The organism is Kribbella sp. NPDC050820 (genome assembly GCF_040653975.1).
Lineage (GTDB): Bacteria > Actinomycetota > Actinomycetes > Propionibacteriales > Kribbellaceae > Kribbella.
In genome coordinates this window covers 55615-96524 of record NZ_JBFAHB010000031.1, presented here as the reverse complement: position 1 = coordinate 96524, position 40910 = coordinate 55615, and the positions used below count along the sequence as shown (strand labels likewise).

Sequence of the window (40910 nt, the reverse complement as noted above, 5' to 3'; positions counted from 1 at the left end):
CCGGTCATCCCGCTCCACACCCTGCACCAAGAGATAGTCCCAGCCCAGCGATCACACCCGCGGCAGAACGCGCCGATAATTCAGCGCCCTCCTAGCGGCTACCGCCGAGCCCGCTCCGGGTTGCTGGCCTTCGGGAGCCGAAGGGCCGGGTTGCCTCTGACCGGGAGGGACGCGGTCCAGCCGAACCCGTGATGGCACTGGCATGCCATGGCCTGGGTGTGCCAGGAGGTTGGATCGCGCCTCGGTCGGCGGGCCTGGTTAGGTGGGCGCACGAGGAGGGGTCAAACGATGGAGAACGGCGCGTTGCTGGACGCCCGCGAGGAGCAGGCGTACCGGTTGCTGGTCGGGCTGTCCGCGGCCAGGCCGTCGGAGCTCGCCGAGGTGGCCGAACTGCCGCAGCACGAGGCGGACGAGGTCCTTCAACGGCTCCAGGCGAAGGGGCTCGTCACGGTCCAGCACGTCGACGGCCCGGTGTTCCGTGCGCTCCCGCCCGACGTCGCGCTCGGTACGACGCTGCTCCGCCGGCAGGAGTCGCTGGAGGCGGCCCGCAAGACCGTGGCCGCGCTGAGCGAGGAGTTCCGGGCGAGTGCGAGCCGCCGGGACGCGCACCACCTGGTCGAGGTCATCGTCGGCGCCAACGCGCTCCGCGAGCGCCTGCGCGACCTGCAGGAGTCGGCCCGCGAGGAGATCCTCTGGTTCTGCCGGGCCAACCCGCTCGCGATGCCGGGCGCCGACAACACCGAGGAGTACGGCGCCCTGAGCCGCGGAGTCCGGTATCGCGCGATCTACGAGCGCGCCCTGCTGGAAACGCCCGGTGAGCTCGACACGATCGCGGAGGGCATCAGCTGGGGCGAGGAGGCCCGCACGCTGCCGAGCCTTCCGGTCCGGCTGGCGATCGTGGACCGGGCGACCGCAGTCTGCCCGCTGGTCCGGGACGACGAGGTGGGCATCGGCGAGCCGACGGCCGCGGTCATCGGCCGCGGTCAGTTGCTGGATGCCTTGCTGGCCCTCTTCGAGAGCCACTGGGAGCGGGCGACCCCGGTGAAGATGCACTCGGACGCCACCGCGGAAGTCGAGGGTCTCGACGACTCCGAACGCTTCCTGCTGTCGTTGCTGGTGGCCGGCGTACCGGACAAGTCGATCGCGTCCCAGCTGGGGATCAGCCGCCGTACCGTCCAGCGCCGGCTGGACCGGATGATGGCCCTGGCGGGGGTGGACACCCGGACCGGGCTGGCCTTCCAAGCGGCCAAACGCGGCTGGATCTGAGCCGGGGCAGCCCCCGCTGCCCCGGCTCGGTCCTGCTACTTCACGCCGTACGCGCGGATGACGGTCTGCGTCACCGCAGCACCGGTGCCGTCAGTCGCGCGGACCTTCAGCGAGACGGTGCCGTGCGCGGACGGGACCACAGCCAGGTAGTGGCCGAGGGCACCTACTACGGTGAGCTTCTGCCAGCTCTTGCCCTCGTCGTACGACGCCCAGGCCTGCAGCGCCGTTGAGCGGGCTCCGCCGGTCACGGTGAAGCCGACGGCGTGGGTGCGGGCCGCGACCCGGCCGGTCAGGTCGACCGGAACGGTGTAGCCGACCTGCAGCAGCGACAGCGGCGTCGCCTTGTCCTCGGCCGTCTTCTTCGACCGGAACTCCCACGAGGTCTGCGTCCGCGTACCCCAGGTCCACTCGCCCTCGGTGTCGTTCCGCTCGGTCGACAGATCGAGCTTGTACGACGCGTCGCCGCTGGTGGTGATCACGTCCGCCCAGGCGTTGGGCAGCTCGGCGATGGTCTCGCCGTTGCGGGAGAGCACCGCGGACGCCGCCGTGGTCTCGCCGATCGTGTAGTGCCCGGAGGCGTCCACGAACGACGGGATCCGCAGCGACAGCCGGTCACCGGTCCGCGTCGACGGCGTGCCGGCGATGGCAGCCGGCCGGACGACCGGGCCGAACCAGGTCTCCGACGACTGACCACTCTTGTAGCTGCGCGGGTCCTCGACGAGTCCGCCGCGGAGCGGGTTCATCTCGTCCCACGTGTAGAGGTGGTGCACCCGGTGCTGCCAGAGCGAGTCACCGGACGTCACCCACTCCTCGCGCACCTTCGGGGTCTCGACGAACCGCTGCGAGTCGTTCCAGGAGTACTCCTGCCACGGCCGCCACCCGAAGCGCTGCTCCTTGGCCCAGTTGAAGCCGCCGTTGTCGGCGTACTTGGTGGTGATCCGCGCACTGTTCGCCGTGGTCACCTTGTAGTTGATCTTCGCCGGGATGAACCCGTTCGAGACCTGGTTGACGTCGTACAGGTACGGGCTGGAGGTGGTCAGCGTGAGGTCGATCGTGGCGCCGCCGCGCTTGGCCCGCTCGATCAGCTTCTGACCGTCGTTGAACCCGGTGACCATCGCCGGGATCGGCTCCCGGTCCCCGATCGGGCGCCACACCGTCCAGGCCGACCAATCCGCCGGCCGGACCAGGATCACGGCCGCGGCACCCGCCTCGGCCGCGGCAGCGATCTGCTCCTGCTCGCTGCCGTTGCCCCAGCCGTCCTCACTGGAGTCGATCACGGCCAGCGCGCCCTTCACGCCCTGGAGCGTGGAGTCTGCGTAGACCATCGGCAACCGCTTCGTCTTACCGTCGTACCTCGGCGACCGGTGCAGCAAGTTGATGTCGAGCGGACCGGTGACGCCCTGGACCGTGGCCTGGACCAGCGGCGCGACCAGCTGCCAGCGGGACGAGAACTCGAAAGTGCCCTCCTGGACCGGCTTGGTCGCGGTCACGTTGACCTGCTTGACGGTGCTGAAGTGCATCACACCGTGGCTGATCGACCGGCCGTTGCCGTAGACCCGGTTGACGTAGTAGCTCAGGATCGCCTGCTGCTCCGACGGCTTCGGCGTCTCGATCGTGATCGGGGCCGCGGTGCGGGCGTCGATCACGACCTCGGTGTCCTTGCTGACCACGATGTTCGGGTTGGTGAACAGGCTGACCTGCTCGTTCTGCGGGTCGTAGTTCTCGACCAGGCCGTGCAGCAGGTAGGTGCCCTCCTCGACCTCGGCGGTGATGCTCTCGTTGTCCGGGATCCAGGCGAGCACGTCCGACCGGGAGTTGTCACCGAACAGCGCGACCACCGGGACCGGGGACGGCTGACCGTCCAGGCCGACACCGCGCAGGGTGATCTTGTACTTCTTGCCCTGCCGGAGCGCGCCGACCGCGGTCTGGGCGACGACACCATCGGCGCCGGTGGCAACGATCCGGCCGCTGTGCAGGCCGCGGTCGAGCTTGGCCGCGTCCAGGTTGACCGGGACGTCGACGCTGCCGTTGGCCGGGACGGTGACAGTGGCCGGTACACCGAAAGCGTCGGTCTCCGGCTTGCGTGCGTCCAGGTTGGTCACCGCAGCGGACAGGCTGAGGGTGACCGGGGCGCTGCCCGAGTTCCGGTAGGTGATGGTCCGGGTGCTGGTGTCCGTCAGCGTCTGCAGGCCGAAGTCGGCGACCGCGCTGGCGGTGACCTGCTGCGAGGTCGCGCGGGCGAGGTCGACCCGGCCGGCGCCGTTCGCGTAGACGGACTGGTCCGGCTGCGACTTCGAGGTGCTGACCAGCGCGTCCTTCAACTGGCCGGCCGTCCAGTCCGGGTGCTGCTGCGCGAGCAGGGCAGCGGCTCCGGCCACGTGCGGCGCGGCCATCGACGTACCCGAGGCTGCCGTGTAGAGGTTGTCCACCGGCTCGCCCATGGCGGTCCCGGCGGCGCGGGCGGCGACGATGCCGACACCCGGCGCGGAGATCTCCGGCTTGAGGCCGGCGTCGCCGAGCCGCGGTCCACGGCTGGAGAAGTCCGCCAGCGCGTCGTTCCGGTCTACGGCGGCCACGGTCAACGCGGAGGCCGCGGCGCCCGGCGTGCCGACCGACTCGTCGGAGCCGTCGTTGCCGGCGGACACGACGAACAGCGTGCCGGTCTGGGCGGTGATGTCGTTGACGGCCTGGCTCAGCGGGTCGAGACCGTCGGTCGGTCCACCGCCGAGGCTCATGTTGACCACCTTGGCGCCCTCGGCGGCCGCCCACTCCATCCCGGCGATGATCCAGGAGTCGTAGCCCCAGCCGTCGTCACCGAGCACCTTGCCGACGAGCAGGTCGGACTTCGGCGCGACGCCCTTCCGGGTGCCGCCGGCGCCCGCTCCGGTGCCGGCGATCGTGGCGGCGACGTGCGTGCCGTGACCGAAGTGGTCGGCCGGACCGGTCGGGCTGCCGGAGAAGTCCTGCGCCTCCTGCACCTTGCCGGCCAGGTCCGGGTGCTGGCTGTCCACGCCGGTGTCGAGTACGGCGACCTTGACGCCGGAACCCTCGTACCCGGCCTGCCACGCGGCCGGCGCGCCGATCTGCGGGACGCTCTTATCGAGCACCGCGCGCACCTTGCCGTCGAGCCAGATCTTGCTCACGCCGCTGTTCAGCGAACGCGCGCCCGCGGCCGGCTTCAGCGACTTCCACAGCTCCGGAAGCCGGCTCTTGGCCGCGTCGACAGCCCGGCCGCCGATCGAGCTGAGGTCGCGCTTGGCCGTCGTACCGGCCAGCTCCTGCGAGCTGCGCAGGCCCTGGTCGTACTTGACGATCAGCGGAAGCTGCTGGGCGGTGGAGTCGCCGTACCCGTCCGCGATCAGTTCCTCGACGTCGAACAGGTCGGCGTCCAGGACGCCGGTGGAGAGGTACGGGACAGCGTCGGCGGGCAGCACCCGGAGGCCGCCGTCGACCTCGATGGTGTGGAACGTGACTCGCTCGCGGCCGGCCGCGGGGGTGACGGTCGCCGCCCTTTTGCCGGCGCCCGCGTCGCTCACCTCGACGACGTCGCCGGTGATCAACGTGACCTTGCTGGTCGGGCCGGCGTTCCCGGCCGGTGTCGGTGGTGGCGATCCGGCGGCGGCCGGGGTCGCCGTGACCGCGCCGAGGGTCAGCAGTGCCGCAAGGGTGGCGGCAGTGATCCGATGGGGGGACATCATTCTCCTTAGAGGCTGGGGGCAGGCGCACCTCTCTTTCCGGAGAGTTTGCAATCTGGTCACGAAGATCCGCCCTGTCCATCACTGCCGTCCCTGCGACATGGCACACACACGCCAAAACCCGGCACCATCTCCCTCATGACAGTGCTCACGGCCGGGCCTCCGGCGCCGGCGGAGTCATGGGGCTGGAGCTCCCGGCCTTCCCTCGTCCCTCCGGTCGCTTCGCTCCCTCCACTCCTCAGTCCAGGCCGGGAGGCCCCATGACCGAGCAGCAGGTGGCACGCCGGAGGGGCCTGAAGTGGGCCTGGGTCGGCACGTTCTTCGTCGGCGCAGTGCTGTACCTCCTCGTCCTGGCCGTCCTGACCGACACCGGGAACCCGAACCTGGTCCCGACCATGATCCTGCTCGGGGCGCTCGTCGTACCCCTCACTTTCGTGACGTTCGCAGCCGGCCGCTCCGGCCGCTGGCTGATCGACGGGCCCACGCTCGGCGGCTGCCTGCTGTTCGGCGGCGTCGTCGGCGTGGTGGTCGCCGGCCTCCTCGAGTACGACGCGATGCGCCGGCTCGGCACGCTCCCGATGGTCGGCGTCGCCCTGATCGAGGAGGCCGCGAAGCTCCTCGTGCCGGCCGCGCTGGTGATCTTCTTCGGCCACCGCTACCGGACATCCCTGGGCACCGGCATCATCATCGGCGTCGCAGTCGGCACCGGCTTCGCCGTACTCGAGACGATGGGCTACGCGTTCGTCGCACTCCTGCAGTCCAACGGCAACGTCGGCGCCGCCGAAGAGACCCTCTTCATCCGCGGCCTGCTGTCCCCCGCCGGCCACGCCGCCTGGACCGGCCTGACCTGCTGGGGCCTCTGGCGCTTCGTGACCGAGCCGACCGGCAAACACTTCGCCGGCTTCCTCGGCATGTACGCGCTCGCCGTCGCCCTGCACACCACGTGGGACGGGATCGGCGGCTGGGTCACGTACGTCATCGTCGGAGCGATCTCGATCGGCCTACTCCTGTACGGCCTCAAGCGCGCCCAACGAGTAGACAACCGGGTCCTGGCCGCGTAGCCCGCTCGGCTGATCAGCTGGCTGGTTGCCCCCGCGAGTGGGGGGTTGCCCCCTCAAAATCCCAGCGGGCAACCCCCGAACTGAGTGGGCAACCTTTCCGACTGAGACGCCCCGCACAGCTTCCATGATCCGCGGCCGACCGACCAGCACGCGCGCGAGCTCTCGACGATCCACGAGCCGACTCACAGACCACGAGCCGACCACACCACCGGGCGCTCGACTAGGCGCGACAGCTCGCACCCCGCCGGGTGGACGAACAACGGGCCAGCTCACGAACGACGAGCCGACGACCCCACGAGGCAGTCAACGAAGCGCGACAAGCGCATACAACCGGGCGGGCGGGAGCGGCAGCGAGCACGCGACGTAGGAGCGTGCGTAGCGCCGCGTGGGACTTCCACGGGCGTGGGGTAGACAACTCGTCCACGGTGGACCTACTGTCCACGCATGACTCCTGAGCAGCTTGCGCCGATCGGGGGCGCGTTGGCGCGGTTGTTGTCGCCGCATGCGGAGGTCGTACTGCACGATCCGGCGGCCGACGAGATCGTCGCGATCTGGAATCCGTTGTCCGGCCGCGAACCAGGCGATCCCTCGCTGCTCGGCGAGCTCAACGAGCTGTCCCCGACCGACCCAGACGTCTACGGCCCGTACCCCAAGGTGCTCCCAGACGGCCGCCGCCTCTCCAGCATCAGCGCGATCATGCGAGACGCCGACGGCAAACCGGCGTACGTGTTCTGCGTCAACGTCGACCGCACCGCCTTCGAGGAGGCGAGCCGTCTACTGGCCGCCTTCGCCGCACCAGCTCACGGTCAGCCACGCGTCCTCTTCCAGAACGACTGGTCCGAGACCCTCAACGAGATCGTCGCCGCGTACGTCCGCGACCGCGGCGTCACGGTGGACCGGCTCACCCGCGACGACCGCCTCGAACTGCTCGGCAAACTTGACGCCGCCGGCGTACTTAGCCAGCGACGATCGGTGCCGGCTGTCGCCCGCGCACTACGGATGTCCCGCTCCGCGCTGTACCAACTGCTCGCCCAGACCCGGAAGGAGCCCCATGCCGACCCTGCCTGACTTCCGGCTGGAGACGTATTTCGCGAAGTGGGAGTTCAACGCCCGCTACCACCTGACCGCCTCCGACGCGCAAACCCACAGCCTGAGCGAGCTCCTCGCCCTCGCCGACGACGACGGCCGAGAGCGCTGGGAGTCCCTCACCCTCGGCTACACCGAAACCCGCGGCCTGCCCTCCCTCCGCGAGGAGATCGCCGCGACGTACTCGGAGGCTGAGCCCGACGACATCCTGTGCTTCGCCGGCGCCGAGGAAGCCATCTACCTCGCGATGCGCGCGCTCCTCGAGCCCACAGACCACCTCGTCGTACTGACGCCGAACTACCAAGCAGCCGAGACAGTCCCGCTCGCCGTCTGCGAGGTGACCGGAGTCGCGCTGCGCCCGGAAGACAACTGGGCACTGGACGTCGACGCAGTCGCACAAGCCGTACGACCGAACACCCGAATGGTCTCGGTCAACTTCCCGAACAACCCCACCGGCGCAGTGCCGACCCAAGAATCCTGGCTGGACCTGGTCCGACTGTGCGAGGACCGCGGGATCACCCTGTTCAGCGACGAGGTCTACCGCGGCCTCGAGCTCACCCGACCACCGTTGCCCCAAGCAACAGACCTCTCGAGTACGGCGCTCTCCCTCAACGTCATGTCGAAGGCGTACGGCCTGCCCGGCCTGCGAATCGGATGGATCGCCTGCCGGGACAGCGCCGTACTCGACAAGCTCGAGCGCGCCAAGCACTACACGACCATCTGCAACTCCGCGCCGAGCGAGGTGCTCGCGCTGATCGCCCTGCGCGCCCGCGACCACCTGCTCGACCGCAACCGCCGGATCGTCGCGGAGAACCTGCCGGTCTTCACCGAGTTCTTCGCGGGCTACCCGGACCTGTTCGAGTTCACCCCGCCCGACGGCGGCTGCGTCTGCTTCCCGCGCTACCGAGGTCCCGACGGCGTCGAAGCCATGTGCACCGACCTGGTCGAGCAGGCCGGCGTACTGCTCCTGCCCGCCAGCATCTACAGCTCCGCCCTCACCGAAACCCCGGGCGACCGCTTCCGCGTCGGCCTCGGCCGCAGCAACCCGACCGAGGCCCTCGCCGCCTGGTCCGACTGGCTGGAGAAGCGCGGATGACCCTGCCTGTCATCGACCTACCCCAGATCAGCAAGGCCGCCACACCGGACCTGGTCTTCAAGGCGGTCCGCGATGCGTTGATCGCCCACGCCGAGGATCGTACGGCGGTCCCGCCGCCGATGGTTCTCGACTTCCCAGCAAGCTCCGGCGACTGCCACGTGAAGGCCGGGTACGTCGAGGGCTCGCCGTACTACACCGTGAAGATCGCCAGCACGTTCGCCGCGGTCAACAACGGCCTGATGCTCGTGGTGGACGCGACCAACGGCACCCCCGCGGCCCTCCTCGCCGACGAAGGCAAGCTGACGGCCTGGCGTACGGCGGCCGCGGGAGCGCTCATCACCGACGCCATGACCCCGCCCGACGTGGACGAGGTCGCCGTACTCGGGACCGCCGAGCAAGCCCTCCTGCAGGTGCTGTGGTTGCGTCACCTCCGGCCGTTGCGACGCGTGAAGGTGTGGGGCCGACGCCCAGAGGCTGTGGACAAGCTCTGCGCGGCCTTCGCCCAAGAGGGTCTGGACGCCCGGCCCGACGCGCTGGACGGCGCAGCCTGCGTGATCACAACGACCTCTGCCCGCTCGCCCCTACCAGTCGAGGCGTTCCGCGATGCCGTCCACATCACCGGCATCGGCACCGACATGCCCGGCAAGGGCGAGCTGCCACCCGAGGTGTTCGCAGGCGCCGTGATCGCCACCGACGACCACGACCAATGCCTCGACCACGGCGACTACGGCAACGCCGTCCGTGCCGGAGTCGTACCAGCCAACGCCGACCTCGCGGTCGGCGCCGTACTCCGCGACGGCATCGACCGCACCCGGCGCTCGGTAGCCGACCTCACCGGCATCGGTGCAACCGACGCGGCCGTCGCCGCGGCAGTCGTGGCTGTCCTTCGCTGACCGCCGGCCTCACGGCCAGATGGACGAGATCCATTCGGGGTGGTCGATGAAGGGGTTCCGGTTGTGCTGGTAGGTGCTGTAGATGACCTCGTTGCGGCGCTTCTCGAACGCGTCCGGCGGGTCGGCGGCGGCCCAGGCCTTGAGGACCGAGAGCTTGCCCATGTACGGCGCGCTGCCGTTGCTGACCGAGTTGTTCAGCTCGAGGTTGGCGAAGCCGTCGTCGCCTTCGTAGCGCACCGCCATGTAGAAGATCATCCGGGCGACGTCACCGCGGACCGCGGCGCGCGGCGCAAAGGAGTCGCCGTCCACGGTGCAACCGGAGCACTCCGACACCGCCGATCCGCCGTTGTCGAAGTCGAGGTTGCCGCGGGCCGCGTTCACCGACACGTCTTCGGGGCGGAGGTGGTGGATGTCGGTGCCCGGGCCGGTCGCCGTGCCGAAGTCGCCGTGCGACTTGGCCCAGACGTGCTCGCGGTTCCAGTCGTTCGGGTCGCCGCCGTTGGTGCTCTTGCTCTGCGAGCGGCCGGAGTAGATCAGGATGACGTTGCTGCTGTTCGCCGGGTCCTGGTCGGTGTCCTTGAGTGCGTTCCAGACCTGGTCGTAGGACAGCTTGGTCTGCTCCGAGATGATCGTGTGCAGCGCCGACTTCAGCGCAGCCCCGGTCTTGCCCTCCGCGCCGGCATAGTAGTCACCCGGATCCGGTCCCGGATCGGAGGATCCACCCCCGCTGAACGCCGTCGTGTCCTTCAGGCCGGCGTGCGAGAAGTACGCGCTCAGCGTGCCGGTCACGGTGATTTTCTGCCCGAGCAGGCCCGGGTTGCTCTGCAGCCCGTACGACGACCGGAACGCCGACGTGATCTGGACGTACAGCATCGACGACGTGCTCGTCTGCGACGCCGAGTCCGCCAGCGCGAGCGCGTAGTCGTTCGGGAAGTTGCTCCGCACAACGGTGCTGGTCGCGATCGGCTGGCCGACGACGTACCCGGTGACGGTCGCGGTCGACCCGTCCTGTCGGCCGATCGCCGTACTCACGCTGATCGGGGTCGCGGCCGACGACGGCGCGATACCGAAGCCGAGCAGCGCAAGTACGACGCTGACGATCACGGTGGGACGTAGGACGCGAGAACGAAGCACGGCATCTCCCAGGGGCGGTTGGGGACCACTGCGTCGCGTGTCAGTCTGCCCATTCCGCCCTTGATCCGAAACCAAAGTTGTCCGACGATCCGGCGAACCCCGGGTTACCGCAGCTCGATCCGGCCGAGCGGAACCAGCGAAGCCGGGCCGGCAGCGGGCTTGCTGGAGGGCGCGAGGTCTTCGTAGAGCAGGTAGGAGCCGGCCGGCAGCCGGGCACCGCCGCAGCCCCGGATGACGATGCCGGCGGGCGAGGTGTGCGTCTGCTTCGGCGGGATCCGCACGACCCCGATCGCGACTGTCAGCTCCGCGTGACCGACTACTTTGTTCTCCTGGATGACGGCCAGGTGCCGGGGCGGCTTGCCGATCACCATCGTTCTGTCGACCGCGTTGGTCTGCACAAGCTGAACCGTTCCGGTCCAGCCGCTGCGGCTCTCCGTGATGGTCGTCTGCGTCACCTGCCGGATCGATGCCCCGGTGCCCGGCGCCGGGAAAGCGGCACCACACTCGAACGGCCGCGGCGCAAACGTCGAGACCACAGTCGGGCCCGGATTCGCCACCTCGGCGCGGTCGGCGCCCGGCAGCACCGCGTAGGCGCTGACGGCGAGCGCTCCCGCCGTACCGAGGCCGACCGCGCCCGCGAGCACCGTCCGCCGCCGGCGCCGGCGACGGATCTGGGGCACCAGCCGGTGCTCGTCGAGCTCGACGCGGGTGCTGTCGCCGGCCACGGTCTGCAGGAGGTCCTTGAGATCCTTGGCGGTCATTTCATGGTCTCCTCGGGTACGGCGAGCTGGGTGGCGAGCTTGGACCGGGCGTCGGCCAGATGTCGCTTGACCGTGCCCTCGGCGCAGTCGAGCTGGCCCGCGATCTCGGTGACGGAGAGGTCCTCGTAGTACCGGAGCACCACGCAGGCGCGCTGCCTGGGCGACAGCGTGGACAAGGCCCGCCGGACGTCGTCCGCGAGGGCGTGGTCGCCGTCGTCGTGTACGGCGGGATCCACCAGCAGATGGCGGTTGGCGTTCCACCACCTGGCTCGCCGGCGACCGTCGACGTACTGGTTGAGCATCGCGCGCCGCACGTACCCCTCGAGCTGCTCGACGTCCCCGCGCACCCGCAGCCGGCTGAAGACGCGCAGCAGCGCGTCCTGCACCAGGTCGGCCGCGGCGGCCGACTCCCCGGTCAAGAGGTAGGCGTACGCCCGTAGCGAGGCGCCTCGAACTGCCAGCAGTTCTCTGAACGCGCGTTCCCAGTCAGCCATCGGCACCGTCCTGTCGGTTCGTCCGTCAGCCAACAAGACGAACGACGGCGGTGCGGCGTTGGGGGAGAGTTGAGTCGGTGGGGCGGTGAGCGAGTGAGTGTCGCTCGCCGCCCCACCTAGGTGTATGGGCCCCCATCAGGCCGCGACGAACTGCCGCGGGCTGCTCTGCCCATCCACCAGTGAGGCGCTACTGGCGGGCAGCACCTCACCGACACGGTGGCGTGGTGCGGACGCCGTTAACGGACCGTACTCAGTCCGGCACACAATGTCCACAGGTCAGAGCAGCCGTCTCACCCTACTGACGGGTCACTGAACAAGCAGCGGATCCGCCTTCCGCTTCGCGTTGAGGTAGGTGAGACCTCCGAACGCATACATGGAGAGGCCGAGGGCTGCCATGAGGGCGATGACCGGCCAGTGCCACTGCGGGTCGAGGTGGAGAGCCAGGAACCAGGACTTGGTGTCGGTGTTGCCGGTGAGTAGGAAGATCGCGGGTACGACGGCCTGCGGGAAGAGTGGGATGGCGCCGAAGCCGAGGCAGTAGTTGGCCAGCGTTCGCCGCCAGCGCGGGATGTGGTCGTACTGCGCGGCCTTCTTGGCTTGCTCGGTGGTGGAGCGGCCGTGGCGGAGCAGTGTGAGGAGCTCCGGGCCGCGCTGCTCGAGGCGGGTGGCTGCGAGTCGACCGAGGTACCACCAGGCCAGTACGCCGGACGCGACGCCGACCGGAACGCCCCACCACGACCAGGCCAGGGCTGCGGCGAGTGCTGGGCCGGCGGTGATCGACCCCAGGATGAGCATCACCCAGACGATGCCCATCGTCTCGCCCTCGTTCTCACCGGAGTTGAGCGGATTGCCGGACCGCTTGTGCGCGTCGGTCGTCGGTACGGCGGCGAACACCGAGCAGGCGACGACCAGACCGGCCGCGCTGCCCAGGAGCGCCGGCAGCACGCTCAGCACGAGCGGCCATGCGCTGGCGGAGCCGGACCACCAGGTGAGGAGCAGCGTGATCAGCAACGTCGGCGGACCGAACACCAGCAGGAACGCACGCTGCCGAGCCCTGACATCGGGCCCGGCCGACCCGGGTGTCATCAGTGTTGTCCACAGCGCCGTACCGTCCGAGCCGTACAGGTTGGACGACATCGAGCCCGCCATCACGAGGGCGGCCGGACCGGCCCAGGGGAGCATTCCCTTCCAGCCGATGGCGAGCGGCATAAGGCAGAAGAAGAGTCCGTAGCAGATCGCGAACACGGCCCGATGGCCGTAGAGCAGGTCGCGCGTCCAGGACCGGAGCTCCTTGGCCGCCGCTGCGTCTCGTGGACCCGTGGCCGTGAGCAACCGCCGCGGTTTGCGACCGGAGTGGGTGGCCGTCGTACGCCGTACCAAGAGAGCGGACCAGCCGACGAACATGACCACGGCGAGCAGTGCAAGACCGGCGAGGGACTGCAGCACCCGCAGCCAGTCCCCGCGCCCGGCGGCCTCTACTGCGCCCAGACCCCAGCCGGACGGGGCAACGCGCGACGCGCTGGCCATGGTCCCCTGCACGTCGGTCGACACGAAGGCGACGATCAGCGCCCACCCCTGTGCGGTGAAGGCCAGGATGAAGGCGTTGACGACGGCAGCGAGTACGGCGCCGGACCGCACTTGCAGGAGTACGCCGTACACCGCAACGGCAAGCCTGGACGCCAGGACGAAGCACAGGAGCTGCAGAGCGACAGCAGGCAGCGCGATCAGAGTCGCGGCGACAGACAGCTGTGCACCGACGACCACCAGACTGAGCAGGGCAAGCAGGCTGATGACTGGGGCGACACCGGCCAGTGCGGCGGTGAGGAGTCCGGCGGACAGCGTGCGCGGGCTGAGCGGGAGCATGCTGAAGTACTCCGGCTTGAGCGTCTCGTCGCCGCCACCGGCGAACAGCGGGCCGACGATCCAGCCCAGCATCCACACCGCCAGCGCGACGACCAGCAGGTCCAGCTCGCCCCGGGCCGCCACCCAGATGGTCCCGCCGGCGAGCACCGCGCCGACGAACGCACCGGTGCCGATCCAGCTGACCCGGTTCTGGTCCTTCAGCGCGTGCCGGAACGCGGCCAGCCGCATCCGGACCAGCGTCTGCGAGGTCGCGTGCGTCAGGCCGAGAGCCACGACAGCCCCTCCGCGCCTCGGGTCGAGGCGCCGACCAGCGACACGAACGCGTCCTCCAGGGTGCCGCCTGCCTGCACCTCGGAAACCGTGCCCGCGGCAACGACCTTGCCGTCGGCGACCACCGCGACCCGGTCGCACAGCTGCTCGACCAGAGCCATCACGTGGCTCGACATCACCACCGAGCCGCCGCCGGCGATGAAGCGGTTGAGGATGGTCCGGATGGTCGCTGCCGACACCGGGTCGACCGCCTCGAACGGCTCGTCCAGCACCAGCAGCCGCGGCGCGTGCAGCAACGCGACGGCCAGGCCGAGCTTCTTCCGCATCCCGGTCGAGTAGCCGATCACCTGCTTGTCGTCCTCGTGGTCGAGCTCGAGCACCTCGAGGAGCTCCGTCGTACGGCGGTCCACCTCGTCGGCCGGGAGTCCGCGGAGAAGGCCGAGGTAGGTGAGCACCTCGCGGCCGGTCAGCCGCTCCGGCATCCCGAGCCCGTCCGGGAGGACGCCGACCAGCGCCTTCGCCTCGGTCGGTTGCGCCCAGACGTCGACGCCGAAGATCTTCGCCGTACCGGAGTCCGGGCGCAGCAGCCCGACCGCCATCGACAGTGAGGTCGTCTTGCCGGCGCCGTTCGGGCCCAGCATCCCGAAGAACGACCCCTTCGGCACGACGAGGCTCAGGTCGTCGACCGCCCGCTGCTCCCCGAACACCTTGGTCAACCCGACCAGCTCGAACGCGTGCTCCATGCCGGTAACTGTGACACCCGCCCCGCCACCCCGGCGTCCGCCCGCGGACCGATCCGCGGAGTCCGCCTCAGGTAGTGGTGCGGTCGGCGGAGCGCGGGTCGGTGACGGCTCGGCTGCGGTAGATGGCGCCCTTGCGGGCGGTGGCGCGCCAGGGGCGGGCGTGGGCGAGCGGGACCTTCAGGGCCGGGTCGTCGCGGTCGATAGTGGCGACGGTGAGCTCGGACTTGCCGGCGACCTGGGCGGCGTAGGTGCCGTCCGGGGCGATCAGGCCGGACGGCATCAGGTCGACCGTCTGGGCGGGCAGCGACATCGCGACCCAGTAGCAGTTGATCGCGGCGTACGCGCGGGCCTTCACCTCGAAGACCTCGTCGACCGGGTACGCCGACAGCAGCAGGCACTCCACGCCGAGCTGCTCGTACTGACTGAACAGGTGCGGGAAGTTGACCTCGACGCAGATCATGCAGCCGAACCGGTAGCCGTCGACGTCGAACACGACCGGGTCGAAACCGGGTGTGTAGAAGTGGTTGATCTCGGTGTTCGAGCAGAACCGCTTGTCGTAGCGGTCGACGAGCTCGCCGGTGTCGGAGATCACGTACAGACTGTTGTGCGGCCGGTTCGGCGGGGTCAGCGGGTGCGCGGAGCCGAGCACGACCCAGATCTTCAGCTCGGCGGCCAGCGCCATCATCTTCTCGAGCTCGTCGCGGACGACGTCCCAGTCGACCTGCGACCAGTCCGCGATCTGCTCCTTCGCGTACCCGCTCAGCATCCCTTCCGGGAACTGCACCAGCCGCGCCCGCGCACCCGCCGCCTTCCGCATCAGCGCCCGCACGGTCTTCCCGTTACCCCTGGCGTCCGCACCGATCACCGGCTGCGCAATCCCAACCCGAATCCCCGTCACCGCCCTACAGTCTCAGCCCCCACCCCCAGAACCCCGCACCGCCACGACCGGCTCGGCAGGGTGATGGTGAACACACCCTGGAAATACAAAAAGTCCCGGTCTGTTGACCGGGACTTGCTGTGCGCGAGGGGGGAGTTGAACCCCCACGCCCTTTCGGGCACACGGACCTGAACCGTGCGCGTCTGCCTATTCCGCCACCCGCGCGCTTGGATGCGTCTGAGAGTCTCGTCTGCAACCGAGAAGGAACAGTAGCACGGGTTGTGCGGAACGTTCACATTGCGGGTTGGGTCGAACCTCCCGATACGATCGATCGTCGTACCCGGTGTGTCCACAGGACCGGTGGACACGGCGTACGGCGTGCCTGCTGAGGGCGCCGGACGGCAAGCACGATCGTTGGCTACAACCGGCGACCGACCGTGGAGGAGGAGGCGTGCGACCGCTGCAGCGCTTCGAGCGACGTCTGGAGGGCATTGTGAGCGGTGTCTTCGCGCGTGCGTTCAAGGGCGACGTCGAGCCGATCGAGCTGGCGGCGGCGCTCAAGCGTGAGATCGACAACACCGCGCGGATCCTGTCCAGGGACCGCCGGCTGGTGCCGAACCACTTCACCATCGAGCTCGGGCCGAGCGACTTCGAACGGCTGAACGCCTACGGCCAGACCCTGAACCACGAGCTCGCGAACGAGCTCCGGGACCACGCGGACATCCAGCGGTACACGTTCTCCGGCCCGATCGAGATCGTGCTGACCCAGCAGGACGACCTGCCGACAGGTAAGTTCCGTGTGGTCAGTGCGACAGTCGGGACCCAACGACCCCGTCCGCAGCCCCAGCCCTACCAGCAGGAGCCCTACGTGCCGCCGAACGACGGCCAGACTGCGCTGCAGAGCGCCCCACCGCCCCCGCAACAGCCCCCGGCCCGCCGCGGCCACCCACAGGTGATGCTCGAGGTGAACGGCCGCCGCCGGCCGGTCAACCCGCCGGGCGTCGTGCTGGGCCGTGGCACCGACGCTGACATCCAGATCAACGACCCCGGGGTTTCCCGCCGGCACGCCGAGATCCGGCTGATGCCGGAGGGCCCGGGCGGCATCCGGGTGGTGCTGGTCGACCTGGGGTCCACCAACGGCACGCTGGTCAACGGCCGGCGGTCCACGGAGGCCGAGCTGGTCGACGGCTCGACCGTGCGAATCGGCAACACGACGATGACGCTGCGTCTGGCGGACGAGCCCTTCGCCCAGCCGCCGAGCAGCGGGTGGTGACTGACCTTCCATGTCGGAACTGACCCTGACCCTGATCAAACTGGGGTTCCTGGCCCTGTTGTGGATGTTCGTCCTCGCGGTGCTGTCCGTGATCAGGTCCGACCTGTTCGGCGCAAAGGTGGACAGCCGTACGGCGAGTGCCGTCGTACCGCAGAACACCCGGACGCCGAAACCCGCCAAACCGGTGAAGAAGCGCAAGGGCCTGCCCGGGTCGGTGTCGATCGCGGACGGCCCGCAGGCCGGGGTCGGCGCGACCCTGGTCGACGAGCCGGTGATCATCGGCCGCGGCTCGGACTGCCAGATCCGGCTGGACGACGACTACTCGTCCACCCGGCACGCCCGGCTGTTCCACTCCGAGGGCCAGTGGTGGGTCGAGGACCTCGGCTCCACCAACGGCACGTACCTGGACGGCCAGCGGGTGACCCGCCCGGTGCCGGCCGAGATCGGCGGCTCGATCCGGATCGGCCGGACGACGCTGAACATCGCGAAGTAGGCCTGCCTCGATGACCCTGTCGCTCGACTACGCCGCACTGTCCGACGTCGGACGCGTGCGCCGCAACAACGAGGACTCGGCGTACGCCGGTCCGAACCTCCTGCTGCTCGCGGACGGAATGGGCGGCGCCGCAGCCGGTGAGGTGGCCAGCGCGGCGGCGGTCCAGGTGATCCGGAAGCTGGACAAGCCGGGGATCAGCGGCGAGGACATGATCGAGGCGCTGGCCGGCGCGGTGCACCGGGCGAACGAGCGGCTGTCCGAGCTGGTCGAGGAGGACCCCGAGCGCGAGGGCATGGGTTCGACCGTCACCGCGCTGATGTTCGACGGCAGTCAGCTCGGGATGGCGCACCTGGGCGACTCCCGCGCGTACCGGATGCGCGACGGGCTGCTCTACCAGCTCAGCCACGACCACACGTTCGTGCAGTCGCTGGTGGACGAGGGCCGGATCTCCAAGGAGGAGGCCTTCACCCACCCGCACCGGAACCTGATCCTGCGCGTCCTCGACGGCCGGCCGGACTCCGACCCGGACCTGGAGATCCTCGACGTCCGCGCCGGTGACCGGCTGATGCTGTGCAGTGACGGCCTGCCCGACTACGTGAGCGACGAGGTGATCGCGGCCTCGATGGCCGACGGTACGCCGGACTCCGTGGTCGTGGAGCTGATCACGCACGCCCTGGAAGCCGGGTCGAACGACAACGTGACGTGTGTCGTCGCGGACGTGATCGAGACGCAGCCGTCGAGCGGCGCGTCGCCGCAGCTGGTCGGCGCGGCCGCGGAGCTGGCTCAGGGCGGGACCGGTCGTGGTGAACCGACGATCGTCGTACCTGGTGGTCATGGGCACGGTGGTGGTCACGGACACGGTGGGGCCCTCGACCCGGAGGAGCTGCGGTACGCGCCGCGGGCGCCGAAGCGGTTCCCGTGGCTGCGGCGGATCGCCGTACTGGCGGTGCTGCTCGGTCTGATCCTCGGTGGCGGGTGGTTCGCGTACAGCTGGACGCAGAGCCAGTACTACGTCGGCACCGACGGTGACTACGTGGCGATCTTCAAGGGTGTGGACGAGGACATCCCGGGGCTGACGCTGTCGAAGATGTACGAGAAGCAGGCCCTGCAGGTGGACAAGCTGCCGACGTACAACCGCGAGCAGGTGGAGAGCAACATCCAGGCCGACGACCTGCCCGGGGCCCGGACGATCGTGAGCGAGCTGCAGCGCGCCGCCGACGAGTGCGCCAAGCCGACGCCGTCGCCGACACCGAAGCCCAGTACGCCGGTGCCCAGCAAGCCGGTGACGAGCAAGCCGGCGACGAGTGCGCCGCCCGCGACGGCCAAGCCGACCACCTCGCCGTCGCCAGGCACGGTCAACCCCGACGACTGTGACGGCGTCCGATGAGCATCGCGTCGACGTCCGTCATCCAGATCATCCCGCGCAGCCGGCGCGGGGTGGAGTTGTTCCTGCTCATCATCGCCGTCGTCGTCTCGGTCGGCGCGTACGTGAACATCGGCCTGACCGTCCAGGACAAGATCCCGGCCAGCACCGGCCTGTACGCCGCCGGCATCGGCCTGCTCGCGCTGATCGCCCACCTCGCGCTGCGGTTCCGGGCGCCGTACGCCGACCCTGTGCTGCTGCCCTGCGCGGTCGCGCTGAACGGGCTCGGCCTGGCGATGATCCACCGGATCGACCTCGGCCTGGCCGCGATCGCGGAGGCGAACGGCCGGACCCCGAAGCCGCCGGCGGCGCCGCAGCAGATCACCTGGACCGCGGTCGGCGTCGTGCTGTTCCTGGTGGTGATCCTGGTCATCCGGGACCACCGCCGCCTGCAGGCGCTGACCTATACCGCCGGCCTGGCCGGCCTGGTGCTGCTCGTGCTCCCGCTGATCCCCGGGCTCGGCGTGAACCTGAACGGCGCCCGGATCTGGATCCGGCTGGCCGGTATGTCGTTCCAGCCCGGTGAGTTCGCGAAAGTCTGTCTGGTCGTCTTCTTCGCCGGATACCTGGTGGTGAAGCGCGACGTGCTCACCCTGGCCGGGCACCGGTTCCTCGGTCTCGACCTGCCGCGCGCCCGCGACCTCGGGCCGATCCTGATCGCCTGGGCGGTCAGCCTGGGCGTGCTGGTCTTCGAGAGCGACCTCGGGTCGTCGCTGCTGTTCTTCGGCCTGTTCCTGTTCCTGCTGTACGTGTCGACCGAGCGGGCCGGATGGCTGATCATCGGCGGCCTGCTGTTCGCCGGCGGCGCGTTCTTCGCGTACCAGGCCTTCGGCCACGTGCACAAACGGATCACGGACTGGCTGGACCCGTTCTCGATCGACGGCGGCCAGGTCGCGTCCGGGCTGATGGGCCAGGCCTGGGGCGGCATCCTGGGTCGCGGTCTCGGCCAGGGCCGCCCGGAGATCACGCTGTACGCGCAGAGCGACATGATCATCTCCTCGTTCGCCGAGGAGCTCGGCCTGACCGGGGTGATCGCGATCATCCTGGTCTTCACGCTGATCGTGGAGCGCGGCCTGCGGACCGCGCTCGGCTGCCGGGACATCTTCGGCAAGCTGGTCGCGACCGGTCTGGCGATGTCGTTCGCGCTGCAGGTGTTCGTGATCGTGGGCGGCGTCACCGGCCTGATCCCGCTGACCGGTCTGGCCACGCCGTTCATGGCCCTCGGCGGTACGTCGCTGGTCGCGAACTGGGCGATCATCGCGCTGCTGCTGCGGATCAGCGACCAGGCCCGCCGGCCGCAGACGCCGGCCGCTCCAGTGTCCGACGAAACGATCGCGATGGCGGTGCAGAAGCAGTGAACTCAGCGATCCGGCGACTGGCTGTGGCGGCGATCATCCTGATGCTCGCGCTGATGGCGAACTCGACGTACCTGCAGGCCTTCCGGGCCAACGAACTCAACGGCCGCAACGACAACCGCCGGGTGCGGGACTCGCAGTTCTCGATCGACCGCGGCCCGATCCTGATCGGCAGCACACCGATCGCCCAGAGCAAGCCGTCGAACGACCGGTTCGAGTTCCAGCGCTCCTACGCCTCCGGCCCGGTCTACGCACCGGTGACGGGGTACTACTCCTACCTGTACGGCAGATCCGCAATCGAGCTGACCCAGAACTCCGAGCTGAACGGCAGCGACCCGTCGATGGCGTTCCGCCGGGTGATCGACGTGATCACCAACCGTCGCCAGCAGGGCGCCAGCGTGACGCTGACCCTGAACGCGGCGGCCCAGCAGGCGGCGTACGACGGACTGGCCGGCAAGACCGGCGCGGTCGTGGCGATCGAGCCGAAGACCGGCCGGGTGCTCGCGCTGGCCACGCGGCCGTCGTACAACCCGAACGAGCTCGCCTCGCACGACCTGGACAGGGTCAGCGCGGCGTGGAAGAGGCTGAACGAGGCCGAGAGCAAGCCGATGTCGAACCGGGCGGTCAAGGAGCTCTACCCGCCGGGCTCGACGTTCAAGCTGGTCACCGCGGCCGCGGCGCTGTCCAGCGGCAAGTTCACGCCGGAGACCAAGGTGCACTCGCCGGCCGAGCTGCCGCTGCCGCAGACCACGGTCCCGCTGGTGAACGAGAACGGCCAGAACTGCGGCGGCAGCGACAACGCGACGCTGACCATCGCGCTGCGCTACTCCTGCAACACCGCGTTCGGCACCATCGGCCTGGAACTGAAGGCTGACGCGCTGGCCGAGCAGGCGGCGAAGTTCGGCTTCGGCGAGCGGCAGCTGCCCGAGCTGGGCGCGGTCGCCAGCCAGTTCCCGGGCGATCCGAACGAGCCGCAGACCGCGCAGTCCGCGATCGGCCAGTTCGACGTCCGCGCCACCCCGCTGCAGATGGCGATGGTGGCGGCCGGGATCGCGAACAAGGGCGCGGTGATGAAGCCGTACCTGGTGCAGAACGTGAAGACGGCCGACCTGAAGACGGTCTCCGAGACCAAGCCGGAGGAGCTGCACCAGGCGGTCACCCCGGAGGTCGCGTCGCAGCTGACCCAGATGATGGTCGACGTGGTCGCGAACGGCACCGGCCGGCCCGGCCAGATCAGCGGCGTCGAGGTGGCCGGCAAGACCGGTACGGCGCAGACGTCGAAGGAACGCCCGCCGTTCGCCTGGTTCACCGCGTTCGCCCCGGCCAACGACCCGAAGATCGCGGTGGCGGTGATGATCGAGGACGCGAACATCCCGCGCAACGACATCGCCGGCGGCACCCTGGCGGCGCCGATCGCCAAGCGGGTGATGGAGGCGGTGCTGGGCCAATGACGACGATACGGAATGATGCCGTGACAGCGTGTCTTTCCGACGGGGATCCACGTGTGGCGGCCGCTACCGTGGGCAAGTTGAGTGTGTTTCGGACAGGTTGGAAGGCTGAGTCATGACATCGCAGGCACGTCTCGTCGGCGGCCGGTACGAAGAAGGCGAACCGCTCGGCCGCGGCGGCATGGCCGATGTCCGCAGGGGCGTCGACAACCGGCTGGGCCGGGCCGTTGCGATCAAGCGGCTGCGCGTCGACCTCGCCAGTGACGCCACCTTCCAGGCCCGGTTCCGGCGCGAGGCCCAGTCGGCCGCCTCGCTGAACCACCCGACCATCGTGTCGGTCTACGACACCGGCGAGGAGCCGGACCCGAACGGCTCCGGCGTCACCATTCCGTACATCGTGATGGAGCTGGTGACCGGCAAGACGCTGCGGGACCTGATCCGCGAGGGCCGCAAGATCATGCCCGAGCGGGCGCTGGAGATCACCTCCGGCGTGCTCGAGGCCCTCGACTACAGCCACCGGGCCGGCATCGTGCACCGCGACATCAAGCCCGGGAACGTGATGCTGACCCCGCAGGGCCAGGTCAAGGTGATGGACTTCGGCATCGCCCGGGCGGTCGCGGACACCTCGTCCACGATGACCCAGACGGCGGCCGTGATCGGCACCGCGCAGTACCTGTCTCCGGAGCAGGCCCGTGGTGAGACCGTCGACGCCCGCTCCGACCTGTACTCGACCGGCTGCCTGCTGTACGAGCTGCTGACCGGCCGGCCGCCGTTCGTCGGTGAGTCGCCGGTGTCGGTGGCCTACCAGCACGTCCGGGAGCAGGCGCTGCCGCCGTCGTCGTTCGACCCGGACATCCCGCCGGAGGTCGACGCGGTCGTCCTGAAGGCGCTGGCGAAGAGCCGCGAGGATCGGTACCAGAGCGCGTCCGAGATGCGGCAGGACATCCACCGGGTGCTCGCCGGCCAGCAGGTGACCGCGCCGATGGCGGCGGTCGCCGAGACCCGCGCGATGACGAGCGCCTACTCGCCCGCCGCGGCGACCCAGGCGTACCAGCAGCCCGGCGGCGACGACCTGCTGCCGCCGGACGACGGCCTCGACGAGGCGCAGGCGGCGCGGGCCCGGCGCAACCGCGGCCTCGCCTACTTCCTGCTCGGCCTGGCCATCGTCGCCGTCGCGGTCGGCGCCTACGCGCTGTTCACCAACATGGGCAATGACAACGGCGGCGGGGCGACCCCGCCGGCGAAGGTCCAGGTTCCGGACGTGAGCGGCAAGTCGTCGGCGGACGCGACCGCGATCCTGACCGACGCGGGCCTGAAGTTCGCGCAGGGCCCGGCCCAGGCGAGCGACACGGTCGGCCGCGGGCTCGCGATCTCGCAGACCCCGCAGGCGAGCACCGAGGCCGAGACCGGCTCGACCGTCACGGTGGTGTTCTCGTCCGGTCCGAGCGCGTTCCCGGTACCCGACGTACTCGGCAAGTCCGAGTCCGCGGCGCGGAAGGCGATCGAGGGCACGAAGGCGAACTTCAAGGTCAAGGACGAGGTGAAGACCGAGAACAGTGCCGAGAAGGAAGGCACCGTGCTCGCGGTCTCGCCGGACCCGAGCGGTCAGTACCCGTCCGGCACCGAGTTCACCCTGACCGTGTCGAGCGGCAAGGAGATGGTCGAGGTCCCGAACGTCGTCACGATGACCTTCGACGACGCGACCAGGGCGTTGAAGGAGCTCGGCTTCAAGGTCGGCTACGACCAGAGCCAGGACCCGAGCAAGCCCGACCAGACCGTGCTCCAGCAGAGCGTGAAGGGCGGCACCCAGGCCGCGAAGGGCAGCCTGGTCACCTTGACGATCAACATGCTGCCGGAGAACACGCCGACGCCCACGCCGACGCCGACGCCGACGGAGACCGAGACTCCGGAGGATCCGACCACGCCACCGATCACGATCGGCGGCTGAACCGAAGAAAACCCCCGCGGTCTTCCGCGGGGGTTTTCGTTTGCCTCAGCTGACGACGGGTGCCAGGCCGGCCGAGCGGGCGACCGCGTCCGGGTCGCCGCACATCACCAGCCAGTTGGCGAGCATCCGGTGACCGCCCTCGGTCAGCACGGACTCCGGGTGGAACTGGACGCCCTCGACCGGGAGGTCGCGGTGCCTGGCCGCCATGATCACGCCGGCCTCGGTCCGGGCCGTCACCTGCAGCTCGTCCGGCACGCTGTCCTGGGCGATCGCCAGCGAGTGGTACCGCGTCGCGGTGAACGGCGACGGCAGCCCGGCGAGCACACCGGCGCCCTCGTGGAACACCTGGCTGGTCTTGCCGTGCAGCAACTCGTCGGCCCGCCCGACAACTCCGCCGTACGCGACGCCGATCGCCTGGAGACCCAGGCAGACGCCGAAGATCGGGACCTGGCCGCCCTGCTCCCGGACGATGTCCACGCACGCGCCGGCCTCTTCCGGCGTACCGGGACCGGGGGACAGCAGGACACCGTCGTACGACGTGACGTCGTCGGGGGTGACCTCGTCGTTGCGCAGCACAGTGGTCTCGGCCTGCAACTGCTGCAGGTACTGCACCAGGTTGTAGACGAAGGAGTCGTAGTTGTCGACGACAAGGATCCGCGGCATGCGAACCATTGTGGCAGCTGTGGCAGCTAGCGGCCGGTCGCGGTCGGGCTGACCGAGGGGGTGCGGTCGAAGCCGGGGACGGTGGCGCTCTGCAGGTCGAGGGTGCCCTCGTAGGCAGGCATCGCGATCGACGACTCGTTCTTCACCTCGTAGCCGAGCTGGAACTTCACCACGTAGTCCTGCAGGTTCTCGATGTACTGCGAGTCGTCCAGCGCCTTCTGCAACTTCTGCCGGTCGCCGATCGCGGTGATCTTGTACGGCGGCAGGTACGGGACGCCGTGCAGGACGACCGAGTTGCCGACGCACTTGATCCCGGTGGTGGAGATGACCCGGTGGTTCTGGATCGAGAGCGCGTCCGCGCCGCCGGCCCAGAGCGCGTTCACCACGGCCTGGATGTCCTGCTGGTGGATCACCAGCCAGTCGGCGTCGACGTCCGGGTTCTCCTTCACCACCTCGGGTGGCGCGTCCTTCAGCGTGACGGTCAGTCCGGGGCCGGTGACCGGCGTCGTACCGACCTGTTCGGACAGTTCCTTGAGCTGGGTGGACAGCTTCGGGTCCATCGAGCCCTGCTGTGCCTGCAGCTTCTCGATGTCCTGGGTGAGCGCGGCGTGCTGGCGGACCAGGCTCGCGCTGCGGCGGCTCTGTTCCTCCACCAGCCCGGCGAGCGTAGTGTTGCGGCTAGGGCGCAGGTCGGTGCCTCGGGCGTTGGTGGCGCTGGTCGCGAAGAGCAGACCGGCGCACAGCAGCGCCAGCGGCGCCCCCACGCGCCACAACGAAATCCGCTTGAACCTACGCACCCGTGATCTCCATGTTGCTCTCTGCACTACGCTAACCCGGGACCGGACCCGACTACGGTCCGGGCCTGGGCCTCCAGCGCTCAGCTTATGCGTCCTTACAAGGAGTTCAGTCGTGCCCGAGTCGAGCAGTCGCAACAAGAAGAAGACCGAGAAGGTCAAGGCGGAGAAGACGCCGAAGAAGCCGCGTACCACCAGCCGCGTCTGGGTGGCGCCGCTGATGCTGGCCTGCTGGCTGCTCGGCCTCGCCTGGCTGGTCGTCTTCTACGTGGCCGGCCAGGACATCCCGGTGATGAACGACCTGGGCAACTGGAACCTGCTGATCGGCATGGGTCTGATCGCCGTCGGCTTCGTCGTCTCCACCCAGTGGATCTGACCGCACTGAAACGTTGATCCCCGCTCCGGGCGGTGAGCGGGGTGACCGAATCACAGGACTGAAGTTATCCACACCCGTATCCCCAACTGTGCACAGCTTTTCGGCGACTTGTCCCCAGGTCACCCCGGGTTTCTCCACGGTCACCGGCCGAAATCTCTCGAAATCTGTGGATATCCGAGGTTTGATTCGGTCAGTTTCCACACCGTTCATGTGGGCGTCGGACGGTTGTCCACGACCTTCGTCATCACGATCGTCGACGTCATTCGCAGCACCCCCGGCAACCGGGCCAGCTTCTCGTCCCGCACCTTCTGGAACGCCGCGATGTCCGCCGTCGCGACCCGGATGAAGTAGTCGGGCTCCCCGAACAGCCGCTCCGCGTGCACCACGTCCTCGATCTCCGCGAGCCCGGCCTCGAACCCGGCGACCGACTCCTCCCGGTCCATCGTCACCGCGACCAGCACCTCGAACCCGCGACCGACCGTCGCCGGATCGACGACAGCCCGGTATCCACTGATCACGCCGGCACGCTCCAGCTCCCGCAGCCGCCGGTGACACGGCGCCGCACTCAACCCCACCCGCTGAGCCAACTCGGTGACGGTCAGCCGACCCTCGCCCTGCAGCACCGCAAGGATCTTGCGGTCGATCGCATCCATGGCAAGAATCCTATCGCTCAGCGCCTCGATCGGGCATGAATTCGCACGATATCGTCGCCGGATCGGACGTAATCTTGCGCCATGCTCGACCTACTGCCCATCGCCGCCGCGATCTTCGGCATTCCGCAGTACCTTCCGCAGATCCTCAAGCTGCGGGCGACCGGTGACACGGCCGGGGTGTCGTGGTCCTGGGCGACGCTGACCAGCCTCAACAACTCGGCCTGGTTCGTGTACTTCATGCTGTCCGGCTACTGGAGCGCGAGCGTGCCGTCGACGGCGGCCGCCGTACTGGCCGGGACCGTCTCGGTGATGCTGGTACGACGAGGCGCGGTGAGCCGGCGTGCGATCGGCTGGATCTGCGGCTGGGCCGGCCTACTCGTGATCGCCACCCTCGTCGGTGGGCGGGTCGGGCTGGGCACGTTGCTCGCCGCGGCCGCCTTCGTCCAGGTGACGCCTTCGCTGTGGACGGCGTACCGGAGTGAGCGGCCGACGGGGATCTCGGCGGGGACCTGGGGGCTGGTGGTCGGTGAGCTGTCGTGCTGGTTCGTGTTCGGGCTGTGGAAAACCGACGTACGGCTGATCACGCTCGGGGCCACCGGAGTGATTGCGGGGCTTTTGATGCTCGCTCGGGTGTGGCAGGCGGGCGTACGGTCGAGGTGCCGACCAGCGGCCTGAGAGACGGGGAGGGTCTCACGATGTTCGTTCAGGTCATTCAGGGACAGGTGCAGGACGCCGAACAGGCACATGCCGCGTTCGACAGGTGGATGGAGGAGCTGGCTCCCGAGGCGACCGGCTGGCTGGGGACGACGGCCGGAGTCACCGAGGACGGGCGGTTCATCGCGCTGGCGCGGTTCGAGTCCGCCGAGGCAGCCCGGCAGAACAGCGATTCGCCGGCGCAGGACAAGTGGTGGCACGAGTTCGCGTCGGTGCTGACCGACGACGCGATCTTCCACGACAGCGACGACGTCACCCTCGATGTTCAAGGCGATCCTGACTCGGCCGGTTTCGTCCAGGTCATGCAGGGCAAGGGCAGCAACCCCGAGCGCGCCCGCGAGCTGATGGCGCAGGATCCCGAGGTGTGGGCCGCGTTCCGGCCCGACGTGATCGCCACCGCCACCACGATGTACGACAGCGGCGACTACACGATGGCGATCTACTTCACCAGCGAGGCCGAGGCCCGCGAGGGCGAGCAGAAGGAGCCGCCGGCCGAGATCAAGGCGGCGATGGACGAGCTGAACTCGCTCGCCGAGGGCCCGCCGGAGTTCTTCGACCTCAAGCAGCCCTGGCTGTACTCGCCCGCGTCTACGTAGAGATATATGTAGACATCTACGCACCTCCTACGTATAGTTCTACGTAGGAGGAGAGAGAGTATGCCCAACAAGACGATCTACGTGTCGGACGACGACCTGCCGCTGTACAAGCGGGCGCAGGAGCTCGCCGGGAACCTGTCCTCGGCGATCTCGCTGGCGCTGCGCAAGTACGTCGAGATGGAGGAAGGCCGGCTCGAGGGGTACGACGAGATCACCGTGCGGGTGGGCCGGGGCGCCGGCCGCAAGCAGCGGTTCTCCGGCGTCCTGCTCGCCGAAGGCGGCCGCTCCAGCAAGTCCGGGTACGAGGCCTTCAAGGTCTACCGCAGCCGGACCGGCAAGTTCGTCCTGCACGCCGACCGCCGCAACCAGATCACCCAGGGCGCCAGTGACGAGGAGTACCTGACCGGCTGGCGCGCCTGGGTCGGCAACTGGAGCACCGACCAGTCCTGGAGCATGGCGCAGGGCGAGGCCACGCTGCACGTGGTCGACACCGTCGAGGAACTGCGCGAACTGATCCCCGAGGATCTCTACCAACTCGTCGAGGAAGCCGCCGACCAGCCCGCGGTGGAGGACCTCGACATCTGACCATCTGACCCAGCACCCCTGATTCACCGACCGCCGCCGGCGGCTCGGCTGGATCAGCACGCCCAAATCCTCTCCTCCGCACACCTTCAGGCCACCTGGGCCAGGTTCACCCTGCCCGAAATCACCCAAGGAACCCTCATGTCATCAGCAATCGACGTGCGCGGTCTGCACAAGTCGTACGGCGACAAGGTCGTGCTCGGCGGCATCGACCTGAACGTTGCCGAAGGCACCATCTTTTCCCTGCTCGGCCCGAACGGCGCCGGCAAGACCACCGCGGTGCAGATCCTGTCGACCCTGATCGCCGCCGACGCCGGCGAGATCCGGGTGGCCGGCCACGACCTGCACCAGGACCCGGAGGCGGTCCGCGCCGCGATCGGCGTCACCGGCCAGTTCTCCGCGGTCGACGGCCTGCTCACCGGCCGCGAGAACCTCATCATGATGGCCGACCTGCACCACCTTGGCCGCCGGGAGGCCCGGCGCCGGGCCGACGACCTGCTCAAGCAGTTCGACCTGGTCGAGGCCGGCCAGAAGCTCGCCATGACGTACTCGGGCGGGATGAAACGGCGGATCGACCTGGCCATGACGCTGGTCGGCAACCCGCGGATCATCTTCCTGGACGAGCCCACCACCGGTCTCGACCCGCGCAGCCGGCACAACATGTGGCAGCTGATCCGCCAACTCGTCACCGACGGCGGCGTGACCGTCTTCCTCACCACGCAGTACCTGGAGGAGGCGGACCAGCTCGCCGACCGGATCGCCGTACTGGATCACGGCCGGCTGGTTGCCGAAGGTACGGCGGAGGAGCTGAAGCGGCTCGTCCCCGGCGGACACATCCGGCTGCGGTTCACGTCGCCGGACGAGTTCGCGCTCGCCGGTCAGGTGCTGCCGACCGCGGTGCCGAACAACGAGTCCCTGGTCCTGCAGGTGCCGAACGACGGCAGCGTGCACTCGCTGCGGGCGCTGCTGGCCCGGATCGACGACGCCTCGCTCGAGGTCGACGAACTGACTGTCCACACCCCCGACCTCGATGACGTGTTCTTCGCCGTCACCGGTCAGCCCACCGCCCACCAGGAAGTGATCACGAAATGAGCTACGCACTTCAAGACACCGCCACCATGCTGCGCCGCAACCTGCGGCACGCACAGCGCTACCCCGGTCTGTCGCTCGGCGCCCTCGGGATGCCGGTCGTGATGATGCTGCTGTTCGGCCTGGTCTTCGGCGACACCTTCTCGGCCGGTCTCGGCGGCGCGAACGGCTTCGACTACATCGACTTCCTGACGCCCGGCATCCTGCTGATGTCGATCGCGTCCGGGACGATGTCGCCCGCGGTCGCCGCCTGCACGGACATGACCGAAGGCATCGTGGCCAGGTTCCGGACGATGGCGATCTTCCGGCCGGCCTTCCTGACCGGGCACGTGCTGGGCAACGTGATCCTGACGATCGTCAGCCTGGTCCTGGTGGTCGGCTTCGCCGTCCTGATCGGGTTCCGCCCGACCGCGTCGTTCGGGGAGTGGCTGCTGGCGGGCGGGTTGCTGGTCGCGCTGACCATCTCGCTGACCTGGTTCGCGATCGCCCTCGGGCTGACCAGCAAGACGCCGGAGGGGGCGAGCAACATCGTGCTGCCGATCAGTCTGCTGCTGCCGTTCCTCAGCAACACCTTCATCCCGCTGGAGGCGATGCCGAGCGGTATCCGCTGGTTCGCCGAGTACCAGCCGTTCACACCGATCATCGAGACGCTGCGACACCTGCTGATCGGCACGCCGGTCGACACCGGCACCGGCTGGCTCGCCCTCGCCTGGTGCGCCGCGATCGGGATCGTCGGCTACTTCTGGGCGCAGAAGAGCTACAACAAGGGCACGGTGGCGTAGGGCGTCTCGCCTGAAGCCAAGGCGCCGAGCAGGTTCGCGCGGGTGCGGATGTGCGCGGGGACCAGTAGGTCGCAGTCAGGGTTGGTGACCGGTTCGCCGGCCACGACCTGGAGGGGGATCACGCCAGTCCAGTAGGGCAGGTCGAGGTCCTCCTCCTCGTCGTTGGCCGGCCCGGAGCGGGTCTTCACCGAGGCCTCGGTGAGGGAGAGGGCAAGGACGGATGTCTTGGCGAGCTCCTTGCGGTTGGGTGGGCGGACGGCTCGCGAGCGGCCGGGGACCAGGTGGTCGACGATGCAGTTGAGGCCGTCCAGCTTCTCGTCGGGGTCGGTCACCAGGCGGGGGACGCCGAAGACCACCGCGGAGCGGTAGTTGACCGAGTGGTGGAACGCCGAGCGGGCCAGCACCAGTCCGTCGGCATGCGTGATCGTCACGCAGACCGTCTGCTGCGGCGCTGCGACCACACTGCGGGCGGCGACGGAACCGTGCAGGTACAGCGTCCCGTCCGGTCCGCGGTCGAGATCCACGCCGTACGCCGTCGGCAGCACGAGCGGAGCGCCGTCCACCACCACGCCCAGGTGGCAGAACATGCCGTCGAGAAGCACGTCGAACAACGCCTCGCGCTCAGTGGCCGCCCGTTCCTTGGAGCGACGCAGGGTGGTCCGGTCGGTCGGCTGCAGCGGGGTTGTGGTCATGTAACCAGGCTGGGGGAATCAGTGGCATGCTGGCACGGTCCATTCCCGACCGAATTGGGTAGTCCATTCGTGCAGAGCTCGCTGCCGCTGATCCTCGATCGCGCCGACCGGCTGCCACTCCACCTGCAGCTGGCCGAGCAGCTCCGCGCCGCGATCCGGGACGGTCGGCTCGCGGCCGGTCACCGGCTGCCGTCCACGCGGGACCTGGCCAAGGACCTGTCCGTGTCCCGGTCCGTGGCCCAGGCGGCGTACGACCAGTTGCACGCCGAAGGCTGGATCGAGGGCCGCACCGGCGCCGGCACCTTCGTGACGGACGTCGCGCCGTTGCAGCCCGCCGTACGAAGACGCGCCGCGGCCCGGCCTGATCCCGCCGAGCCTTTGCTGACGCTCCGGCCCGGCATCCCGTACATCGGCCCGACTCCGGATCCCGGCTGGCGCCGCGCCTGGCGTGAGGTGTCGACGCAGTCCCCACCACCCGGGTACGACGACGCCGCCGGGCAGCCCGCGCTCCGGGAGGCGCTGGCAGAGCACGTACGCCGGGTCCGCGGGATCGCCTGCGGCCCGGAGAACCTGCTGATCACCAACGGCACCGTCCACGGCCTCCGGCTGCTCCTCACGGTCACCCGGCAGCCCGGCGACCGGATCGCGATCGAGGACCCCGGCTACCTGAACGCCGTGATCGCCGCCCGGGACCATCGGCTCGAGGTCGTCGACGTACCGGTGGACGAGGACGGTCTGCAGGTGTCCGCGCTGACCGACGACGTGCCGGCCGCGTACGTGACGCCGTCGCACCAGTACCCGCTCGGCGGCCGGCTCCCCGTTGCCCGGCGCAACGAACTGATCCGGTGGGCGCGCCGGACCGGGGCGATGCTGATCGAGGACGACTACGACAGCGAGTTCCGGTACGACGTTGCGCCGCTGCCCGCGCTCGCCCAGCTCGACCTGGACCGCGTGGTCCACCTCGGCACGCTCTCGAAGACGCTGAGCCCGTCCCTGCGCCTCGGCTGGCTGGTCGCGTCCGACACGATGGTCGACCGGCTCGCGACCTTCCGCGCCGAGTCCGGCGACTGGCCCGGCTGGCCGATGCAGGCCGCGCTGCTCACCATGCTTCGCGACGGCTACCTGGACCAGGCGGTCCGCCGATCACGCCGGCTGTACTCGGACCGCCGTACCCACACGTGCACGGTCCTTGCCCCGTACGGCCAGGTGATCGGCCAGGACGCCGGTCTGCACATCACGCTGTTGCTACCGGAGCACGTCGACGACCGCGAGGTGGCCATCGCCGCACGCGAGGCCGGTGTGGTGATCGCGCCGCTGAGCGAGTACCGCCGTACGACTCCCGGCCCGCCCGGCCTCGTCATCGGCTACGCCACGCCGACCACCGAGAACCTGCACAAGGCGCTGGACATCCTCACCGGCGTCCTCAGTCGCCGTTGAGCGGATCGAGCGCGGGTACGACGCCCCAGCGGAAGTGGACCGCCTCCGGGAAGGCCTCGTAGCCGACCTTGCCGATCGAGTTGATCACCGTTGCGGTCCCGTTGGCGTGACCGACGGCGTACAGGTAGCCCTGCTTGGTGTGCCTGTCGATGGCGAGGAGCAGCGTCCCGTACTGACCGCACTTGCTGGCGACCAGCGCCTCGAAGCCCTGCCAGGTCCGGCTGCGCACCTGCTTGACGACCGGCTTCATCGGCAAAGCCGTCGGGATGCGGACGGTGTAGAGCGCACCGCCTCGGGTGTTCACCAGGAACGTGTCATAGGTCCGCGTCTTGCTGATCAGCGCCATCGCCTTGACCGACCCGAACCCGGCAGCCGAGCCGGCGCTACGCCAACCGCTGCTCGTGACGTTCCACCGGAACAGCACACCGTCGCTACGCAACCCGTACGCCGTCGCCCGCTGCGCAGTCTGCGCCACTTCCAGCGCGGTGAAGCTCGTCCACCCGCCACCGACCCGACTGAACCTGACCGTGCTCACCAACTGCCCGGACTCGTCGGTCGTGTAGGCAACCCGAGACAACGCGTCCCCCTGCACCACCCACCCGTGCACATCGGCCCCGGCCACGTTGGGCTCCCTGACCGTGGTGCTACTCAGCCGAACCGTCCCCGGCGCGAACACGTCCCACGTCAGCCGACTGTCCGTCACCCCTGGCGGCGTACCAGCCTGCACGCCCGTGCTGACATGCACCCCGCGCCCATTCACCGCCCCCACCCGCACACTGCAGGCCCCGGCCGTACCCTCCGCGACCGCGCCCACAGGCGCCAACACGATGCCGGCCACCACCCCAGCCAGCCCGCACAAAACCCACCGACGCACCATGGCCACCTCCCACAAACCTTGATGCGCCCGAGGCCGCAGAAGTTATCCCCCGTTCAACGGGTCGAACGCGAGCCGCCACCGGAAGTAGACCGGATCGCCGAACGTACCCTGAACCTTCCCGAGCGACCTGATCACCGTCGCCGCTCCATTCGCGTGGCCAACGGCGTACAGGTAACCCGACTGCGTGTCCTTGTCGATGCCGAGCAACAGCGTCCCGGACAGCCCGCACTTCGCCGCGAGAAGCGTCTCGAACACCTGCCAGGTCGAGGCCCGGACCTTCTTCACCTCGAACGACGGAACCACATTGATCCGGATGGTGTAGAGCCCACCACCGCGGGTGGTCGCCAGGAACGTGTCGTGCGTCCGCGTCTTGCTGATCAACGCCATCGTCTTCACGGCCTCGAACCCGACCCCACCGAGCGATCGCCGCCAGACGTCATTGGTGTTCAGCCACCGCATCAACAACCCGTCGTTCCGCAACCCGTACTCGTAGGTCCGAATCGGCGGCGCATGCTCCACCTCGTCATACTCCGCCTCCTCGACGAACTTGTAGTTCGTCCAGCCCCCACCGATCCGCATCAGGAACGGCGGGTCCGTCAACTGCCCGACGTTGTCGAGCCCGTAGCCGCTGCGATACAACGTGTCCCCCTGGACCACCCACCCGACGACGGCAGTGAAGCTGAAGATGTCCCGCTCGTTGAGGAATGTCGTACTGAGCCGCACCTGCCCCGGTCCATAGACCGCCCCCGCCGTCCGGTTGCCCACCGCCACCATCGTCGGCGGCGCCCCAGCCGTCACCCGGTGGTAAGCATGCCCCCCAGCCGCAGTAACCGACCCCACGTCAATCGTGCATGCCGCCGAGGCCCGCTCTTCCACCGCATTCCCCGGCGGCACGATCCCCACCGCCGCCAAAACCACCGCAACCCCACCACAAACCAATCCCCGCCCAAACATCACCCAGCCCCCTATCTCCCCACCCCATTCAGCGCCCAAGACCGGGAGGACGGCAAGGGTGGAGGCCAGGGGAGTTACGCCGAGCGGGGCTCTCGGAACTGATCGAGGTCGAGCTCGACCTCCATGCCGTTGAGGATTGCAACGATTCGGGGGTTCTCCGCGCCGGTCGCGTGCAGGTAGTCCGCCAGAGTCGACAGCAACATGTCGTTGCGACGCTCGAGCCGCGAAACGACCGCTTGGCCGACACCTAGCCGCTCCGCGACCTCCACCTGCGTCAGATCGCCGGCCCTGCGGATCATCGCGAGATTCTCGGCGTAGACCCGATCCATCTCCCGCGCCTCGGCCTCGACCTCCGCAACTCCAGCCGCAACCTCCGGCCGAGCCAGCAACCGGTCGACCCGCGCATTGCCCCGCACAAACCTCGCCTGCTCCGACTTCTTCCTGCTCATGCGCGCCCCCTCATCGCTTCTCGCTTCCACTGATCGATGAGACCGTCAGCGCGTAGGCCGACGGAGTTGTAGAAGACGTCACCGATCCTTGCCTTGTCACCCGCGAACAGCGCGACGGTACGGATGCGAGGTCCTCCACAACGGGTACCGCTTCGACTGCCGAACCCAGCGAAGCGTCGCGGTCTCCGTGTCCCGTGTGGGCGGCTCCTTGAGCTCCTGAAGATGCTTGAGCGCGGCCAGCCGATCTGCATCGATCAATTATGACACCAGAGTCATATGACCTCAAAACCATATCCACAGTCCCGCAAGTGGACAACCACTCTGCTACAACCGTTACCTTCGGACCGCATTGGCCAGCGAGCTACCCCGGTCTCCACGGTTGTTCGGGTGAGTGGCTGGTGCGACGCCACGGGGTGGTCGTACGCGGGCGATAGCACGCGCACGCGAAGCGGCCGATAGCACGCGCACGCGAAGCGGGCGATAGCACGCGTGATTGAAGCGGGCGATAGCACGCGTGGAGGAGGGTGGGTGGGAGCCTGCGCAAGTGAGCGACGTAGGAGCGAAGCGCGTCGCGGGCGTGGGTGCTTACGGGCGTGTGGGGTTGGATTTGAGTGGGGGTTGTACGACGGGGGTGTCTTCGGTCCAGGTGAGTTCGGAGAGCCACATGGTTCGGCCGGGTGGGTCGATGCCTACGGCGGCGGGGTCCCAGGCGTGGTAGATGAACCAGTCGCGGTTGTCCTTGGTGAGGACCATGTTGTGGCCAGGGCCGGCGGCGTCTTCGGAGCTCACCAGGACGGGGTCCCCGGACTTCTTGCACGGGCCGGTGGGGGTCGTGCAGACGGCGTGACCCACGGCGTACGTCGACTTGTCGTAGGCGTTGGCCGAGTAGAAGAGGTGGAACTTGCCACCCCGTTCCACCATGTACGGCGCCTCGACCAGATCGCCCTCCCACGCAAGATCCTGCTTGATCAGCCGACGGGTCGGACCGGCCAACGTGAGCCCGTCGGGGGAGAGCTCGGACACGTAGATCCAGGTGTCGACTCCGATCGCGTTCCCGTCGTTCTTCCAATACAGCCAGCGCTTACCCGACGAGTCCTCGAACGGCGACGCGTCGATCGACCCACCCTCGGCCACCTGACAGATCAACGGCTTGGACGATTTGTCGATATATGGACCTGTCGCCGCGGAAGCCACCGCGACCCCGATGCACTGCCGGCCGGACGCGTCGTCGGACGTCGTGTAGTACATGACATACCGATCAGCAGCATGTACGGCGACCTCCGGAGCCCACACCTTGCCGGGTGTCGTCCACTCCGGCAGCGACGGCAGCGAGTCCCCGACCTGTTCCCACGACACCAGGTCCGCCGACTTCAACGTCTGCACGTTGCCGAGCGTGCCGTTGGTCGCGAAGGCGACATAACCGTTGTCTACGGCAATCACCTGTGGATCGGCAAAGTTCTGGTCGTACACCGGGTTCGTGAAACCCACCGTCGTCGCTCCTTCCGTGGACGAGGGCGCCGCGCCGGAGTCGCTGCAGCCGGCCAATACCAGCAACAGCAGCAGCAACCCCAGCCGACGCCTCATCTCACCTGCTCTCGTAGAACCGCAGGTACTCGAACGTCGCCACCGGCGGAACCGCTGCACCGGTGAACTCACCGTGCGCGTACAGCCCCAGCTGAGCCTTGGCCGGCAGCACCCACGCCGCACCCCAGGTCCACTGCTTCCCGTCCACCGACGTCGCCGCCCGGTAGACGTGCTCACCTGCAGCGTTCTCGTGGTACGCGAGCCGCATCCACAGCGTCGGCTCCGACCGCCCGATCGCGGCCGCACCGTACGACGTCGCCCCGTCGGACGGCCGTGCCACCAACTCACGACCGAACTCGGTCTGCCGAGTCCGCCAGATCGCGACGTTGCCGAGTCGCGCGAAGTCGCTGTCGTTCAGGTACGCGATCATCCCGGCCTGCTGGTAGTTGCGGATGTCGCCCTCACCCAGATCGAGGTTCAGCTTGGTCTCCGCGATCCAGCTCGTGGTCGACGGCGTGCTGTGGAAGAGCAGCCCGGCGGTGTTCCCGCCACCGACCAGGTCGGCGTTCTGCAACGGCCACGACAGCTTGCCGTCAGCAACAACCGCCTTGTCGTCCTGCCGCACCCACGACCAGTCCGATCCGAGCGCGCCGTCGAACTCATCACCCGACAGCAACGTCCCGGTCTGCGGTACGGCGGCCAGCCGCCGGACCGGAGGCGCCACCGGCCGCACCGTCAGGTTGTCCACCTCGGCCGACCCAAGCCACGCCACCGGCGCCGACTTGACCGACAAACCAGGCAGGGAAGCCTCGGCGTAAACGTCACCCAGCCCCGCGTCGTTGAGCCGCGCGGTCACGGACGAACCCGTCACCTGCACACTCAGCTTGTTCCAGTCCGACCGATCGAAGTCCGCAGGCAACGCAGCAGACGCGGTACGGCGACCAGCCACCAGCGTGATCCTGGACCCGGTCACCGACGCGACCACCTGGCCGCCGCCGAGGACCGTGGTGAACGAGTTCCCCAACCGCACGTCGGCCTCGACCCGCAGCGACCCAGCCGGAGCCGACTGCCGAGTCCGAGCCGCTCCGGAAATCGAAGCAGTCGGCCCGCCCAGCGCGTCACCAGGTGAACGAACCGCCCCGATGAGCCCACCAGCCGGGTCCGCGGCGTCGATCCCGAGCCCGGATCCGGTCGTCGGCGCCGGCACCGGCCCGTCGGACGGACCGAGACCGGCACGGGTCCGCGGCCAGCCGTCGATCCAGTCGATCCGGTCGATCAGCATCGGCCGCCGGTTGATCCCGAACGGGTCGGTCAGCCACGGCGTCGCGCGGTCGATCGCGTGGTACACGATGTGGTCCTGCCCGGCCGCATCCGTCATGAACGCGTGGTGGCCAGGGCCGATCCACTTGTTGCCGTTCTGCGTGATGACCGTCGTACCGCCGACTCGCGAGTCCGTCATGGCGGCGCCGTCGGCGTCCACGAAGGGACCGCGGGGTGAGCGGGAGCGACCGGCGAACACCGAGTAGCCGGTGGTCGGGCCGGCGCAGCAGTTCATCGACGAGCCCATCAGGTAGTACCAGCCGTCGCGGTAGACGGCGTACGCACCCTCGTAGCGGTCTCCGATCGTCACCTGAGTAGGTGAGCCGACCGCCTGCAGGCCGTCCGGCGTCAGCTCGGTGACGGAGATGCCGCCATAGAACCCGCCGTAGTACAGGTACCGCTTGCCGTCGGCGGCCGTCAGCAGCGCCGGGTCGATGGTGCCGAAGTAGCCGCCGTTGCCGTCCGGCTTGGGGGTGACGACCGGGCCGTCGGTGGCAGTCCACGGTCCCGCCGGGGTCGGGGCGGTGGCCACGCCGATCGCGGGATCGCCGCCGGGGTTGGCCGCGGTGTCGGTGACGGTGAAGTACATGACGTACCGGCCGTCGAAGTACCGGATGTCCGGCGCCCAGAAGAACGAGCCCGGCGCGGCCCAGGCGGGCTTGGTCTGCTCGTTGAAGACCGTCCCGAGGTACTCCCAGGAGCTGAAGGCCTTGGTCCGGGCCATGTGCATCAGGCCGAACGGGCCACCGGAGACCAACGGGTCGGAGGTGGCGTACGCGTACCAGTAGCCGTCGCGGCCCTGGATGATCGCCGGGTCGGCGAACGTGTCGGCGAAGCTCGACGAGATGGCGTTGGTCGTGGTCGGAGCCGGCGCTGCAGTGGCAGCCGACGTACCGGCTGCCACTGCGGCCACGGCAAGCGCCGCGGCCAGCAGACGTCTCTTGGGAGGCACAGGCGGGTCCCCTCTCAGGACTGATATCAACCTTTGATGCCGCTACGGGCGACACCTTCGATCACGTACCGCTGGACGAACACGTAGAGGATCAGGACGGGTACGGCGGCCACGGTCGCGCCGGCCATGATCACCGGGTAGTCGGTGGTGTAGGCCCCCTGCAGCAGGGACAGACCGGCCGGCAGGGTGAGCCGCTCCGGGCTGAACAGCACGAACAGCGGCCAGACGAAGTCGTTCCAGTTCGACAGGAACGACAGCACGGTCAGCGTGGCCAGGGCGGGCTTGGCGTTCGGCAGGATGATCCGGGTGAAGATCGTCCAGGCGCCCGCTCCGTCGATCAGCGCGACCTCCTCGAGTTCCCTCGGGATGGCCAGGAAGAACTGCCGCATGAAGAACACCCCGAAGGCGCCGGCCGCGCCCGGGACGACCAGCGCCCAGAGCGTGTCCAGCCAGGCGAACTGGTCCATCAGCAGGTAGTTCGGCATCAGGAACACGAAGCCGGGCACGAACAGCGTCAGCAGGATCACGCTGAAGATCGCGTTCTTGAACCGGAAGCTCATCCGGGCCAGCGCGTAGCCGGCCATCGACGCGACCACCACGACGAGTACGGCGTGCAACGTCGCGGCGGCGAAGCTGTTCAGCGCCCAGCGCAGCACCGGGTTCTGCCCGCCGGTGGTGAGGATCTCGCCGTACGCCCGGCCGGTCGGGTCCTGCGGGATCAGCGACGGCGGGTCGGACTGCGACTCGCCGACGGTCTTGAACGAGGTGACCACCATCCACAGCAGCGGGAGGATCACCAGCAGGGTCAGCAGGATCACCAGCACCCAGAACGCTGGCGACGGTCGGCGCTTCATGACTTCCGCTCCCTCATCAACGCGAAGGCGATCAGCGAGACGACCGCCAGTGCGGCGGCGAGCACGTAGCTCATCGCGGCTGCCTGTCCCATCCGGAACTGGCTGAAGCCGATGTCGGTGATGACCATCAGCGCGGTCGTGGTGGTGTCACCCGGCCCGCCCTGCGTGATCAGCAGCGCCTGGCCGAACATGTTCGCGCTCGCCAGCAGGGTGATCGTGACGATGAACACCGTGACCGGACGCAGTCCCGGCAACGTGACGTGCACGAACTGCTGCCAACGTCCTGCCCCGTCCAGCGCGGCTGCCTCGTACTGCTCGGCCGGGATGTCCTGCAGCCCCGCCAGGTAGATGATCGAGTTGAACCCGGCCGTCCACCACACCGTCACCAGGACGAGCGAGATCCAGGCCCACGGCTGGTCGTTGGTCCAGCCGATCTCGGGCAGCCCGAACAGCTCGAGGAACGCGTTCAGGATGCCGAAGTTGGTGTCCAGGATGTACCGGAACATCAGGCCGATGACCGCGACGCCGAGCACGTACGGCGCGAAGTACACGGCCCGGAAGAACGTCCGGCCCGGGAACTTCCGGTTCAGCAGCACGGCCAGGCCGAGCGGCACCGCCACCAGGAACGGCACCGAGGCGACCGTGAAGATGCCCGTGGCCCGCATGCCGTGCCAGAACGGCTCGGCGGTCGCCGTCAGCGGGTCGAACAGGTCCTTGTAGTTCTGCAGCCCGACGAACGGCTTCCCCGGCAGCTGGAAGTCCCAGTCGTGCAGGCTCATCCAGAAGCCGAACAGCGCCGGCCCGACCACGAACAGCAGGAACAGCAACAGGTAGGGCGCGAGGAACAGGTACGGCGTGGCCCGCCCGTACCCACGCACCGAGGAGGAGGCGCGGGTGCGACGCTTGCCGATCGCACCCGCCTCTGCCTGGGCGACCATGGCTTACGCGCCGTACTTCTTGCGGTTCGCCTCGAGGATCTTGTCCGCGCGGGCCGCCGCGTCGCTCAGCGCCTTGGCCGGCTCGGCCTTCAGCAGGACCGCCTCGTTGACCGCCTTGTTCATCTCGTTCAGCGCGTCACCGATGCCCGGCACCGGAGGCGGGAAGTGCAGGTCGTCGATCTGGGTGGCCAGCGTCGCCTGCTCCGGCAGCGCCTTGAACTCGGCCGACTCACGCACCTGCTTGCGGGCCGGCACCTGGCCGCCCTTGGCCCACTCCAGCGACTTCTGGCTGATGTAGTTGACGAACACCCGCGCCGCGGTGGACTTGTTCTCGTCCGCCGTCTTCAGCTTGGGCAGCACGAACTGGTGCGACCCGGCCCAGGCGGCCTTGTTGTCGCCGATGGTGGGCAGCGCGGCCACACCCCACTCCAGACCCTTCTTCTCCTTGAACGTGTTGATGTTCCAGATGCCGTTCCAGACGAAGGCGTTCTTGCCGTTCATCACCGCGATGTTGTCGGCGTCCTGGGCGACGTTCTTCGGGCTGTGCCCGTTCTTCACCAGGTCGACGAACCAGCTGAGGCCCTTGACGCCGGGCTCCTCGTGCCAGACCGCCTTCGACGAGTCGTCGTTGAACAGGTTGCCGCCGAACTGCCACAGCAGCGCCTGCACGGTGAGGACGCCGGTGAACGGGAACGGCGTGGCCCAGTGGCCCTGGATGCCCTTGCCCTTCAGCGCGTCGAGCGCGGCGGCGTACTCGTCCGCGTTCGTCGGCGGCTTCTCCGGGTCGAGGCCGGCCGTCTGCAGGAGGGTCTTGTTGTAGAAGAAGCCGAGCGGGTGGACGTCGAGCGGAATGCCGTACCGCTTGCCGTTGAACTCGCCGGCCTTCCAGACCACGTCGGCGAAGTCGGACTGCTGCAGGTTCAGCGCCTTGGCGACGTCGTCGAGCGGCTCGATCACGTTCCGGGCCGCGTTGGTGGCCAGCGAGTCCACGTGCATGATCGCGACCGCCGGACCACGGCCGCTGCTCACCGCGGTGGGCAGCTTGGTGTAGTAGTCGGCCCACTGCATCACGGTCATCTTGACCTTGATGTTGCTGTGCTCGCTGTTGAACTGGTCGACCAGCTTGCGCATGAACGGGCCGTCACCGCCGGTGAAGCCGTTCCAGAAGTCGAGCTCGACGGTCGGGCCGTCGTAACCCTTCGAGCCGCCGTCACCGGTGGCCTGGCCCGCGCCACCCGGCTTGCCGGCCGAGCCCTCGCCGCAGCCGGCCAGGATGCCGGCCGCTCCGGCCACGCCGAGACCACTGAGGACGAGTCGCCGGCTGATCGTGTTCATGGTGTTCCTCCAGGGAAGAGCCCCATCACTGGGACAGACGCAGTAGGTGCCACGAGGCAGGGGGCAACGTGGCGGTGCAGTTGCCGTCGACGACTTGGGTGCCGTCGACGGCCCGGGGCACCACCCGGTCCGGATCGTCCGCGGTGTTCA

At 68.9% G+C, this 40910-nt stretch carries 38 protein-coding genes and 1 tRNA gene (1 of these 39 running past the window's edge); 18 read left to right on the top strand and 21 right to left on the bottom strand.

What is annotated here, in order from left to right:
* The first annotated feature begins 288 nt into the window (after nt 1–288).
* On the top strand, nt 289–1266 hold the full coding sequence (locus tag AB0H36_RS25270; RefSeq protein WP_360528053.1) for a helix-turn-helix domain-containing protein: 978 nt from the start codon (nt 289–291) through the stop codon (nt 1264–1266).
* Between the two features lie 35 nt (nt 1267–1301).
* Here AB0H36_RS25270 and AB0H36_RS25265 read toward each other — a convergent pair whose 3' ends face one another.
* Nucleotides 1302–4961 carry a S8 family serine peptidase gene (locus tag AB0H36_RS25265; protein ID WP_360528050.1) on the bottom strand — a complete coding sequence of 1220 codons (3660 nt, stop codon included), beginning with the start codon at nt 4959–4961 and terminating at the stop codon, nt 1302–1304.
* A 260-nt stretch (nt 4962–5221) separates the two neighbouring features.
* Between AB0H36_RS25265 and AB0H36_RS25260 the strand changes: the two genes are divergently transcribed.
* The 4 genes from AB0H36_RS25260 to AB0H36_RS25245 all read left to right on the top strand — a co-directional run bounded on the left by AB0H36_RS25260 (nt 5222) and on the right by AB0H36_RS25245 (nt 9097).
* Nucleotides 5222–6022 (top strand): PrsW family intramembrane metalloprotease, encoded by an 801-nt coding sequence (locus AB0H36_RS25260; protein ID WP_360528047.1) that lies wholly within the window; start codon nt 5222–5224, stop codon nt 6020–6022.
* Between the two features lie 444 nt (nt 6023–6466).
* Nucleotides 6467–7090, top strand: a complete 624-nt coding sequence (locus AB0H36_RS25255) for a PAS domain-containing protein (protein WP_360528044.1) — start codon at nt 6467–6469, stop codon at nt 7088–7090.
* On the top strand, nt 7074–8204 hold the full coding sequence (locus AB0H36_RS25250) for a pyridoxal phosphate-dependent aminotransferase (protein ID WP_360528041.1): 1131 nt from the start codon (nt 7074–7076) through the stop codon (nt 8202–8204). The genes AB0H36_RS25255 and AB0H36_RS25250 overlap by 17 nt, the downstream gene beginning before the upstream one ends.
* Entirely contained in the window at nt 8201–9097 is an 897-nt protein-coding gene (locus AB0H36_RS25245) for a hypothetical protein (protein WP_360528038.1), read from the top strand. The genes AB0H36_RS25250 and AB0H36_RS25245 overlap by 4 nt, the downstream gene beginning before the upstream one ends.
* Nucleotides 9098–9106: 9 nt before the next feature.
* On the opposite strand, the gene AB0H36_RS25240 is transcribed toward AB0H36_RS25245, so the two are convergent.
* The 7 genes from AB0H36_RS25240 to AB0H36_RS25210 form a co-directional block, all read right to left on the bottom strand.
* Nucleotides 9107–10231 (bottom strand): endonuclease, encoded by a 1125-nt coding sequence (locus AB0H36_RS25240; protein ID WP_360528034.1) that lies wholly within the window; start codon nt 10229–10231, stop codon nt 9107–9109.
* Between the two features lie 104 nt (nt 10232–10335).
* Nucleotides 10336–10992 carry a hypothetical protein gene (locus AB0H36_RS25235; protein WP_360528031.1) on the bottom strand — a complete coding sequence of 219 codons (657 nt, stop codon included), beginning with the start codon at nt 10990–10992 and terminating at the stop codon, nt 10336–10338.
* Complete coding sequence (locus AB0H36_RS25230) at nt 10989–11486, bottom strand: sigma-70 family RNA polymerase sigma factor (protein WP_360528028.1); 498 nt, start codon at nt 11484–11486, stop codon at nt 10989–10991. The genes AB0H36_RS25235 and AB0H36_RS25230 overlap by 4 nt, the downstream gene beginning before the upstream one ends.
* Nucleotides 11487–11792: 306 nt before the next feature.
* On the bottom strand, nt 11793–13622 hold the full coding sequence (locus AB0H36_RS25225) for a hypothetical protein (protein ID WP_360528025.1): 1830 nt from the start codon (nt 13620–13622) through the stop codon (nt 11793–11795).
* Nucleotides 13607–14362, bottom strand: coding sequence for an ABC transporter ATP-binding protein (locus tag AB0H36_RS25220; RefSeq protein ID WP_360528022.1), 756 nt, complete (start codon nt 14360–14362; stop codon nt 13607–13609). The genes AB0H36_RS25225 and AB0H36_RS25220 overlap by 16 nt, the downstream gene beginning before the upstream one ends.
* Before the next feature lie 67 nt (nt 14363–14429).
* Nucleotides 14430–15260 (bottom strand): carbon-nitrogen hydrolase family protein, encoded by an 831-nt coding sequence (locus tag AB0H36_RS25215; RefSeq protein WP_360528019.1) that lies wholly within the window; start codon nt 15258–15260, stop codon nt 14430–14432.
* A gap of 120 nt (nt 15261–15380) precedes the next feature.
* Nucleotides 15381–15464 (bottom strand) — tRNA-Leu (locus AB0H36_RS25210).
* Nucleotides 15465–15690: 226 nt separating this feature from the next.
* Between AB0H36_RS25210 and AB0H36_RS25205 the strand changes: the two genes are divergently transcribed.
* From AB0H36_RS25205 to pknB, 6 genes are all read left to right on the top strand, one after another.
* Nucleotides 15691–16512: a DUF3662 and FHA domain-containing protein gene (locus AB0H36_RS25205; RefSeq protein ID WP_360528016.1), complete on the top strand. Its 822-nt coding sequence runs from the start codon at nt 15691–15693 to the stop codon at nt 16510–16512.
* Between the two features lie 10 nt (nt 16513–16522).
* The gene (locus tag AB0H36_RS25200; protein WP_360528013.1) at nt 16523–17005 is read left to right on the top strand and encodes an FHA domain-containing protein; all 483 of its coding nucleotides are present in this window, start codon (nt 16523–16525) and stop codon (nt 17003–17005) included.
* A gap of 10 nt (nt 17006–17015) precedes the next feature.
* On the top strand, nt 17016–18392 hold the full coding sequence (locus tag AB0H36_RS25195; protein ID WP_360528010.1) for a protein phosphatase 2C domain-containing protein: 1377 nt from the start codon (nt 17016–17018) through the stop codon (nt 18390–18392).
* On the top strand, nt 18389–19786 hold the full coding sequence (locus AB0H36_RS25190; protein WP_360528007.1) for an FtsW/RodA/SpoVE family cell cycle protein: 1398 nt from the start codon (nt 18389–18391) through the stop codon (nt 19784–19786). Before AB0H36_RS25195 ends, AB0H36_RS25190 begins: the two co-directional genes overlap by 4 nt.
* Entirely contained in the window at nt 19783–21234 is a 1452-nt protein-coding gene (locus AB0H36_RS25185; protein WP_360528004.1) for a penicillin-binding transpeptidase domain-containing protein, read from the top strand. The genes AB0H36_RS25190 and AB0H36_RS25185 overlap by 4 nt, the downstream gene beginning before the upstream one ends.
* A 112-nt stretch (nt 21235–21346) precedes the next feature.
* On the top strand, nt 21347–23179 hold the full coding sequence (pknB, locus tag AB0H36_RS25180) for a Stk1 family PASTA domain-containing Ser/Thr kinase (protein WP_360528001.1): 1833 nt from the start codon (nt 21347–21349) through the stop codon (nt 23177–23179).
* A gap of 45 nt (nt 23180–23224) precedes the next feature.
* On the opposite strand, the gene AB0H36_RS25175 is transcribed toward pknB, so the two are convergent.
* Together AB0H36_RS25175 and AB0H36_RS25170 are read right to left on the bottom strand one after the other, a co-directional pair.
* A complete protein-coding gene (locus AB0H36_RS25175) occupies nt 23225–23842 on the bottom strand; it encodes an aminodeoxychorismate/anthranilate synthase component II (protein ID WP_360527998.1) in 618 nt (205 codons plus the stop codon).
* Nucleotides 23843–23868: 26 nt separating this feature from the next.
* The gene (locus AB0H36_RS25170; RefSeq protein WP_360527995.1) at nt 23869–24639 is read right to left on the bottom strand and encodes a DUF881 domain-containing protein; all 771 of its coding nucleotides are present in this window, start codon (nt 24637–24639) and stop codon (nt 23869–23871) included.
* Between the two features lie 112 nt (nt 24640–24751).
* Here AB0H36_RS25170 and AB0H36_RS25165 point away from each other — a divergent pair, with 112 nt between their 5' ends.
* On the top strand, nt 24752–25012 hold the full coding sequence (locus AB0H36_RS25165; RefSeq protein ID WP_360527992.1) for a cell division protein CrgA: 261 nt from the start codon (nt 24752–24754) through the stop codon (nt 25010–25012).
* Between the two features lie 206 nt (nt 25013–25218).
* Here AB0H36_RS25165 and AB0H36_RS25160 read toward each other — a convergent pair whose 3' ends face one another.
* Nucleotides 25219–25665: an Lrp/AsnC family transcriptional regulator gene (locus tag AB0H36_RS25160; RefSeq protein ID WP_360527989.1), complete on the bottom strand. Its 447-nt coding sequence runs from the start codon at nt 25663–25665 to the stop codon at nt 25219–25221.
* An 81-nt stretch (nt 25666–25746) separates the two neighbouring features.
* On the opposite strand from AB0H36_RS25160, the gene AB0H36_RS25155 reads away from it, so the two are divergent.
* From AB0H36_RS25155 to AB0H36_RS25135, 5 genes are all read left to right on the top strand, one after another.
* Nucleotides 25747–26340 (top strand): PQ-loop domain-containing transporter, encoded by a 594-nt coding sequence (locus AB0H36_RS25155; protein WP_360527986.1) that lies wholly within the window; start codon nt 25747–25749, stop codon nt 26338–26340.
* Nucleotides 26341–26360: 20 nt separating this feature from the next.
* Complete coding sequence (locus AB0H36_RS25150) at nt 26361–26975, top strand: hypothetical protein (RefSeq protein WP_360527983.1); 615 nt, start codon at nt 26361–26363, stop codon at nt 26973–26975.
* 60 nt (nt 26976–27035) lie between these two features.
* Entirely contained in the window at nt 27036–27560 is a 525-nt protein-coding gene (locus tag AB0H36_RS25145; protein ID WP_360527980.1) for an EXLDI protein, read from the top strand.
* 138 nt (nt 27561–27698) lie between these two features.
* Nucleotides 27699–28649 (top strand): ATP-binding cassette domain-containing protein, encoded by a 951-nt coding sequence (locus AB0H36_RS25140; RefSeq protein WP_360527977.1) that lies wholly within the window; start codon nt 27699–27701, stop codon nt 28647–28649.
* The gene (locus AB0H36_RS25135) at nt 28646–29428 is read left to right on the top strand and encodes an ABC transporter permease (RefSeq protein WP_360527974.1); all 783 of its coding nucleotides are present in this window, start codon (nt 28646–28648) and stop codon (nt 29426–29428) included. Before AB0H36_RS25140 ends, AB0H36_RS25135 begins: the two co-directional genes overlap by 4 nt.
* Here the strand turns inward: AB0H36_RS25135 and AB0H36_RS25130 are convergent.
* The gene (locus AB0H36_RS25130; protein WP_360527972.1) at nt 29404–30120 is read right to left on the bottom strand and encodes a pyridoxamine 5'-phosphate oxidase family protein; all 717 of its coding nucleotides are present in this window, start codon (nt 30118–30120) and stop codon (nt 29404–29406) included. The genes AB0H36_RS25135 and AB0H36_RS25130 overlap by 25 nt on opposite strands.
* Nucleotides 30121–30189: 69 nt before the next feature.
* Here AB0H36_RS25130 and AB0H36_RS25125 point away from each other — a divergent pair, with 69 nt between their 5' ends.
* Nucleotides 30190–31557: a PLP-dependent aminotransferase family protein gene (locus AB0H36_RS25125; RefSeq protein WP_360527970.1), complete on the top strand. Its 1368-nt coding sequence runs from the start codon at nt 30190–30192 to the stop codon at nt 31555–31557.
* Here the strand turns inward: AB0H36_RS25125 and AB0H36_RS25120 are convergent.
* The 9 genes from AB0H36_RS25120 to AB0H36_RS25080 all read right to left on the bottom strand — a co-directional run.
* Entirely contained in the window at nt 31544–32260 is a 717-nt protein-coding gene (locus tag AB0H36_RS25120) for a hypothetical protein (protein WP_360527967.1), read from the bottom strand. The genes AB0H36_RS25125 and AB0H36_RS25120 overlap by 14 nt on opposite strands.
* Nucleotides 32261–32476: 216 nt before the next feature.
* Complete coding sequence (locus AB0H36_RS25115) at nt 32477–33208, bottom strand: hypothetical protein (RefSeq protein ID WP_360528071.1); 732 nt, start codon at nt 33206–33208, stop codon at nt 32477–32479.
* Between the two features lie 254 nt (nt 33209–33462).
* Complete coding sequence (locus AB0H36_RS25110; RefSeq protein WP_360527964.1) at nt 33463–33837, bottom strand: helix-turn-helix domain-containing protein; 375 nt, start codon at nt 33835–33837, stop codon at nt 33463–33465.
* Between the two features lie 585 nt (nt 33838–34422).
* Nucleotides 34423–35421, bottom strand: a complete 999-nt coding sequence (locus AB0H36_RS25105) for a glycoside hydrolase family 43 protein (protein ID WP_360527961.1) — start codon at nt 35419–35421, stop codon at nt 34423–34425.
* Between the two features lies 1 nt (nt 35422).
* On the bottom strand, nt 35423–37633 hold the full coding sequence (locus AB0H36_RS25100; protein WP_360527958.1) for a family 43 glycosylhydrolase: 2211 nt from the start codon (nt 37631–37633) through the stop codon (nt 35423–35425).
* Nucleotides 37634–37659: 26 nt separating this feature from the next.
* On the bottom strand, nt 37660–38487 hold the full coding sequence (locus AB0H36_RS25095; protein WP_360527955.1) for a carbohydrate ABC transporter permease: 828 nt from the start codon (nt 38485–38487) through the stop codon (nt 37660–37662).
* Nucleotides 38484–39425, bottom strand: a complete 942-nt coding sequence (locus AB0H36_RS25090) for a sugar ABC transporter permease (RefSeq protein ID WP_360527953.1) — start codon at nt 39423–39425, stop codon at nt 38484–38486. Before AB0H36_RS25090 ends, AB0H36_RS25095 begins: the two co-directional genes overlap by 4 nt.
* A gap of 3 nt (nt 39426–39428) precedes the next feature.
* On the bottom strand, nt 39429–40760 hold the full coding sequence (locus AB0H36_RS25085; protein ID WP_360527950.1) for an extracellular solute-binding protein: 1332 nt from the start codon (nt 40758–40760) through the stop codon (nt 39429–39431).
* Between the two features lie 25 nt (nt 40761–40785).
* Nucleotides 40786–40910 carry the end of an alpha-N-arabinofuranosidase gene (locus AB0H36_RS25080; protein ID WP_360527947.1) on the bottom strand. Its footprint extends 1369 nt past the window's final position, so 125 of the gene's 1494 nt are visible here — the last part of the coding sequence; its start codon lies beyond the right edge, outside the window; its stop codon occupies nt 40786–40788.

What these genes read in the sequence shown, in the direction of transcription:
- AB0H36_RS25270 (WP_360528053.1), top strand. Translation starts at nt 289, where the DNA reads ATGGAGAACGGCGCGTTGCTGGACGCCCGCGAGGAGCAGGCGTACCGG.
- AB0H36_RS25265 (WP_360528050.1), bottom strand. Translation starts at nt 4,961, where the DNA reads ATGTCCCCCCATCGGATCACTGCCGCCACCCTTGCGGCACTGCTGACC.
- AB0H36_RS25260 (WP_360528047.1), top strand. Translation starts at nt 5,222, where the DNA reads ATGACCGAGCAGCAGGTGGCACGCCGGAGGGGCCTGAAGTGGGCCTGG.
- AB0H36_RS25255 (WP_360528044.1), top strand. Translation starts at nt 6,467, where the DNA reads ATGACTCCTGAGCAGCTTGCGCCGATCGGGGGCGCGTTGGCGCGGTTG.
- AB0H36_RS25250 (WP_360528041.1), top strand. Translation starts at nt 7,074, where the DNA reads ATGCCGACCCTGCCTGACTTCCGGCTGGAGACGTATTTCGCGAAGTGG.
- AB0H36_RS25245 (WP_360528038.1), top strand. Translation starts at nt 8,201, where the DNA reads ATGACCCTGCCTGTCATCGACCTACCCCAGATCAGCAAGGCCGCCACA.
- AB0H36_RS25235 (WP_360528031.1), bottom strand. Translation starts at nt 10,992, where the DNA reads ATGACCGCCAAGGATCTCAAGGACCTCCTGCAGACCGTGGCCGGCGAC.
- AB0H36_RS25230 (WP_360528028.1), bottom strand. Translation starts at nt 11,486, where the DNA reads ATGGCTGACTGGGAACGCGCGTTCAGAGAACTGCTGGCAGTTCGAGGC.
- AB0H36_RS25220 (WP_360528022.1), bottom strand. Translation starts at nt 14,362, where the DNA reads ATGGAGCACGCGTTCGAGCTGGTCGGGTTGACCAAGGTGTTCGGGGAG.
- AB0H36_RS25200 (WP_360528013.1), top strand. Translation starts at nt 16,523, where the DNA reads ATGTCGGAACTGACCCTGACCCTGATCAAACTGGGGTTCCTGGCCCTG.
- AB0H36_RS25195 (WP_360528010.1), top strand. Translation starts at nt 17,016, where the DNA reads ATGACCCTGTCGCTCGACTACGCCGCACTGTCCGACGTCGGACGCGTG.
- AB0H36_RS25190 (WP_360528007.1), top strand. Translation starts at nt 18,389, where the DNA reads ATGAGCATCGCGTCGACGTCCGTCATCCAGATCATCCCGCGCAGCCGG.
- pknB (WP_360528001.1), top strand. Translation starts at nt 21,347, where the DNA reads ATGACATCGCAGGCACGTCTCGTCGGCGGCCGGTACGAAGAAGGCGAA.
- AB0H36_RS25175 (WP_360527998.1), bottom strand. Translation starts at nt 23,842, where the DNA reads ATGCCGCGGATCCTTGTCGTCGACAACTACGACTCCTTCGTCTACAAC.
- AB0H36_RS25160 (WP_360527989.1), bottom strand. Translation starts at nt 25,665, where the DNA reads ATGGATGCGATCGACCGCAAGATCCTTGCGGTGCTGCAGGGCGAGGGT.
- AB0H36_RS25155 (WP_360527986.1), top strand. Translation starts at nt 25,747, where the DNA reads ATGCTCGACCTACTGCCCATCGCCGCCGCGATCTTCGGCATTCCGCAG.
- AB0H36_RS25150 (WP_360527983.1), top strand. Translation starts at nt 26,361, where the DNA reads ATGTTCGTTCAGGTCATTCAGGGACAGGTGCAGGACGCCGAACAGGCA.
- AB0H36_RS25145 (WP_360527980.1), top strand. Translation starts at nt 27,036, where the DNA reads ATGCCCAACAAGACGATCTACGTGTCGGACGACGACCTGCCGCTGTAC.
- AB0H36_RS25140 (WP_360527977.1), top strand. Translation starts at nt 27,699, where the DNA reads ATGTCATCAGCAATCGACGTGCGCGGTCTGCACAAGTCGTACGGCGAC.
- AB0H36_RS25135 (WP_360527974.1), top strand. Translation starts at nt 28,646, where the DNA reads ATGAGCTACGCACTTCAAGACACCGCCACCATGCTGCGCCGCAACCTG.
- AB0H36_RS25130 (WP_360527972.1), bottom strand. Translation starts at nt 30,120, where the DNA reads ATGACCACAACCCCGCTGCAGCCGACCGACCGGACCACCCTGCGTCGC.
- AB0H36_RS25115 (WP_360528071.1), bottom strand. Translation starts at nt 33,208, where the DNA reads ATGGTGGCGGTGGGCAACCGGACGGCGGGGGCGGTCTATGGACCGGGG.
- AB0H36_RS25110 (WP_360527964.1), bottom strand. Translation starts at nt 33,837, where the DNA reads ATGAGCAGGAAGAAGTCGGAGCAGGCGAGGTTTGTGCGGGGCAATGCG.
- AB0H36_RS25105 (WP_360527961.1), bottom strand. Translation starts at nt 35,421, where the DNA reads ATGAGGCGTCGGCTGGGGTTGCTGCTGCTGTTGCTGGTATTGGCCGGC.
- AB0H36_RS25095 (WP_360527955.1), bottom strand. Translation starts at nt 38,487, where the DNA reads ATGAAGCGCCGACCGTCGCCAGCGTTCTGGGTGCTGGTGATCCTGCTG.
- AB0H36_RS25090 (WP_360527953.1), bottom strand. Translation starts at nt 39,425, where the DNA reads ATGGTCGCCCAGGCAGAGGCGGGTGCGATCGGCAAGCGTCGCACCCGC.
- AB0H36_RS25085 (WP_360527950.1), bottom strand. Translation starts at nt 40,760, where the DNA reads ATGAACACGATCAGCCGGCGACTCGTCCTCAGTGGTCTCGGCGTGGCC.